44 protein-coding genes (1 of these 44 running past the window's edge) are annotated in these 57,671 nt (G+C 47.7%); 28 read left to right on the forward strand and 16 right to left on the reverse strand.

Annotated features, from left to right (window positions below; translation table 11 throughout):
- Positions 1–133 precede the first annotated feature (133 nt).
- Positions 134–421, forward strand: coding sequence for a hypothetical protein (locus ACFQ2I_RS11160; protein ID WP_377564264.1), 288 nt, complete (start codon positions 134–136; stop codon positions 419–421).
- Positions 418–645: a DUF5348 domain-containing protein gene (locus ACFQ2I_RS11165; protein ID WP_377564265.1), complete on the forward strand. Its 228-nt coding sequence runs from the start codon at positions 418–420 to the stop codon at positions 643–645. Before ACFQ2I_RS11160 ends, ACFQ2I_RS11165 begins: the two co-directional genes overlap by 4 nt.
- Positions 646–1,291: 646 nt before the next feature.
- On the opposite strand, the gene ACFQ2I_RS11170 is transcribed toward ACFQ2I_RS11165, so the two are convergent.
- Complete coding sequence (locus ACFQ2I_RS11170; RefSeq protein ID WP_377564266.1) at positions 1,292–1,573, reverse strand: hypothetical protein; 282 nt, start codon at positions 1,571–1,573, stop codon at positions 1,292–1,294.
- 394 nt (positions 1,574–1,967) lie between these two features.
- Between ACFQ2I_RS11170 and ACFQ2I_RS11175 the strand changes: the two genes are divergently transcribed.
- From ACFQ2I_RS11175 to ACFQ2I_RS11200, 6 genes are all read left to right on the forward strand, one after another.
- Positions 1,968–3,221: a transposase gene (locus tag ACFQ2I_RS11175; protein ID WP_377564483.1), complete on the forward strand. Its 1,254-nt coding sequence runs from the start codon at positions 1,968–1,970 to the stop codon at positions 3,219–3,221.
- 270 nt (positions 3,222–3,491) lie between these two features.
- Positions 3,492–3,950 carry a hypothetical protein gene (locus tag ACFQ2I_RS11180; RefSeq protein WP_377564267.1) on the forward strand — a complete coding sequence of 153 codons (459 nt, stop codon included), beginning with the start codon at positions 3,492–3,494 and terminating at the stop codon, positions 3,948–3,950.
- Positions 3,862–5,319: a DUF2357 domain-containing protein gene (locus ACFQ2I_RS11185; protein WP_377564268.1), complete on the forward strand. Its 1,458-nt coding sequence runs from the start codon at positions 3,862–3,864 to the stop codon at positions 5,317–5,319. Before ACFQ2I_RS11180 ends, ACFQ2I_RS11185 begins: the two co-directional genes overlap by 89 nt.
- Before the next feature lie 267 nt (positions 5,320–5,586).
- Entirely contained in the window at positions 5,587–7,581 is a 1,995-nt protein-coding gene (locus ACFQ2I_RS11190; RefSeq protein WP_377564269.1) for a beta-galactosidase, read from the forward strand.
- 42 nt (positions 7,582–7,623) lie between these two features.
- The gene (locus ACFQ2I_RS11195; RefSeq protein WP_377564271.1) at positions 7,624–8,550 is read left to right on the forward strand and encodes a peptidylprolyl isomerase; all 927 of its coding nucleotides are present in this window, start codon (positions 7,624–7,626) and stop codon (positions 8,548–8,550) included.
- Between the two features lie 44 nt (positions 8,551–8,594).
- On the forward strand, positions 8,595–10,940 hold the full coding sequence (locus ACFQ2I_RS11200) for a carbohydrate binding domain-containing protein (protein ID WP_377564273.1): 2,346 nt from the start codon (positions 8,595–8,597) through the stop codon (positions 10,938–10,940).
- 49 nt (positions 10,941–10,989) lie between these two features.
- On the opposite strand, the gene ACFQ2I_RS11205 is transcribed toward ACFQ2I_RS11200, so the two are convergent.
- Positions 10,990–12,603, reverse strand: a complete 1,614-nt coding sequence (locus tag ACFQ2I_RS11205) for a response regulator (protein WP_377564274.1) — start codon at positions 12,601–12,603, stop codon at positions 10,990–10,992.
- On the reverse strand, positions 12,581–14,323 hold the full coding sequence (locus tag ACFQ2I_RS11210) for a sensor histidine kinase (protein WP_377564275.1): 1,743 nt from the start codon (positions 14,321–14,323) through the stop codon (positions 12,581–12,583). Before ACFQ2I_RS11210 ends, ACFQ2I_RS11205 begins: the two co-directional genes overlap by 23 nt.
- A 166-nt stretch (positions 14,324–14,489) precedes the next feature.
- Between ACFQ2I_RS11210 and ACFQ2I_RS11215 the strand changes: the two genes are divergently transcribed.
- From ACFQ2I_RS11215 to ACFQ2I_RS11225, 3 genes are all read left to right on the forward strand, one after another.
- Entirely contained in the window at positions 14,490–15,383 is an 894-nt protein-coding gene (locus ACFQ2I_RS11215) for an ABC transporter permease (RefSeq protein ID WP_377564485.1), read from the forward strand.
- A 26-nt stretch (positions 15,384–15,409) separates the two neighbouring features.
- Positions 15,410–16,288 (forward strand): carbohydrate ABC transporter permease, encoded by an 879-nt coding sequence (locus ACFQ2I_RS11220; RefSeq protein ID WP_377564276.1) that lies wholly within the window; start codon positions 15,410–15,412, stop codon positions 16,286–16,288.
- Between the two features lie 120 nt (positions 16,289–16,408).
- Entirely contained in the window at positions 16,409–18,097 is a 1,689-nt protein-coding gene (locus tag ACFQ2I_RS11225) for an ABC transporter substrate-binding protein (RefSeq protein WP_377564277.1), read from the forward strand.
- A gap of 770 nt (positions 18,098–18,867) precedes the next feature.
- On the opposite strand, the gene ACFQ2I_RS11230 is transcribed toward ACFQ2I_RS11225, so the two are convergent.
- From ACFQ2I_RS11230 to ACFQ2I_RS11275, 10 genes are all read right to left on the reverse strand, one after another.
- Entirely contained in the window at positions 18,868–21,126 is a 2,259-nt protein-coding gene (locus tag ACFQ2I_RS11230; RefSeq protein WP_377564279.1) for an FAD-dependent oxidoreductase, read from the reverse strand.
- A 122-nt stretch (positions 21,127–21,248) separates the two neighbouring features.
- Positions 21,249–22,046: a helix-turn-helix domain-containing protein gene (locus tag ACFQ2I_RS11235; RefSeq protein ID WP_377564281.1), complete on the reverse strand. Its 798-nt coding sequence runs from the start codon at positions 22,044–22,046 to the stop codon at positions 21,249–21,251.
- Between the two features lie 352 nt (positions 22,047–22,398).
- Positions 22,399–22,788 (reverse strand): hypothetical protein, encoded by a 390-nt coding sequence (locus tag ACFQ2I_RS11240; protein ID WP_377564283.1) that lies wholly within the window; start codon positions 22,786–22,788, stop codon positions 22,399–22,401.
- A gap of 22 nt (positions 22,789–22,810) precedes the next feature.
- A complete protein-coding gene (locus tag ACFQ2I_RS11245; RefSeq protein ID WP_377564284.1) occupies positions 22,811–23,131 on the reverse strand; it encodes a sensor histidine kinase in 321 nt (106 codons plus the stop codon).
- On the reverse strand, positions 23,082–24,059 hold the full coding sequence (locus ACFQ2I_RS11250) for a HAMP domain-containing protein (protein WP_377564285.1): 978 nt from the start codon (positions 24,057–24,059) through the stop codon (positions 23,082–23,084). The genes ACFQ2I_RS11245 and ACFQ2I_RS11250 overlap by 50 nt, the downstream gene beginning before the upstream one ends.
- Entirely contained in the window at positions 24,056–24,730 is a 675-nt protein-coding gene (locus ACFQ2I_RS11255; RefSeq protein WP_377564486.1) for a response regulator transcription factor, read from the reverse strand. The genes ACFQ2I_RS11250 and ACFQ2I_RS11255 overlap by 4 nt, the downstream gene beginning before the upstream one ends.
- 40 nt (positions 24,731–24,770) lie before the next feature.
- Positions 24,771–26,891: an MMPL family transporter gene (locus ACFQ2I_RS11260; RefSeq protein ID WP_377564287.1), complete on the reverse strand. Its 2,121-nt coding sequence runs from the start codon at positions 26,889–26,891 to the stop codon at positions 24,771–24,773.
- Positions 26,892–27,054: 163 nt separating this feature from the next.
- A complete protein-coding gene (locus ACFQ2I_RS11265; RefSeq protein ID WP_377564288.1) occupies positions 27,055–27,492 on the reverse strand; it encodes a hypothetical protein in 438 nt (145 codons plus the stop codon).
- 175 nt (positions 27,493–27,667) lie between these two features.
- Positions 27,668–28,207: a TetR/AcrR family transcriptional regulator gene (locus ACFQ2I_RS11270; RefSeq protein ID WP_377564289.1), complete on the reverse strand. Its 540-nt coding sequence runs from the start codon at positions 28,205–28,207 to the stop codon at positions 27,668–27,670.
- 160 nt (positions 28,208–28,367) lie between these two features.
- The gene (locus ACFQ2I_RS11275; RefSeq protein WP_377564290.1) at positions 28,368–31,601 is read right to left on the reverse strand and encodes a hemoblobin-interacting domain-containing protein; all 3,234 of its coding nucleotides are present in this window, start codon (positions 31,599–31,601) and stop codon (positions 28,368–28,370) included.
- A 247-nt stretch (positions 31,602–31,848) separates the two neighbouring features.
- Here ACFQ2I_RS11275 and ACFQ2I_RS11280 point away from each other — a divergent pair, with 247 nt between their 5' ends.
- From ACFQ2I_RS11280 to ACFQ2I_RS11360, 17 genes are all read left to right on the forward strand, one after another.
- Entirely contained in the window at positions 31,849–32,841 is a 993-nt protein-coding gene (locus ACFQ2I_RS11280) for a tRNA dihydrouridine synthase (protein ID WP_377564291.1), read from the forward strand.
- A 230-nt stretch (positions 32,842–33,071) separates the two neighbouring features.
- Entirely contained in the window at positions 33,072–34,898 is a 1,827-nt protein-coding gene (locus ACFQ2I_RS11285) for a cache domain-containing sensor histidine kinase (RefSeq protein ID WP_377564293.1), read from the forward strand.
- Positions 34,873–36,279, forward strand: a complete 1,407-nt coding sequence (locus ACFQ2I_RS11290) for a response regulator transcription factor (RefSeq protein ID WP_377564294.1) — start codon at positions 34,873–34,875, stop codon at positions 36,277–36,279. The genes ACFQ2I_RS11285 and ACFQ2I_RS11290 overlap by 26 nt, the downstream gene beginning before the upstream one ends.
- Positions 36,280–36,361: 82 nt before the next feature.
- Entirely contained in the window at positions 36,362–37,864 is a 1,503-nt protein-coding gene (locus ACFQ2I_RS11295; RefSeq protein ID WP_377564296.1) for an ABC transporter substrate-binding protein, read from the forward strand.
- Between the two features lie 29 nt (positions 37,865–37,893).
- Positions 37,894–38,844 (forward strand): carbohydrate ABC transporter permease, encoded by a 951-nt coding sequence (locus ACFQ2I_RS11300; protein ID WP_377564297.1) that lies wholly within the window; start codon positions 37,894–37,896, stop codon positions 38,842–38,844.
- Positions 38,845–38,860: 16 nt separating this feature from the next.
- Positions 38,861–39,697: a carbohydrate ABC transporter permease gene (locus ACFQ2I_RS11305; protein ID WP_377564299.1), complete on the forward strand. Its 837-nt coding sequence runs from the start codon at positions 38,861–38,863 to the stop codon at positions 39,695–39,697.
- A gap of 29 nt (positions 39,698–39,726) precedes the next feature.
- Positions 39,727–40,656, forward strand: coding sequence for a metallophosphoesterase (locus ACFQ2I_RS11310; protein WP_377564300.1), 930 nt, complete (start codon positions 39,727–39,729; stop codon positions 40,654–40,656).
- 49 nt (positions 40,657–40,705) lie between these two features.
- Positions 40,706–42,280, forward strand: a complete 1,575-nt coding sequence (locus tag ACFQ2I_RS11315) for a glycerophosphodiester phosphodiesterase family protein (protein WP_377564301.1) — start codon at positions 40,706–40,708, stop codon at positions 42,278–42,280.
- Positions 42,261–43,079, forward strand: a complete 819-nt coding sequence (locus tag ACFQ2I_RS11320) for an HAD-IIA family hydrolase (protein WP_377564302.1) — start codon at positions 42,261–42,263, stop codon at positions 43,077–43,079. Before ACFQ2I_RS11315 ends, ACFQ2I_RS11320 begins: the two co-directional genes overlap by 20 nt.
- A 45-nt stretch (positions 43,080–43,124) precedes the next feature.
- Positions 43,125–43,769, forward strand: coding sequence for a transaldolase family protein (locus ACFQ2I_RS11325; protein WP_377564304.1), 645 nt, complete (start codon positions 43,125–43,127; stop codon positions 43,767–43,769).
- A gap of 20 nt (positions 43,770–43,789) precedes the next feature.
- Positions 43,790–44,752, forward strand: a complete 963-nt coding sequence (locus tag ACFQ2I_RS11330) for an ROK family protein (RefSeq protein ID WP_377564305.1) — start codon at positions 43,790–43,792, stop codon at positions 44,750–44,752.
- A 124-nt stretch (positions 44,753–44,876) separates the two neighbouring features.
- Complete coding sequence (locus ACFQ2I_RS11335; RefSeq protein WP_377564306.1) at positions 44,877–47,153, forward strand: helix-turn-helix domain-containing protein; 2,277 nt, start codon at positions 44,877–44,879, stop codon at positions 47,151–47,153.
- A 149-nt stretch (positions 47,154–47,302) separates the two neighbouring features.
- On the forward strand, positions 47,303–48,232 hold the full coding sequence (locus ACFQ2I_RS11340; protein WP_377564488.1) for an ABC transporter permease: 930 nt from the start codon (positions 47,303–47,305) through the stop codon (positions 48,230–48,232).
- 272 nt (positions 48,233–48,504) lie between these two features.
- Entirely contained in the window at positions 48,505–49,110 is a 606-nt protein-coding gene (locus ACFQ2I_RS11345) for a carbohydrate ABC transporter permease (protein ID WP_377564307.1), read from the forward strand.
- A 23-nt stretch (positions 49,111–49,133) separates the two neighbouring features.
- On the forward strand, positions 49,134–50,663 hold the full coding sequence (locus ACFQ2I_RS11350; protein ID WP_377564308.1) for an extracellular solute-binding protein: 1,530 nt from the start codon (positions 49,134–49,136) through the stop codon (positions 50,661–50,663).
- Between the two features lie 19 nt (positions 50,664–50,682).
- Positions 50,683–52,176 carry an arylsulfatase gene (locus ACFQ2I_RS11355; protein WP_377564309.1) on the forward strand — a complete coding sequence of 498 codons (1,494 nt, stop codon included), beginning with the start codon at positions 50,683–50,685 and terminating at the stop codon, positions 52,174–52,176.
- A gap of 63 nt (positions 52,177–52,239) precedes the next feature.
- Positions 52,240–54,525, forward strand: a complete 2,286-nt coding sequence (locus tag ACFQ2I_RS11360; protein ID WP_377564310.1) for a glycosyl hydrolase family 95 catalytic domain-containing protein — start codon at positions 52,240–52,242, stop codon at positions 54,523–54,525.
- An 86-nt stretch (positions 54,526–54,611) separates the two neighbouring features.
- On the opposite strand, the gene ACFQ2I_RS11365 is transcribed toward ACFQ2I_RS11360, so the two are convergent.
- The 3 genes in view from ACFQ2I_RS11365 to ACFQ2I_RS11375 are tightly spaced (at most 45 nt apart) and all read right to left on the reverse strand, a layout consistent with a single transcriptional unit that may run on beyond the window.
- Positions 54,612–56,282: an extracellular solute-binding protein gene (locus ACFQ2I_RS11365; RefSeq protein WP_377564311.1), complete on the reverse strand. Its 1,671-nt coding sequence runs from the start codon at positions 56,280–56,282 to the stop codon at positions 54,612–54,614.
- Positions 56,283–56,327: 45 nt separating this feature from the next.
- A complete protein-coding gene (locus tag ACFQ2I_RS11370; RefSeq protein WP_377564312.1) occupies positions 56,328–57,224 on the reverse strand; it encodes a carbohydrate ABC transporter permease in 897 nt (298 codons plus the stop codon).
- Positions 57,218–57,671 carry the final stretch of an ABC transporter permease gene (locus tag ACFQ2I_RS11375; protein WP_377564489.1) on the reverse strand. 500 nt of this gene lie beyond the right edge of the window, so the window shows 454 of its 954 coding nt (coding positions 501–954); the start codon falls outside the window, past its right edge; it ends in the stop codon at positions 57,218–57,220. Before ACFQ2I_RS11375 ends, ACFQ2I_RS11370 begins: the two co-directional genes overlap by 7 nt.

Raw genomic sequence — 57,671 nt, forward strand, 5'->3', positions numbered from 1 at the left:
CGATAATTTAGTCATCAAAAATTATCCGAGGAGACAGGTGCAGATTCCCTGGAGTTACAACACTTTAGAAGAATTGTGACGGATAAATAACTTGCTTGGATATGGGCAAAGCGAGTTGTGGGATCGCTTGCGGATGCAGGCGTACACGGCGATTCGCCAACGAATCGACTTGCAGTGCAAACTGCAGCATTACGACCGCTCTCAGACCGGTGAATACATCACAAGGCATCTCGAGTATGCAGGAAGTGAGCATGCCATTTTCTCAGACAACGCGCTGGACGTGATCTACACGTTTTCCAGCGGATCAGCCCGGTTGGTCAACAAAGTATGTACAAACAGCCTCATCTACGGCGCGATCAACCAGAAACGCATCATCGATGATCATATGGTTAAACATGTCATCGGAGGGGAACTGGTATGACAGATCCGTGGCTACTGATGACGTATAATCGTGATGCGAACTGCTGGATGGTTTATATGGATGGGCGTTCGTATCCGATGCATTGTGGGGAATGGTTCGAAATTCAAATCCACGAAGATAAAGGAATAACCTGTACGCTAGAACTAGATCGAGACTGGTTTGTAATCGTCAGGGAAGCCAGATTTTATCTTCGGAAGAAGGATACGTACCATATTCATATTTAATCTGTAGGGGGAGTCTTCATTCATGACTTCCCTCTTTCCTTTATGATTTCTCGGACAGCCAACCCGTCAGATATTGGACAATCTATCTCGTCTTATTTTGGTCGAATTGCGCTGTCAGTAACAGTGTTGTCTTGTTGGTCCAGAATGAAACAGATGATGAGAGGACTTGACACACAAGGGTTATAACGTATGTAATAGGGGATTAAAAACGGTGATACAGACGTTTTAAAACCGCATTGATGTAAAATTGATGTAAAAATTAAACATGAACCTGCCTAAACCAACTTAAAAAGACGCACTGGGATATGATCTCCATTGCGTCTTCTGCGATTAATCATCGACATCTTCATCCGGAGAAATGCCGTAAAAAATTTCAGCTACTTCCCCAGTTAAAGCTGAGTAACAAGTTTCAATGGTTACTAACTTTTCCTTCGTATGAACCCGGTAAACAAAAACAACATTATTTATCAATGCCTATAAGTATCCGTTAAACGGATACTCTGGAAAATCGGCTACTCCATCAGCGCATCGATAAGGATCGATCGAAAGAAGGTGATTTGTATTTCGAAGTGCTGTCCGGTGATCGACATTATACAGGTTTGCAAACCTTATAGTTGCTCTTCTTTTCCAAGCAACTTTATATTTTTCATCGGCCATCCTGGACCTCATGCACAATCCGCATGATGTCTTCTTCGTTATAAATCAGTTTGTTGTCTTCAGCGGCTTCTCTTAAGTCATTCATGACTAATGGATTAGTGAACAAGGAGTGCGTCATTCTCCTTTTCTTATCTTCGGACATCATCTTAACAGGGGCAGGATGATCAAATACTTCTCGAAATACTTCAAGCATTTCATTTAGTTCCACAATATCCTTACCCTCAAACTTTATATAAAATTGATCAATTTGTTCTTGGGTAACAAATTGCATATGATCACCACCTGCTTCATTAGGTTATTTTCATTATATCAAAATTCTATATTTATGTCATTTTACAATGACAATTGTTCGAGTCCATTCATGTAATTCAATTTGGTTCATGACTTATGCAGTTTGCCCCAATTGATGGAAGTTTGATAAGTGTCATACAAATCTGCTCGAAAATCCTGAAAACCTCTTGACTTTTCCAGAATCCCACAATAATCGCAAAGGATACCTTTCTACAAAGGGTATATCTTTAGCGATTACAGGTGATTTCATTGAAACAAAACCTTGAGCAGCCTAAGTTCCGCAAGCTTTCGCATGGCCAATGCGCAGGAACACCTATCCTACGTACTCTCTGGGATCAATTCGACTTTTCTTTAGGCGCACCTTCTTGGATGCTATGTTTTATGTACGTCATTGGGTTTGTCTCCGGCTGCACAGCCGTGAATCAAATGGCGGGCTTGCCAGCAAAGACGCTATGCTTGAGTTGATGTTCAAACCGTACAAGCTAGCGCAGTATACCCTTAGTCGCTTCCTCACAACGCCTTTCGCTTGGAGAACGTTCGGCAAAAAACGTGTTGAACGTCTGCAGCAAGATGCAAACACGGCTCTTCAAGAAGGCGACGTGATCAACTTGGACGATACGCATAGCGCGCATCCGTACGCCAAGAAACTCCCTTTTTTATGTTGGTTGAAAGACTCTTCGACGAAAACATACAGCTGGTGCATGAATCTGGTCGTGCTGCAAGCTGTGTTGAAGAATGGCCTGGCATACCCGCTTTTCTACAGCGTATGGCATAAACCCGCCGACGCAGAAACACGTCTCACGAAATTTGATCTTGCCCGTCAAATGCTCCTTATGCTCCGGGAATCGGTCAACTGCCGGTTGTGGGTTGCGATGGATCGCTGGTACCTCTGCAAGGATTTTTTCGTGTTCTTAGAAACACATGCCTTCGATTGGGTGACCCAAGCGAAGCGGAACACCGCTTTGTATCGTCGAGTCATCGAACAGGGGCGCGAGCGCTTTGTTCCCGTTTCGCCTCGCCAGCTTATTCAAGAAGCTTACAAGCGACTCCTTGTCGGCAACGGTCTTTCCGCTGTTGCGCTGTCCGACATCTATATGAAAATGCCATATGAAACGCTTGGCCGCAAAGGGCAGACCGTTACCAAACATCGCTACGTTCCCATTGCTGCGGTTGCAGCGATTCGGTTGAAGGAGGATGAAGAAGCGGTTAGTGAGATGGACAAGGATGATGATCCGGCGATCTACAAGGGCGCATATTTGATCATAAGTAACCGACATGATGCTCCGAAAGAAGCGCTTGCTGTCTATGGTAAACGCTGGCGCATTGAGGTATTTTTCAGGACTGCCAAGCAGGAGCTTGGCTTCGAGAAGTGCCACTCCACGTCAGAAGCACATCAGCATGCACATATGGAGCTATTATTCGCGACGGAAACGTTGTTGTCCTACGCATTATGGCAAGTAAACAAAGAAAAAACGAGTGATGAGAGCTTCACCCACGGCGAAATGGTTCAGGGTCTCTTCCACACTCGTTGCCAGGTTCGATCAAGGAACCACAAGGGTATTGAACGAATCTACATCGATTGTGACACAGAGGTACGCCGCTTTGCAAGCCTTATTTCCCTATACTAGCCCAAGACGCTTCCTATGTCTTGGTGGCCGGTTTATTCAAGCATAGATTCTCACCATTACCAGTTAATCTCGCGAACTGCATAAGTCATGTGTCTGATTTAATGTTGACAATCCATGGTGCAATTGTAATGTTTCAAAGGAACTGTCGAATAAAGGGGTTTTAAGTTGGTATGTGGAATAAGTCTAGGGGCTGGTTGAATTGGACTAGAGTTAGAGACAAACGCATATACGAATTTAACTAGTCAAAATCACAATCTGGAGCGATACGAAATGACACTTCCTGTAGAGCTAGCTTCGATATTTCATAACAAGCGAAAATCTTACAAAATGGTTTTGATTCAATCGATCCTTGATGAATATAGAGAATCATACACTCGATTTTTACCGCTCGATCAAGTAGCTGAGCGCTTTTTGTCATATTACCAAAAGAGCAGCGTCGAGGGGAAGAAGGTAGACTCACCACCAAATGGAGTTGCTAGTAGCTGGGATGAATTTACGTTATCTCAGACGAAGTCATTGCTTAAGACGCCAATTGATGCCCTATCCAAAATTCTTGAGATAACTGCAGAAACAATTACGTTTAGGCATCATATTGGTACTGCTTCGCATAAACAAAAAGCTGAAAGAACTAACGTTTCGATTGGCGAACCAGACTCGCCTAGAGGATCCTATACTGGCTCGGAAGCTAAGCTATATACAGACACAGCTGCAGCGACTGTTAAGGCTTGATTTTCTGAATGTGGGGGATATGCGGCAGCTTTCCGTATCACTGGTGTTGCAGATGGCACCGGGTTATCGGGAGGTGTATCGGAATTATTTGCTGCTGATGAAGGGTTTATCAATTCAGAGTGATCTGTTCCGGCTATCGATGAAGGATCTAGCACAGCTTTATGAGTACTGGTGCTTTCTCAAGATTCATGATCTCCTTAGTCGTAAGTATGAGCTGTTGAAGCAGGATATTATTAAGGTTAATCGTACCGGAATTTTTGTTACGCTAGACAAATCACAGAAGGCGAAAATGGTCTATCGTAATCCGAGAAATGGCGAAATTTTCTCGCTATATTATAATACGTTGCCGAGCGGTGAGGAGACGCCAACGATTGCGCAGAGACCCGATAATGTGCTTACGCTGAAGAAAAATGATTCCGATGCAGAGTATAAGTATATTTTTGATGCTAAGTATCGGTTAAATCCAGCTTATGAGGATACACCTTACCGAAGGACTTATGGGACCCCTGGGCCTGAAGAGTCGGACATAAACACGATGCATCGTTATCGTGACGCGATTGTCTACTCGGAGGCAAGCGGGAGTGAGCTTGAGCGCAGCATGTTCGGAGCATATGTATTGTTCCCGTATCATGATGAAGAGCAGTTTCAAGAACATAAGTTCTACAAGAGCATTGAACTGATCAATGTGGGAGCTTTTCCATTCCTGCCGAATTCGACGGGGCTGATGGAAGCTTTTCTAGATGAGATTATTATGGACAGTCCGGAGAAAGCCTACGAGCGCTCTACGCGTCCGAGGGGGACGAAGGACTACTATGAGAACAAGCTGGGTGGCAAAAATGTTTTGGTTGGTTCGCTAAGGGAAGTGAAGCAGCTAGATGAAGCTCTTAGGGATAAGTTCTATCATGTGCCGCTAGCGAATATCACGGACCATAAGCTGCTAACGCAGCTGGAATATGTCGCGCTCTATCAGTCGAAGAAAAAGTTCGAGGCGCGCAGGGAGATCGGCATTCACTGGTATGGCAGGATTGTAGATTGGCGGGTATTAAGACGTGGCGAGATCACGGAACGTCCTGCAAGGCCTGGTACGGAGGAACAACTGTATGTGAAATTTACAATTGGTGAATGGATAAAACGAAATAAACCAATCGTTCCAGGAGGTAGAGGGATTTATACGCTTCTATATACGTCCAAATATATGTTCAATCGTGCGCTTGAGATTGCGGAGCTTAAGCTGGAAACGGAAGAGGATCTTAGGAAGTGGCGTGAGCAGCGTCGACTTGGTCCTGTGAAGGTTAAGCTAGATCATGATCAGGTAGATTTGGCTAGTAGAGTACTAGGGATTGAATCTCAGGGAGGACATGAAATGTGAATAGTGAACTTACACAGTTAGTCAGGATTGAACTCATAGACCAGCTATCTGAACGGAAAGGGGAGGCCGCACGCGGCCTCCCCTTTACCATTTCCCCCTCAGTGCCCCTTTTTTTACGGTTATTGAGAGCAGTCAGAACATGAAGTTAAGAGATGGTTATAGATGTTAAATACCAGACATACGCTTCATTTGAAATGTCGACTATAATGACGAGGCGGCAAGAAAATCTGAATGTTTTACTATTATCGGAAGTAGGAGGATGAACGAATGATGATAGACAAAGCCCAGTGTATACCCGCTACGCTGTTCACCTGCAAGGACAATACCTGTATAGAGTCGATTTCTTCATCCGACATAGTTGTCCGGACCGAAGACAGCGGCGGAGAGGCATGGCTGGATGCGGCTGCGTGCACATCCTTGGAATGGCAGGCTAACGATTACCTGTATATGGATGTTACCCATAGGTCTCACGATGTTCTGGTGGTTGTTCTGAGATTTGTCGACCTGAATCAACAATCGATCACTGTTCATTTCGGTGTGCTGCCCGGCGTGGAGACTAGGATCTGCCTTCCTCTGAAAGCGCTTGCTGGCGATGAGCTGTTTCTTTCCAGGTTTCCGGGCGTTCTGCAGACGGTGCTGCGAGGAGATCCTTCGGTAGATCGCAGTGGCATTATTGGCTTCGGCATTGGAACAATTGCTTCTACCGCAAGCAGATGCTTCACAATCGGCAGCATCTATTTGAGTAAGGAGTTGCCCGATTTCAACTATGCTGTCCAGCCGCTAATCGATGAGCTAGGCCAGCTGACAGACCGCAGATGGAAGGGAAAGACCGGAAGCGAGCAAGAAATGAGAGTTCGCATGGAAGCGGAGCTGAGTTGCGGCGACCCAGAGATAAGCTCTTCGCCCGAACTTTCGGTATATGGGGGCTGGAAGGAGCTTTGCTTCGAATCCAGCGGCTACTTCCGAACGGAATTTGACGGAGATCGATGGTGGTTCGTTGATCCGGAAGGATATGCCTTATTCAGCGCCGGCATGGATTGTGTGCAGCCTTCCGATTCCATGCGTGTTAATGGAATGGAGCATCTTCTCCCGGATCTCCCAGGGAAGCATGGCGCATTCCGAGATGCTTGGAGCAGCGAATCCGAATACAGCTTCATGATCGCGAATTGGATTCGAATATGCGGTACCTCATGGCGGAAAGCGTGGATGGAAGTGACGGAGCAAAGATTGAAGCAGTGGGGCATCAATACGATTGGAAATTGGTCGGACGGTGACTTCATTGCGAAGTCCACTCTCCCTTATGTGTATCCCATGCATAGCTTCCCGGGCACGAGCGAGTTCATCTATCGGGATTTCCCGGATGTATTCAGCGAGGAATATGAGCGCAACGCCGAGACATTCGCGTCACAATTAATGGAACTGCAAAATGACCGGAGAATGATTGGGTATTTCATGAGGAATGAGCCGCATTGGGCGTTCGTCGACAGTCTGAATTTGACGGAAAGGCTGCTGATGTGCGATAGGTCGCTCAAGAGCAAGACATATCTCGCCCACTGGCTCCAAGCAAAGTACGGGGAGGTCAGCAAGCTTAATGAGGCCTGGGACATGACGTTCGGCAGCTTCGAGGAGCTGGAATCAAAGCTGAATGGACTTCCGACAACCGTGGCTGCAAGGGAGGATTGCGAACGGTTCCATCGTATAATGATCCGCCGCTATGTGGAAATACCAGCAGCCAGCTGCAGGAAAGCTTCTCCGCATCACTTGAATTTAGGCATGCGGTACGCCTGGGTGGCCAACGATGATATTCTTGAAGGCTGCGAAGCCTTCGATGTATTTTCGATTAATTGCTATCAGATGAAGCCGGATAAGGAAATGATCAAGCAGATTGCCGATAAGCTTAATCGTCCGCTCATGATTGGTGAATTCCACTTCGGCGCGGCTGATGCCGGTCTCCCCGCTTATGGCATTCGGGCTGTAGCAAGCCAGCGCGAGCGCGCGGATGCTTATCGGCACTTCGTCGAGCAATCGGCTGCAATTCCTGAGCTCATTGGCGTGCACTATTTTCAACTAAACGATCAGCCTGCGCTCGGACGATTCGATGGGGAGAACTATCAGATCGGTGTTATCGATGTCTGCTTGCGTCCCTATGATAGCTTCGTCGAAGCCATGAGAGACTCTCACGCACGAATGTATAACATTCGAACCGGAAGGGTCAAGCCATTCTCGGATCCGCCGCATGAAATTCCGAAAACAGGCTTCTAGCCGAAGTGAATTCGCGTAAGGCAAGGAGGCTCAGGGGTGCTGATGAATCGAAAAAGGAAGTTAGGGTCGCTCGTCGCTGCAGTTGTATCGCTAGGAGTCATTGCTGCTTTTGTCATCATGATTAACGTGGATGGAGGCAGCGATACAGGTGGGGAATCGCGACAAATAATTGCATATATAAACTCTCGTCCTGTCGTTACGGAAGAAGTTGAGCTGATTGCCAGTTATGCGGATAATCCGGAAGCTATTATTTCCGCAAAGGTCGTTCAGCAGGAGGCGATGCGTTACGGTTTGTTAAAGGAAGATTCTTACGCTTATTTCTTATCGGAGCTGCAAGCTGAGAATAAGCGAAGAGAGCGGGCTATAGCGAACGACGACGTCATATATGGTCCTAGACAATACACGGAGCAAAGTTATTATCACTACCGGCAGGCGAATCTCTTTAACCAATTGAAGTCGTCATGGATCGAGAGTGAAGGCGATATCTCCGAGGAAGCGCTTCACCAGTACTTTGAGACCAATCGGGAGCAAGTGGCTCGCAAACATGATTCGATTATCATTCACAAGGTGACAGCCGCATTACAAGAAGAGCTGCTGTCTATTGAGACGCAGATCGCAAACGGCGCTTCCTTCATGGAGATATATCATGCGCGGGACGAGTCAGATGGAGGGGCTGAAGTCGAATCGATCTCGGATGAAAACTATCGAGAGGTGTCCAAATATCGAAGCCAGTATTATGATGCCGCCGTCAGGCTCCAGCCAGGCGAGGTTAGTGTTATTATTCCCGACGGCCAGTCTTATGCGATCCTCTACTGCGCGGAACGCGTTGAAGGGGGATACTTCAGCTTCAACGAGATTAGAGAGGAGGTGATTCATAAGTATTGGGATGAGGAGTTCGAGGCGCATATACAGGAGCGCAGTTCCAGCGCAGAGGTCCAATGGACGGAGCTGAATCAAAGCGCTCGATAGATGCCGGGAGAGAACCGCTGATACGAATGGAGGAGGCAATAATAGTGAAAAACACGATCATGAGAAGCTTCTATTTAACTGTGCTGTTGTTTATGTTCGGCATTGTGTTTTTTGCAGTGTCGACTATGGCCGCTAACTACTATGTGGATGCGACCGCCGGAAGTGATTCCAACAACGGAACGAGTACAGCTTCTCCCTGGAAGACGCTGACGAAGGTTAACAGTATGACCTTCCAGCCGGGGGATACGATCTTTCTCAAGAAGGGAGAAGCTTGGACGGGCAGACTTTGGCCTAAGGGAAGCGGTTCCCAAGGCGCGCCGATTACAATCGATGCCTATGGAACGGGGAATGCGCCTCATATTAACGGGAATGGCCAAGAATCGGCCGTTTACTTGTACAACCAACAATACTGGGAAATCAAGAATCTCGAAATCACCAATAATAACGGAACCAGCTCAAGACGTCTCGGGATATATGTCGTCAATGAGGACGCGGGGACGCTGGAACACATCCATATTGTCGGGAACAATGTGCATGACGTCTACGGCGATAACGTCAAGGACGGCAACGGCAGCGGAGGCATCAAAATCCGCACCATTGCCGGAAATGTGAAGTCAAACTACAACGGTATTCTGATTGATGGCAATGTTGTGGGGCCGCGTGTGGATCGAACCGGCATCGATGTTAATTCGGATTACTGGTGCCGCCCGGACAGTGGCTGTACAGGTACTTATAATTGGTATCCGAGCACCGATGTGATGATTCAGAACAATTACGTTGCGGATGTAGGCGGAGACGGAATTGTACCCATGGCAACTCTGGGCGCAATCGTACAATACAATACCGTGAATGGCTTCAATATGCGCTCGGGAACGCCGAATGCCGGAATTTGGGCATGGAATGCCGACCATACCGTCATTCAATATAACGAGGCATTCAATGGACATACGACGAGAGACGGTCAAGGCTTCGATATCGATTATGGTCAGACTGGTACAATCGTCCAGTACAACTACAGTCATGATAACGACGGCGGCTTTATCTTGATCTGCCAGCCTGGCGGCGCCAAAAACGATGGCGGAATCGTTCGTTACAATATTAGTCAGAACGATTACGAGCGAGTATTCCATCTGATTGGCCCTACCACCAATACGCAAGTTTATAACAATACCATCTATTTACCTGCTGGCAGCACGACTCAACCGATTAATGTAGGATCTTGGGGCGGCTATACGCAATCGATCTCCTTCTACAATAATATATGGCATCTTGATGGTGCCGGCAGCTGGCTCGGAATTGCCAATGCGGGTACCTTCAACTTCAACTACAATACGATTTATGGCGTGCATACTGCAGGAGAACCCGCGGATCCCAACAAGTTGACTGCCAATCCATGGCTGGCCGGACCTGGAACCGGCACGAACCGCACAGCGGTAGACGGTTACAAGCTGCTCACCGGTTCGCCTGCAATTGGAACAGGGATGCTTGTCAGCAATAATGGAGGCAAGGATTACTGGGGCAATACCGTGTCAAGCTCCGCTGCGCCGAATCGTGGAGCCTATAACGGTTCAGGCGTACAGGGAACGCCTCCATCTCCGTTAATCGTTCACAATGGCGGGTTTGAGACGGGCGCATTAGGTCCATGGGGCAATTGGAATACGGCAAGCGTAGTCGCCGGCAATGCCAGGAGCGGCAGCTATGCGCTGCAGCTGGCAGGAGGGCCGGGCTCGTCAGAGCAGGTCGTACAGGTGCAGCCGAATACGACCTATACATTATCCGGTTATGCCAGAACGACGAACAGCTCCGAACAGGTTCGCATTGGCGTGAAAAATTACGGAGGAACGGAGACATACGCGGTCATAACAAGCACAAGCTATACCAAAGGTACAGTTACCTTCACAACGGGCGCTTCACATACAACGGCGACAATCTATGTGTACAAACCATCGGGAGCCGCTTATGCTTATGGGGATGATCTATCGATCGCAACAACTGCATCGATCAGTAACAGCGGCTTTGAATCCGGTACTCTCAGCCCCTGGACGAATTGGAATACGGCAAGCGTCGCGGCGAACAATGCCAGAAGCGGCAGCTATGCCCTGCGTCTGGCGGGAGGTCCCGGATCGGCTGAGCAGGTCATTCCATTGCAGCCGAGTACGACGTATACGCTCAGCGGTTACGCCAAGACGGCCACTGCGTCACAGCCGGTACGAATTGGCGTGAAAAACTATGGCGGGGCAGAGGTATATGCTGTGATCTCAAGCACGAGCTATACACAGGGAAGCGTTACGTTCACAACCGGTTCATCGAATACAACGGCAACGATTTACGTCTTCAAGCCTTCAGGTTCATCTGATGCATACAGTGATGATTTGACCATCACACAGTAAAGGATAGGAACGGATAACGACCCCTGATAATCAGGGGTCGTTCATCTAGTTATGAGGATTGGATTTCTCTGAATTCCTGAGGAGTAACTCCGAAATGCTCTTTGAACAGGCTAATAAAGTATTGCGGCTTAAGAAAGCCGATGGCCTGCGAAATTTCAAGAATTTTCATATTCGTATGCTTCAATAGGTAGACAGCTCTTTCAATGCGAACACGTTGAATATAAGTGGACAACGTCTCCCCGGTTTCTTTCTTATACAATCTGGACAGGTAGACCGGATGCAGAAAGACATGCTCGGAGATCGTCCGCAAGGTGACGTCTCGTGCAAGGTTTTCTTGAACATATTGGTGGATTTGCTGAACAATATGAGATTGACGTTTGGATGAAGGCAGTTCAATGCTTTTCTGGAATTGGAAGAGTAGGGATAAGCTCCACTCCCGGAGCTGCGCAGTTGTACGGAAGAAGTAGCCATTGCGCAGATATTCGGGGTTACCCGCCAGATCCGCTAGCCGCAGCCCTTGTTTGTGAGCAATATTGGACAGTGCGCTGCAAATATGATAATACACCTCCATCAGATGCTCTTGCGTACGGCAAGTGGTGGATTCCAGCTCTTCGAATACGTCGTTCAATTTGCTCGATAGCTCTTCCCATTGACCGGATTCCATTAGATTTAATAGGGAAGGCGGCTCATATATTTTCTTCAAGGGCTGGCTGGAAGGGGCGGGCGAACGATCATCCATGGTTTCAATAGCGCTCGTATTGCTTCCAATACACTGCCAGAATGATTTGAGCGCGTCATGGTATAGAACACTTAATTGAGCGGAGAAGTGCTGTGATCTGCTCACCAAGATGGACACCGTACGGCCCAAGTATAGCTGCACGGTGCGCTGCAGTTCGGACAGCCTGTCGCTACCCTCTACTCGCTCCATGTAGAACCGCTCCTCCAGAATTATACATAAGTATTGATGGGGGTCCCGGCAATACCAGAAACTTCGATGATTGGAAACATCGCCGTACAACATTTCCTCAGCCATATTCGCCAGCGAATAATTCAGCAGCTCCATATCCTCTATCGTGGCAGCAGAGTTCATCTCCTCCAATCTAAGAATGAGTAGACGAATCGGGGTAGAGGTTAGGGCGGGTAGCTGCAACTCATTCAGTTGGTCCTGAATGGACTGGGTGGAGTATCGTCTCCCCATCAGCAGATCAAACAGCAGTCGTTCCTTCCGCGCCAAATGATTGGTCCGTATCGCATGCTCCGCAAGACTGAGCTGCGACCGATTCTCCTCCTCCAGCCTGATGCGCTCATAGGCGAGCTTAATCGTGCGATTCACTTCTTCCGGCAGCGCCGGCTTCAGCAGATAAGCGAAGGCGCCATGAGCGATTGCTTGCTGCGCATATTCGAACTCCGAATATCCGGATAAGAGAATGACTTTAACTGCAGGCCATTGGGCGCGAATAATGGCCAGCAGTTGCAGGCCGGTCTGCTCCGGCATGCGGATGTCGGTAATGACAAGGGCTATACGATGCTCGTTCAACGAAGCTAATGCTTCATTCACGGATGTCGCTTTAATGATTTGTTGAATTCCGAAAGCTGAGCGGTCGATATGCTCTTCCAAGAAGTCAAGTACAAAAGTCTCATCATCCACCAGCAGCATATTCATCGCAATTCCCCTTTTCCTCGTGTGGTAACCATCTAATGGTAATACTGATACCGCCTAAATCAGAGCTTTCGATCGTAAGGCCCGATAGAGGCCCGTATCGATGGCGCAGTCGTTGATGCACATTCCATAATCCGCAGCCTTTGTCGTGCATCGTCTGCTTCCCATCAAGCAGCATATGGAGAGATGCCAATTGGTCGGCAGGCATACCATAACCATCGTCTTCCACGACAAGCATATAGATTTCTTCTTGAATAGATCCTCTAATCGAGATCATCCCCGAATCCGCCTTATTATCGATTCCATGAATGATAGCGTTCTCTACAATAGGCTGTAGAATGAGCGGCGGAACCAGCACGGACTGCATGCCCTCATCCACTTCGATACGATAAGAGAGCCGTGTGTTGCGGAGCGCTTGTACGCTGAGGTAGCTCTTGACCAGCTTCAATTCCTCTTCCAACGTCATCTGGTAAAAATTATTTTTGGTAATGAAACGATAATAGTAGGCCAGATTCTGCGCCATCTCGATGACCGCTTGCGGATTCTTCTTGGCCATGCCCACGACATAAAAGAGGCTGTTATATAGAAAATGCGGATTGATCTGAGACTGCAGCTGCTTATACACGGCTTCTTGCGTACGCAATCTCTCTTCATAGACATCCTCTATTAAAATTTGGATACGGGAAGCCATCTCGTTAAAGCGATCGAACAAATAATCGAACTCATTGTTCACTTTCCAATGAACGCGGCTCTCATATTTGCCTCCAGCCAGCCCCTCGATCTTGCGAACCAGATAGGCGATGGGCCGTTTCACATTCCGGTAGAGCATAACCAGAATAAGACTGCCTAATAGCAAGATGATGATCAAACTCAACTTCGTAATCCATCGGGTCATATCCAATGGAGCGAAGAAATCCTCTACAGGTATATATTGCACGAGCTGCCAGCCAAGGAGTGAACTAGTAACCCTCTGCACCAAATATTGATCATGTCCGACGCGAAGAGTCTGGTGACTGGACATGGTTGAGCCGACCTGTTCTTGAATCGCGTTGTATAACGGCTGATATTTGTTGTTCAGATCGATGAAGCCATAGGAAGGATGACTGAAGAACGCCTTGCCGTTACCGGTGGCCTCGACACTTCGGAGCACCTGTTTCAAGAAGTCTACAGTGAGCGAGGTTTCAATGGAATAACTCACATTCTCAAGCTTGTGATGGAGCGAATAGGGCTCGACTAGAATGTACCGAAGCTCCAGACCATCTGTATCGCTGAAGAACCATTGGTACTTAGGAAGCGATTCCCAAGAACGAGGATGATACGTTCTGTCGACGCCTTCATTCGTTGACGAAATAATCTCATCTCGTTCTGGCCAATACACGGAGATCTTGGTTTGCGTAAGATAAGCGAAGCTTTGGGTGAGTAGCTTCTCTTCAATCGTCTTGCGCAGAAGCAGACTGTCCAGATAAGGAGCGAACGTGTTGGCTGTCCCGTAAGCTTGAATACTGCTGTCATCCGATAGGAGCACGGCAAGAATCTCCAGCTGCTTCAGTGTGGATTCCATCTCATTGACAGCGAATTCAAGCTGCTTCAGTGAAGTGGATTGCAGCGTCTGGCGCATGACTTCCTTGCTGTTGCGATCGGCGAAGGTAAATAGGAAGCTGATGATAAGTAGCGAGGCAATGAAAAAAACGAGCAAATTGCGAAAAATTTTGTACTTGACCATATGGCTCATCCTCCCATTGGTTCATTATAGATTTACGAGGCGGGTGAACACAAGGGATTATGAATCAAGTTATGAGCGAGGTTATAGATGTTAAAATCGGGACATAGAAGAGCCGTTTCACGCGTTGCTATAATTGAAACAACAGACAAAGGAGGAAGTCGACATGATTAAGGGAATCAAAAAAACGTGGCCGCTGCATGCGCTTATTTTCCCGGCCTTGCTGCTCACGATTATTTTTATGTATGTGCCCATGTTTGGTTTGGTTATTGCTTTCCAGGATTATAAGCCATGGCTCGGATTGGCCGGCTCCGAGTGGGTGGGGCTAGATCACTTCCGCAATTTATTCCTGTTCGACGACTCCGTGCAGGTGATATGGAATACACTGATTATCTCTGTTCTGAAGATCGTATTCGGGCTTATGGTGCCTGTCGTATTCGCGATTCTGCTCAATGAAGTTCGTCATATGGGTCTGAAGCGATCGATACAGACGTTAGTGTACTTGCCCCACTTTCTATCGTGGGTTATCCTTGGCGGAATTCTGATTGACTTGTTATCTATAAACGGAGGATTGGTCAATCGTACACTAGCCGCTATCGGGTTCGATCCGGTATTCTTTCTTGGGGAAGGGAACTGGTTTCGGTTTACCCTGGTTGTCAGCGATATATGGAAGGAATTTGGCTTTAGCACGATTGTTTATTTAGCTGCTCTCGCGGGGATTAATCCCGCTTTGTATGAAGCGGCAGAGGTGGACGGCGCCACTCGATTGAAGCAGACGCTGCATATTACGCTTCCGGGCATGCTGCCGATAATCGTGGTGGTGGGCACGCTTCAGTTGGGCAATGTGCTGAACGCGGGCTTCGATCAAGTGTTTAATCTGTACAATCCGTTGGTTTACAGCAAAGGAGACATTATCGATACGTTCGTATACCGTAATGCGCTCGAAGAAGGCAATTTCAGCTTTGCCACCGCTGTCGGCCTGTTCAAATCTGTCATTAGCTTTATTCTCATTGTGATATCCTACCGGCTTGCCGACAAATATGCCAACTATCGGATTTGGTAAGAAACAAAGACTAGGAGGAAAGCCGTATGTATTATAAAAATCGTGGTTATAAAGTGTTCAGCGTGTTCAATACGGTATTTTTGATTGGGCTGTCGCTGCTGTGTATTATGCCCCTTATTCATATCCTAGCGGTGTCATTCAGCGGAAGAGGACCGGCAACCGCCAATATTATCGGCTTGTGGCCAATCGACTTCACAATCGAATCCTACGAGAAGACGCTTTCCAGCGGAAATTTTCTGCGCTCCATTACGAATTCCGTCCTTCGAACCGTCATCGGCACAATCGTCGGCATGAGCTTAATTGTTGCGGCGGGGTATGCGTTATCCAAGGAAAATCCCTTTTTCAAAACGAAGGCAGTCTATACATGGTTTTTCGTCTTCACCATGCTGTTCAACGGCGGTCTGGTTCCCACTTACGTTCTGATCTCAAAAATTCATCTCATGAATTCGTTCTGGGTGCTGATCCTGCCGGGCGCTGTAAGTGTTTACAATATGATCCTTATGATGAATTTCTTCAAGGCGGTTCCCCGCGAGCTGGAAGAGGCTGCTTATCTCGATGGAGCAGGCGTATTCATAACGCTATGGAAGGTTTATCTGCCGGTGTCCTTACCCGCAATCGCTACGCTTAGCCTGTTCACGCTTGTCTGGCATTGGAACTCGTGGTTTGACGGATTAATCTATCTGACGGATGTCGAGAAATATCCGATGGCCACCTATTTGCAGACCATTGTGGTACAGCAGGATTTCAGCAAAATCAGTCTCGATCCGCAAAGTCTCGAAAATATGTCTCAGCGAACGGTGAAAGCCGCGCAGATTTTTATAACCGCGCTTCCTGTGCTTGTGATTTACCCGTTTCTGCAGAAATATTTTGTCAAAGGCATCGTGCTTGGCGCGGTCAAGGAATAAGGACACAAAAGGTTTGTTTTCGGAAACTGATGTTTATTATGGGGCATAGTCCCGACAGGGCTGCCCGTCTATACTAAAGGTGCAGAGACAACTATAATTAAAATTCAGGGAGGGTTCACTTTGAAAAAGGGGTTTATCTTATTGCTTTCCGTCATTATGCTGCTCAGTCTTCTAGCCGCTTGCGGCAAAGGGAATAATAACGGCAACGGAAATGGAAACGGCAGCACGCAGAACGAATCGACTGGTGAAGGCAGCACGAGCACAGGCGCCGATGTTGAAGAGAAGCCGCTTGTCACCCTTACCACGGCTAGGCCGGTTGGGTCGGATGTGATCTTCATCAATGGAGAAGATATTACGAATAACGTCCATAATAAATGGGCCAAAGAAAAGCTCGGCATTGACATTAAAGATATTTGGACGACGGCTGACAATGTGGCTTACCATACCAAGCTCCGTCTGGCGTTATCCACAAACGTAGAGCTGCCTGACGTATTCATCGTGCAGGATCGGCCGCTTGTTGCCGATTTAATCGCATCCGGCAAAGTGCTGGAGATTAAGGACTTATTCGAGCAGCACGCACCGGATCGAATCAAAGCGCTTTATACAGAGTTTGACAGCGCTTTAAATCAGCTGCGCAAAGACGGCGGACTATATGGGTTGCCGATCTTTACAGCCGGTGACGGTACGAACCCGGTGTTATGGGTGCGTCAGGACTGGTTAGACAAGCTGGGGCTCGAGGCGCCGAAGACAATCGCAGATTTCGAGAAGGTCATGGATGCGTTCACGAATCTAGACCCGGATGGCAACAACAAGAAGGATACGATTGGATTCGCATTCTCCGCACGTGAGAACTTCTCCAATTGGATGTCCGACGCAAGCTTCATATTCGGCGCATACACCGGGAATGCCATTCCTGGAGCATGGGCCGTGATAGACGGTCAGCTGAAGCATGGATCTGTATTGCCGGAGATGAAACAAGGCCTCGGCAAGCTGAAGGAATGGGCCTCGAAGGGATATTTGGACCCGGAGACACCGATTCTCGATCCAATCAAAGCGACAGAGAGCTTTATCCAGGGAAGGGCAGGTATGATTGCCGCTCCATATTGGGCAGAGGGCTGGCCGTTAAATGAGCTTTATGGCCTGAACCCTGACGCGAAAATCGGTGTGTACGCTCTGCCGACCGGCGATGACGGCAAGTCTGCAAGATTCATGAACACTTTAAATGAGAATAAAGTTATGCTTTTCAATAAGGACTTTAAGCATTTTGACCGTTTCATGGAGTACTTCGACAGAATTTACGATGCCGTGTATGAAACCGGCGACTTCCAATACGGCTTCTTTGAAGGCTATGATTACGCTTTGGTTGACGGCAAGCCGGTCTTTGACAGCAAGCAGTTCCCAACTCCGATCGAGAAGGGAACGACGCCTGGAAAGTACAATTTGTTCTGGAATACACCTCAAATTCCGTTGCAGGGCTCCGCGATGAACTATCGTCTCAACAATGGCGAGACGCCGAAGACAACTGCAGAGAGCAAGGCTGCTGCTCAGAATGAAATAACGATCAGGGCTGGCGCACTTAATTATGAGATGCGCGATACCAATACGCCGGATCAATTCCTGGGCGCTCCGACGGAAACGATGCGCAGCAAGGGTCCTAACCTTGATAAGATGCTGCTGGAGACGTATGCGAAAATTATATTTACGAAAGAGCCTCTGGACACGTTCGATACGCTTGTCCAAGATTGGTATGACAAGGGCGGCAAGCAGATTGAAGAAGAAGTGAATGCTTGGTATAAGAGTGTGCAATAATCATGACTCCGTTATAGGGATGGAGCAGGCAGGCCCGCAGAGATGCGGGTCTTTGTCTATGTTATAACTGCTCTCAATTTTGTATGCGTTGTTGGACAACGACAGATGCAGGGAATGACGCTGTGCCTAGCGTTCTTCCACTGGCTGTCTGCCCTGACAATAGAACATTTTGATGTTTTTCCCTACCGTTTAGTGCACTAAGTATTTACAATTATCAGAGGATTGAGACGCTGGTTCAGAAGAAAATCAGCGATCAGAGCCATGAACAACTGGAAAAATTGCATCGTTCCTTGGAGGATCAGCTTAGTATCGCGTTTATGACACTCATTTTTCTCGAGAAGGATCCTGACGTAAGGGATATTCTGCAATACCCGGACAAACGAAATCTACTAGAGAATGCTCAAGTGATGGAAGACAAATTCAAAAATTTGAATAATAGCTTACTCTTGTATAACCCACGCTACACGTTAAAGTACGAAGACATCGCCTCTAATCCTTCCATTATCGAGATGAGAGAGACAGGGGTATCGTACTCTTGGGTTTCTGACGACGCCAACTATGTATCTCCAGATATTTCGAAAAGTCCAATACTGTTGTCCTTGTATGCGAGTATGAAGGATACCCGGAACCAGGTGTACGGTTGGGCGCGAATTAGTATTGACTTCTCGTATTGGTTCCAAACCGTGTTACGAGGATGGCTCTTTCCTTGGGGAAGACCAGAACAGAGAACGCCTGGACAATTTTGTCCAGGCGTTCTCTGTGTTGATACACTAACTACGATACTCATAAACTCGTATTTCCACAACTTCTGCTCGAGGACATCCATTTGTGGACGCAATGACGAGGCGTATCCGGTCGGTATGAACAGGTGCATTCAATTGATAGATATGTTTACGCTTATAGTTGTTAGTTTCTGTTGCAAGGGTGATCCATTCGCCGTTTGACCAAGCTTGCAGCTTGTAGTCCTTTACAAGCTCCGGAATGACCTCGAATGGTGTAAGATGATGATGCAGGTTGATTAAATCTTCATTCACGTCGTCATTCAAGGTAATGTGGATGGAAGATATATTCACTGGCTGCTGCCAGGTAAGCTCTAACCATTCAGGCTTTTCTGCTACCATCGCTTCTGATGACCACATATGTGGTCCGCCATAAGGTCGATTGTACCCGTTGATTACTTTTGCAGGATTAAAGGCGCTTGTTGGCAAGTCCAATCGGAAACAAATCGGTGTACGATGGAAGTGTCTCATCGGCCATTTCGGAATGAGCTCCTCGAAGTTAGTATCTTCAAGCTCTTTAGTGACCGGTCGACCAGATCCCCTGGAAAAACAGAGTACGCCTGTTTGTGGTTGATCAGATGTATATAAAGTTACATTCTCATTGGCTTTGATTATGATGAATGCGTTCTGCACTTCATCGGGTTTCCATGACAGATCACACTTGACCCATTGCTGTTCGCCTATGCTAACTGGAATGCTAATGGCTTTTACGAATTGCTCCGGAACATAGTTTTCCGCTCGGTTTGGACGCCACAATTCGACTTGCAGCTCGGTCGCGGCGGTGACTCCAACTAGCAGCTCCAGACTGTCAAAGCCGGGCTCGACCGGGAACAGGAGACCAACGTCCATTGTAAGCGGTGAAGCTTTAATAGGGTTTTCGACAGCAATTCGTGTTAGCGTGCTGGAAGCTGAGATCGATGCCTTAAGCGCCTGATCCAATGGATCCTCGTTTTTCAACCCGATGATTGAAGCATCTTGACGCATTAAGAGCTGCTGAAGCTCCTTCATGTGATGCGTATAAAGCTCCCTTGGAGATACACCTTTTTCCACGGCCAGCGCTGCGCCTGTACCTGCGGCTTCACCAATGACAGCACATGTAGCCATGACTCTTGTTGTTCCGAATGCCACATGTGAAGCGCTGATGTCCCTGCCGGCGAACAGCAGGTTGCTCGTGTTAATCGAATATAATGAACGGAAAGGAATCTGGTAGATCCCGTTGACGTGCAAGTGTTTCGAACCGCTTTCCGTTGAATACATGCCTTGCGGCGGATGCAGGTCAATGGACCAGCCGCCGAATCCGATACGGTCTTCGAAGGGGCGCTGTGCTACTATATCGTTCTGATTCAGCACGTAATCCCCGATAAATCTGCGGTACTCTCGCTTACCTGGTAACGCTCCAACCCATTCCAGCGTCATATTATCCGCATCGAACTTTCCTGAATTCTTAATGTAATCCCATATGCCGTAGATGGCCGACCACAGTTCATCACGGATTTGCTCGTTGTTATGAACAGTATCCAGTTCACCGCCCCATTCGATCCACCAATAGGAACAGCCGTTATCCCCGCTTTGAATGACCCGTTTCATGGGAATTGACGTCTGTGTGATATCCTTCGCAAAGCTAGGAGGCTTATACTTCACGGGATGCCCGACATCTTTCGTGTAGAACAGAATGGTACTGCCAAGTGTAATGTCATCTGCACTTTCTGGTGCCCATTCCTCATTAAACTCGTGCCTTGCTTCTCGGCCAATCCGGTATTTAGCCCCTGCCAGGAAGCCGACTAATCCGTCGCCGGTACAATCCAGGAACATTTCACTTTCAAAGCGAATCCGACGTTCCGATCCCATCATCCACCCGGTTACGGAACGAATGCTGCGGTTCTCCTCGTGACCTTCAGCATCGACATCGTGAACATCGGTATTCAGGAATAATTGGATATTGTTCTCAGCTCGCACAGTTTCGAGGATGGTGACGTCCCAGAAGTAGGGGTTTCCGTCGATATTGTGAAACTGGTTTTCGATGAACAACTCCCCCATCACTCCCGTTTCACGGGCATAGCGATGGGCTCCATGAGCAGTCGCCCCACATACCCAGACACGAACCTCGCTGCTGGAATTGCCTCCTAGCACCGGACGGTTTTGTACAAGTGACACTGTGCGCCCCAGCCTGGCTGCAGCTACAGCCGCGCAAACGCCTGCGAGACCACCGCCAACGACGGTTATATCGGTTTTAACTACCTCATATTTCATGATAAGAGTCCCTCCTTTTTCAGTAGCTTAAAACGATAATTCCTTTTCATCATAACGGATTAGCGCCCTTAATAACATGCAGTGGTTTGCACTTGATATATCCTTTATTTCAGTTTGGATAGTTATACAATGCGCATCTTTCGGTATGCGGATGGACTCATAGCTTTGTGATGGCTAAAGACCCGGCTTAAGTAGAAGCCGTTCTCGTAACCAACCATTTGGGCGATTTCATCGATCGTTCTTGTCGTTTCCTCCAACAAACAGCAGACACGTTCAATCCGTATTTTTGTCAGATACTCTGTGGGAGTCATTCGAAAATCGGCTCGAAACCTTCGAGTCAGCTGAACAGGAGTGATGTTCAATTCATCGGCAAGATTTCTCATGGATACTTGACCAAACGCTTTACGTTTAATGTAGTCTCTTGCCCAAAGCATATCGTCATGAACAGTTGACGCGGATAATTGATGTGTGTGTCGTAAAGCTTGCTCTATTTGGTACAGGTGTATGATATCTTGAAACAAATGCTGTTTCCATTGCATGGCTATTGAATCAGATCTGTCCGTAATTCGTCTTAGGTAATCGTAACAGGAAGAGAGCCTAGCTGTATCCCATATCGTGACCGTTCCGCTAGGCAGTGGGGGTTGTACGACTTCGGGGGAGTTAGTTTCGATATCATAATGAATATAGTGGAAGGTAAGCGGTTCAATCGTACGACGGTGAAACCATTGATTAGGTGGACAGATGACAAGATCACCGTAACCTGCCTCTCCCGACTTTTCGCCAATCTGATAAGCAAACCTGCCTTCCTCTACGGCAAATACGGTCCATGTGGAGTAAATATCCTTATCCAGCTCAAATTGTGCTTTACTTGACCAAAAGTTATGAGCTTTGAGACATATCGTGTTAATCGTATTTTCCATTTAATCACCCTTATGTGAAATCATATAATTATGGTAATTCAATGCATGTTTGATTACAAGAGATCGTACACGATTACAATTGCGAGTAGATATTCGTATAGCTGAGCAATCACAGGATACAAGGAGCTAATAGCCTGTCGGAGCGAGACTCAATGGAACAAATCTGTGTATACGTCGTCTATTTTTATTCATCAAATTCAATTTCACGGATAAAAAAAGAAGACATCCAATCCCAAAATTTGGGTTTAGATGTCTTCTTTGCACTTTGGGTAGACCCACGAAGTCGACAAATGTAAGGTTCTTCAGTGGCCACTCGAGGAGTGATTCGCCCTTTACGGGCATGGCTTGCCATTTAGTTTTTTGCAAATATCTTTTTATCAAAAAACATCAGGATGACGAACAGTATAATTGCCAGGAGAAGAACCGAAGCGCTGCTGATAAAGGTAATCAACGTGACGGTGTTCTCATTTGTGTAATAAGCAAGCATGCTGAGCGGCATTAGACCGCCTCCGATTATACTCGTCCATACATGTAGCTTGGCCGTTCTCTTCATGCCGATTTCTTGGAATACGTGATAGAACAACCCGTAAACAAACAACGTCAGCCAGCCGACCACCAAAATATGTCCATGGCCAGGCACCATCGTGTACTCCTTCCTTCCAGCCACATCTGATCCGATCAAGGCACCGATCAACGCGTAAATCGCTGCCATTCGCATTAACCATTTGCTGTAATTATGCACCTGTTCCTACACTCCTCATTTTTTAAAATTTGGGTAATGTGATGCTGACGCAAGTTCCAATCCCCCACTCACTATCTATGTGAACGGTTCCTCCATGCAGCTCAACAATTTGTTTGACAATCGTCAAGCCAAGGCCCGTCCCCTCCTTCGTCCGGGAGGCGTCAGCCCGATAGAACCGGTTAAATACTTGTGGAAGCTCCAATTCAGTGATGCCGATTCCCGTATCCTTGAACTGGATCGTAATCACTAATTCGGTATGCTCAAGTTCAATAGATAAGGAGCCATTTGATTTATTATATTTTATTGCATTGGTAAACAAGTTGTCCCAAACAGTGTCCAGCAAGCTCTTGTCGCTGTGTAGCCTGATCCAGCGAAGTGAGAAGCAGCAGTTGCTTCGTGAGGATCGACAGACGTTTGGCTTCGGTCTGTATAATTGAAGAATAATTCATTCGCTCTTCCTCAGTGGGAGTCTGAGCGTTCAACAATTCCGCATATCCTTGAATATTAAGAAGAGGTGACTGGAAGTCATGCGAGACATTGCTAATAAACTCTTTGCGGGACTGGTCGTTCTCCCGCAGCTTCCGCGTCATCTCGTTAAAGCTATCTGCGAGCTGTCCGATTTCATCCTTACGGTTGACCTTTAGCAAATGATCGTATTTTCCCTCTGATATTTGTTTGGTTGCCTCTGTCAGATCTGTAATCGGTCGAATGAGCCGTTTAGCGATGAGAAACATGGCCAGAAGGCTGACGACAGCCATCGATACGATCATACCGGCAAAGATGATATGAACCTCTGTAACTAACAGGTCAATGTTGGGCCGAAGGAATAATCCATACCGTTCGCCTTTGTATTGAAACGGTAAACCTACGGTGTTTTCCAACTCGTTGGCGAACATCCCTCGCATGAAGATCCAGCTGGGAAAATCTTTCATTCCATGATAGACATTGCCGTCATATACAAGCTGCTTGTGCGTTTCGGATAATTCTTTTTCCACAAAATCACTACCGAAAAATTGCGAGTAGCCAGATTCACTTGTCACAAATATCTGATATCCAATTGCCCCGACCGCCGATAAGTACTGCTTCAGCTCCAGCTGCTCATTTGACTCTATATAATTCGTGATTTCTTGTGCAATCGCGACATTCTTCTCATCATTCAATTCCTCGGTAACCAGATAATAATAACAATTGGCAAGGAAGAAGGAGACCAGCGTACTGATCAGAATGATGAGAATCACAGAAATAGTAAATTGCCGGTACAATGTTTTCACGAATTGCGAACCTCTAGCTTGTAGCCGACTCCACGGGTGGTGCATATCTCAATATCTGCTCCAAGCTGCGATAGTCGGTCTCGCAGGCGTGTCATGTGCGTGTTAAGCGTATAATCATCGCCCTCATAATCAAGTCCCCAAATCTGCTCCATAATCGTGCTTCGCTCCACTACGTGGTTGGGTCGGCTAGCTAGCAATGCGAGCAGTTCAAATTCTTTCAAAGGCATCACAATGGCACGATCCCCTGTCGAAACTTCAAATAGTTTCCGATTAATAATTACATTTCCAATCTGAATGATCGATTGGTATTCCTTTTCGAACCGCCGCAGAATAACGGCGATTCGAAAAAGCAATTCCTTTGGTTCGAAGGGCTTTACAACGTAATCCTCGGAGCCGGCCAGAAACCCCTTCGTTTTGTCCTCCAATTCACCTCTCGCCGTCAGGAGCAGGACTGGGATGCTGTAATTCTGATGGAGAATTCTGGTTAATTCGATTCCGTCCATGCCAGGCATCATGACGTCAAGTATCGCTAAATCGGGAACCTCCTTCTCAAGCAAATCAAGCGCCTCCGCTGCATTATACGCATGAAGAACCCGATACCCTTCCCGGGCCAAATGAATGCTTACTAGCTGTACAATATTCTTGTCATCGTCGACCACCATCACGTTCAGCGTCATCCCCCCAATCCATTCAGGAACCTGTCCGTTCTATTCAGGATACGGAAGCTTTCAACTTACTTGCATCCTTCTCGAAGAGAAGGATAAGTGCAGGCAACAGCATTCCGCGAACGAGGAACGTATCCATTAATATACCAATCGCCACAATGAAACCAAATACGAATAGATCCGCAATCGGCATCGTCATTAACGCTGCGAAGGTTGCCGCCAATATCAAACCAGCTGATGAGATGACACCGCCCGTATTGCGAAGCGAAACCTCCAGTGCATCCTTCACTTTCCTCGATTTACGCTCCTCCAGGTACCGGGAGACCAGGATAATATTATAGTCGATTCCGAGCGCTACCAGGAATATAAAGGCATAGACGGGTACGCGAGTACTAATCGCATTATAACCGAAGAAGATGTCGACCAGGAAGATCCCCAGTCCCAATGCCGCAAAGAATGACACTAATATAGTCGCCATCATATAGGTCGACATCCGAATCGATTTGGTCATCATGAGCAAAAGGACAAGAATCAGAACCGTCTCGAGAATAACAATTACCCATATGTCACGGTTGTTGACTTCCCGTTCATCCACCAATTTCGGCGTTACGCCGCTGTAATGGATGTCGCCCTGAATGTTAGCTTCAGCCAGCAAGTCGCTATTGGCACGCAGATCTTCCAGCAGATCGAGCGCCTCAACGGAGTACGGATTCAAGGCGAGGGACAAGCTGAACTTGAACGCCTTGGCATCCTCCGTTACATCCACCAATCGAACGGAAGCCACATTCTGCTCGCTCTCCAGCTTGCTGCGGAAGTCCTCAATTTGTTGGTCGGTTAGTGCATTTTGACTGGTTACCAGTACCGAGGTCGGTGCCAGCTCCCCTTTATCATACTTACTTTCTACAATTTCGTAGCCCTCACGCGACGGCAAGTCCTTAGGAAATGACTTCACCATATCGAATTCATAGTTCAGATTAAATATATTAAGCGCACCTGCGAACATGATAATTGCGACGGCTCCGCCGGCAAGTCCCGGCTTGTTTACCACAAACTTGGCAATCGGGCCCCAGAATCCGTGCTTCTCTTCTGCGGTATCGCCAAACTTCGGCACTTTAGGCCAGAAGGATTTCCGTCCGAACAGAGTGAACAACGCCGGCAATAAGGTGATGGAAGCCAGCATAATAATCAGCATCGTCATCCCGAAAATCGGCGCGAAGTTCTGATAGTCGCGGAAGCTTGCGAAGAACAGCACCAGCATCGCAGCGAACACTGTGCCACCCGCAAGAAATACGGGCTCTCCGGTCGCACGCATGGCATGCTTCATCGCTTCAAACTTGTCTTCATAATGATTCAGCTCCTCGCGGAATCGCGAGAATACAAACAAAGAATAATCGATGACGGCTGCGAAGAGCAGGATGCTCATAATGGAGGTCGTCGAGTTGTTGATTTCCAGACCGCTAGCTCCCATCAATGCAATGGTCTGATTGACAACCTGATACACGATGGCCGTCGCCAAGAGCGGAATAAGCGCAAGTAACGGAGAACGGTAAATAAGGATGAGAAGCAATAATATAATGCCGATCGTTGCCAGCAGCAATACGACATCCGCCCGTTCGAACAGCTTCAGTGTATCGCCGGCAATGCCGGCGGGCCCTGTAATTCGAAATACGGTATCCGTATAGCCCTCTGCCGCTTCATTTCCGATCTTCGCAATCTTGTCGATGGCATCGCCAATTTGACGATTATCAGCAGTTGGGTCCAGTGTCATCGGGATAATCATTGTGGACTTATCCTCGGATTTGAACCCTTCCAAAGCCTGCGGCGGAAGCTTCGAAATATCGATAATGGTGTCAACGCCTTCAACTTCTGCGGCTATGATGGCTTTCATAATCATGGTAACATGGACCATGTTCACTTCGCCATTGGCATTATGAAAAACCAGAATGCCCGGTGTGCCTTGATCGTTGGGGAAATATTGCTCAAGCATTTTATTAGCGTGAATCGATTGCGCTTCATCCGGCAAAGATTGAAAGTTAGTAACTTTATAGTCGCCAAGTTTCGGTCCTGCGCTTAATATAACCATTACAGCTAGCCAGATGCTTAGGATAATCCACATCCCTCTTTTTGTTGCCACCCAATCCGTAATGGGTCTTAAAACTTTCCTCATGGTATCCTCCTCTTGATATCGTGTTTCATTGTGTTAAATGAATTTACCGTTATACGTTACATCATATTCTGTCAATATAAACTCAAAATAAACTATCCTACGGAACGCAGAAAGCACTTTTGAATAGACGATCCCATTGGCTCGCATGTGCTTTAGAAGGACATCAGGAAAAGACATTCTTTCTTAAGAGCACACCCAATGTAGCCCCGTAAAGAAGGTGGCCAAGCATCCAATAGGAGAATGCTTCCCCGTCCAGAAGTTTCGGCGTACGTTCGGATAACATCGTTGTCGGATATAGCAGAAGCGCAACCGCGAGACTGATCAAGACGGTCATGACGATCAGGGCTGAGCCTTTCCAGCCTTTCCAATGGGCATATGCTCCCACAAAAATACCCAAAAGGATGGAGATGAAGAGATGAAGTCCAAATTCAACCCATTCGTTTAGCTTCATCTCTTTGAGTATTGGAATGTAATCGACATTTAAGAGCAGCATATATACTCTCTGAGAAGTCAGCCCCTCTATTGCTTTGAGGAACAATCCCAGCACGATTCCGGCTGCCAAACCTGCACATGCAAACGGTATTTGAATTTTCCGACTCAACATAATCACTCTCCTCTGTTACTCTCATTTTATGATAGATGTATAAGGTTTGTATACCCATTCGCATTGAACTACACCCGTCAAGTAGACAGTACAAAAAAGCTCCCCTCACAGTAGCGCAGGTCATATTATTTCACCTGTCTACCGTATGGGGAGCTTATCAAGATCACAACAATTAGTTCTCCTTTATTAATCCATACAAAAAGAGCTTAGTTATTTCTATGGAAAGCTCTTCTGGTGTATTTAAGCCTGTCCATAGCTTCATGAATGTAAAGTGTTCAATAACACCAACGATTGCTGAGGCCACAATGCTCAGATTAATGTTCGTATGGAAATAGCCATCTTCTGCTTCTACAGTAAGGTTATCTTCAATTTGCTTCGCCATTTGTTTTTTTATTTCAATGGCTTCCTCTGATAGAAATAAACCGATCCGAGCGACCTGTTCATTTTCTTGAAAAAAATGAAAAATCAAGGAAATGTTAGTTGCGATTCGTTGCAGCAGGTCATCCGTCTCAATACCAGAAGAGAGTCTGCTTTGCTCAACATGGTTGTGCAACTTATCTTTAAATATACCAATCAATTCTTGAAAAATGGCATCTTTGCTTTTGAAATAGAGATAAAAGGTTGGCTGTGTCACATTTGCCTCATGAACGATAGCACTGATTTTCGTATCATGGTATCCATATGAGGCAAATTGTTTTGCTGCAATATTCAAAAGCAAATCCCTGCTTTTTTCTCCATCGGCTCCGATTTTCCGACCTCTTTTTTTCAGTTAGAACAACTCCAAACTCTATTTTATTCACAGGTTGAGGTTTAAGTGAATGACTATACACACGAGCAAGTATTTCTATCATAACAACAATGCTTCATTAGAATCAAGGTTCAATCATGATCGGTACCAGAACATCCCAATACCCTTCCGCTTGAATGAGGAATTGATGCGTTCCTGGAGGGAGTGGAGCACCCGTAAGATCAATTTCAATGATTCCTGCCGTTGCTGTATTTACTCTAGAGATATGGATAGGCATGGAGTTTCCGTTTAGATAAACCCCAGTAATCTCGCCTCTCCACGCAGCATCATCGGCAAATGTAAATTGCACGGTTTCAGTATTCAGAGCTGTTCCCGTTAAAGTCGGTGCTGTTAACGGTGCTGCCACTTCAATCGTAACGACAGCATCCCCATACCCTTCCGCTTGAATGAGGAATTGATGCGTTCCTGGAGGGAGCGGAGCACCCGTAAGATCAATTTCAATGATTCCTGCCGTTGCTGTATTTACTCTAGAGATATGGATAGGCATGGAGTTTCCGTTTAGATAAACGCCAATAATTTCGCCTCTCCACGCAGCATCATCGGCAAATGTAAATTGCACGGTTTCAGTATTCGGAGCTGTCCCCGTTACAGTCGGTGCTGTTAACGGTGCAGTCACTTCAATCGTAACGACAGCATCCCCATACCCTTCCGCTTGAATGAGGAATTGATGCGTTCCTGGAGGGAGCGGAGCACCCGTAAGATCAATTTCAATGACTCCCGCGACAGATCGATTCACCCTGGAGGTGTGAATAGGAGCTGAATTGCCATTCAGATAAACCCCAGTAATCTCGCCTCTCCACGCAGCATCATCTGAAAATGTAAACTGTATAGTTTCAGCATCTGGAGCTGTCCCCGTTAAAGTCGGTGTAGTTAATGGTGCTGTCACTTCAATCGTAACGACAGCATCGGCATACCCTTCCGCTTGAATGAGAAATTGATGCGTTCCTGAAGGGAGTGGAGCACCCGTAAGATCAATTTCAATGACTCCCGCGACAGATCGATTCACCCTAGAGGTGTGAATAGGAGCTGAATTGCCATTCAGATAAACGCCAGTAATCTCGCCTCTCCACGCAGCATCATCGGCAAATGTAAATTGCACGGTTTCAGCATTCGGGGCTGCCCCCGTTAAAGTCGGTGCTGTTAACGGTGCTGCCACTTCAATCGTAACGACAGCATCGGCATACCCTTCCGCTTGAATGAGAAATTGATGCGTTCCTGCAGGGAGTGGAGTACCCGTAAGATCAATTTCAATCATTCCTGCCGTTGCTGTATTCACCCTGGAGCTGTGAATAGGAGCTGAATTGCCATTCAGATAAACCCCAGTAATCTCGCCTCTCCACGCAGCATCATCGGCAAATGTAAATTGCACAGTTTCAGCATTCGGAGCTGTTCCCGTTAAAGTGGGTGCAATCAAGAGTTGGTTAAGCAAATCTTGAGCGGTTTCAATGGCTTGTTTTAAGGCAGACTTTTCTGCACCGTCTGCAACCCGATTCACTTTTGCCTCCGCAGCATCAATTGCATCTTGGTCGACGTCCGCTTTCAAAGCTGTCTTTGTACTGTCTGTGAATAAAGCATTTACGGCTTCAGTAGCTGCATGTAAGTTAGCAATCGCTTCTAGCAGTGCGTTTAAGAGTTGCTGTGCGACTTGCAGATCAGCCAGCAGAGATGATTTGTCCGCACCATTTACTACTTGATCAACTTTTCCCTTTGCATCGTCAATGGCGTCTTGGTCTACACCAGCTTTTAATGCGGTTTTAGTGCTGTCCGAGAATAACGAAGCAACGGCATTTTTTGCTGTGATTAATTTAGTATTTTGTCCAGAGTTAGGTGATCCGCCACCAGGCACAGGCTGCAAATCTATATTGGGAACGCCATTAATTTTAATAATTTTGTGTTTTATTAATTCGTAATCGACGAAAATGATATTCACATGATCCCTCAGTTTTAAGCGTAGATCTTCAATTTTAGCATCGTTACCAAGCGTAATTCTACTATTCATATTTTCAACGAAAAGGGAATCGATCACTGCATGTATTACTGTACGTAAGGCTTCACTTCCGACCCGGATGATGGGGATGGTGATACCTGTGTCAGCTTCGATACTCGTATTAACGAATAGATCTATTTCATTTACTTTTGTTTCACCTGTTAATAGAATAGTATAGTTCTCCAACGCAACGTTAACAGATTGTAGGATGGAATCATGAACATGCAATTTGGGATTGTGCTTATTTTTAATTACTTCTTGTGAGTTTGAAAGGTTCGTTGAACCTTTTACCTGAACATTTTCAAGATAAAAGCTGTTCTGAACGTCGCTTTCTATTATTAAATCCTTTGTAATTATAGCGTCCTTAATGGATAAATGATCACCTTTTATGATTACGGTAGCATTAATCTCGGAGCCATTACCAGTTAACGCTAGATTTAAATTTTTCTTCTCATTGTAAAGAGTAATCGACTCAATACGGCTTATTATTCCTCTACTAACATGAGCTTTTATTTGCGAATTCATTAATATCGGAAGATTCTCTGGCGTTAGCCAAGTTTTAAGATCATCTGCTAGTGCAAAGCTTTCGTTACCCAATTGAACGGAATCTGGAGTAATTGCCATCAGTTTAGATTCTATTATTCTCTCGGTTTGTTGGACCACCTGTTGACAACGGTAGATAAATAGCGCCATTTCTCCACGAGTTAATGCATGATTTGGTGAGTACGTTGTCAGTGAGGTGCCTGCTGTAATCTTATGTTTAATCATTGAAGTCAAGTAAGGAGCATACCAGCTTGTTGAAGATACGTCATCAAACGGGTTTACCACTAATTCTTCTATTGGTAGCTGATAGGCGACAACGAGAATCTTCGCCATCTCCGAACGTGTTAGCGATTGTTCAGGTCTCAACGTCCCGTCTGAATATCCTTGAAATATCCCAGCGCGTACTACAGCAGCTATCGACTTATAATAAATGGAGTCTTCATTCACATCTTGAAAGTTCGGATTATCTACTGTCTCCAAGTTGAGCTGTAAAGCTCTGGCGAGAATAACCGCGGCTTGTTCACGATTCAATTCTTGAGATGGACGGAAGGTTCCGTCCGAATAACCCGAAATGATTCCTTGTGTCACCAGGCTATTCAAGGCTTCTGTATATTCGCTCCCTGGCTGTATGTCCGTAAAAATGCTATCCCTCTCGCTTGCTTCGGCAGGTTCAATAGCAACGTTCCCACCGAATGAAAGAAAGTAAATGAATACGATAGTAAGCATGATATACATTCTCTTCGGCCTCAATCTGTCTCGTGCAATCATTAGATAAATGTCCTCCTTCAGATACATGCTAGCCCTTCATGGGCTATTGATAGTCATCTATATACAATACTCGACAGTATTATATATATTACTAATGAGTATTATCTTGGAGAACGATGGAGTTGTCAATTGGAAATATGTTATTGAAGGGAGAGACGACGTGCGCAAGCCGCGGCGGTGCTCGGAGCACGTGGTAAGAAAAGTTGATAATTAGTGATCGGGCATGATATAAGTGTAAAAGAAGATAATGAAAGGATTTGAGCTTGAAGTGACAGGGAATTTTTGGCGTGAATTGCCGCGACCATTTTTTGTGCTTGCACCGATGGAAGATGTGACGGATGTTGTATTTCGTCATGTGGTAAGTCAAGCAGGAAGACCCGATGTGTTTTTTACAGAGTTTGCAAATACGGAGAGTTATTGTCATCCGGATGGACATAAAAGTGTGCGCGGACGATTGATGTTTACAGAAGATGAGCAGCCTATGGTAGCGCATATATGGGGCGATAAGCCGGAATATTTCCGTCAAATGAGTATCGGAATGGCAGATATGGGGTTTAAAGGTGTTGATATTAATATGGGCTGCCCTGTTCCCAATGTGGCATCAAGAGGGAAGGGAAGCGGGCTTATTCTTCGCCCTGATGTTGCAGCGGAAATTATCCAAGCAGCAAAAGCAGGAGGGCTGCCTGTAAGTGTGAAAACAAGACTTGGATATAACGATGTAGACGAGTGGCAAGAATGGCTCACACATTTATTAAAGCAGAGTATTGCCAACCTTTCTATACATTTACGTACAAGAGAGGAAATGAGTCAGGTGGATGCGCATTGGGAGCTCATTCCGGAAATCAAAAAGTTACGCGATGAAGTAGCGCCAAATACGCTTCTAACGATTAACGGAGACATTCCCGACCGTAAAACAGGGCTAAAGCTTGCGGAGCAATACGGTGTAGATGGCATTATGATTGGGCGTGGAATATTCAGCAATCCGTTTGCTTTTGAAAAAGAAGCAAAAGAGCATAGTCCGAAAGAATATCTGGATCTGCTTAAATTACACCTGGATCTTCATGATCAATATATCGAAGAACTGCCACGAGCAATGTCAGGGCTTCAGCGATTTTTCAAAATATATGTCAAAGGCTTCCGTGGGGCTAGTGAATTAAGACATCAACTCATGAATACAAAGTCAACGGAAGAAGTGCGAGTACTGCTCGATAAATGTGATGCAAATTTTCAGATTCGCTGAAGGAGCAGGTCTGCAGGATGGTCCGAGAGTGAATCTTGGGCCATCCTTTTAAGTTTATACATGTTCTTCGTATATGTAACTTTGGAAGTTTATGTTGATTCGGCAGTGCTTTTTGCTCTATCCTATAGAAGACACCTCTTCTCAATGGCAGTGATTGCTAGACACTCTCACTTTACCAAATGAAGCGGTGTTTTTTTATTTTTCCACTTTCTTATGGAGGCTTCCAGACGATGAGAAGAATGGTCCAATTACGCGCTGCATCCTTGAAAACCAAACTCCTGGTATTACTGCTCCTGCTCTCAGTTATTCCGGTCATCATTGTCGGACTGACATCACGGACACTCATGTTTCGATCAGGCATGGATCAAAATACGGTCATAGCAGAGCATTTCGTGGATCTGGTCGCAAGCGAGATCAATGCCCAGTTCATGAGTCTGGATCAGATGCTCAATGCCCTGATTATCGATGAGGCATTCCAGCGCTATGTGCACACATCGAACGAGGATACCGTAAGTCAGCTTCGCCAGATGCAGGATTTTGGCGACTATTTGGAGAAATTGGCGCAATCGAGGACTTATATTCGCGGTATCCTGTATGTGGATCAAGGGGGAAAGACATTTTACGAATCGGGGGCGCATAATGAGTCGATCAATTATTTGTACGACTTGCGGGATGACGAATTTTATGGGCAGTTGTTCGAACGAGATTCACTGAGCCTGCTTCCGACACATGAGCGAAGTTATATGCATGTGGGAAGAAGAGAGGTATTCTCCTTGGTCAAACCCGTAACCAGCTTCTCTGGCAAGGTCGAGAAGGCTAGGCTGATCGTTGAGATAGATCCGCAGGTTTTCTTTGCATTCATGGAGAAGACTGAGCGCGACAGCTATCATCAGATCCTTCTTTACCACGAAGCAACGGGTGATCATATTTCCATAAGCGAAGGAGAGGCTCCTGCCGCATTGCTTGCCCAACATGAGCCACAAGCGGCACACAAGGGGACCTATATCTATCAAAAGAATCGAAGCGAGGGGCAGACCCAGGTGAGTTACGAGCAATTGGCTTATGATAACTGGACACTGATCAGCTTGGCCGAGCTCGAGGAGATGTCGAAGGGAATCAAGCGGGCTACAGGAGTTATTTGGAGCGTTGGGGCTCTGCTTGTTATGGGTTCGATTGTACTGGCTACACTTTCAGCCAATTCCATTCTTAGACCGTTATATCGCTTGAAGCAATCGATGACGATGCTGAGTAAGACGAAAAAGTTGATTGAGGTGCCGCGAGCGTCACATAGCGAAATCGACTTCCTGATTCACACGTATAACAAGATGCTGACACGGATAGACGTGATGGAGATGCAAGTATTCAAGACAACAATGCGGCAAAAGGAGGTGGAGCTGCTGCAGCTGCAGGCCTATATTAATCCGCACTTCTTGTTCAATACGCTGGAAATTATCGAATTGTACGCGATAAGAAACGAAGGAGAGAAGATCGAGGAAGTGGTTCAAATTGTGGCAAAGATGATGCGATTCTCAATCCGGCAGGATGGCGGATGGACAACGGTTCGGGAGGAATTGGATTACGTCCGCGACCTGCTCCGGATTCACCAGTTCCGAACGCAGAATGATATTGGGGTGCGATGGCTCATCGATCCGGCTTCAGAGTTCATTCCAATCATGAAGCTGAGCATTCAGCCGTTCGTGGAGAATGCTTTAAAGTATGGATGGAGCCCGGTGGCGACGGCGGAGCCGCTGGAGTTAACAGTGGAGTCGACAGTTAGCGATAGTGGCTTACGATTAGTTATCTCGGATAACGGAACAGGGATGGACGAGATTACATTAGGCTACTATCGCCAATTAATCGCGAGCCGCGGTGAGATCGTCCATGATTACTTCAAACGGCATACCGGGATTTATAATGTGTATCGACGTTTTCTTCTCGCGTATGGCAGCCGCTTGGAGATGTCGATCGACCATGCATCGTCGGGCGGTGTGCGCATTACGATAGAGATTGCAAACAAGGGGGACGCTGAGGATGATCCGGATATGCGTCATAGATGACGAACAAACCGTACGGGAAAGTATTGTCGAGAAATTACACCGGCTGAATCTGGAAGTTCGTTTGCAGGTTTTCGATATCGGCTTTGGATTAGAAGCGCTGAACAAGCTGGATCTGATTCGGCCCGAGCTGGTGATCACTGATATTATGATGCCGACGTTAAACGGTCTCTTGCTGCTGGAGGAGATTCGGAAGAGGAACTGGGAGACGGAAGTTGTCATGCTTAGCGGTTATGATGAATTCGAATATGCCCAGCAAGCGATGAAGCACGGTGCCTTGCAATACTTGCTGAAGCCGGCTAGCCGGCAAGCGCTGGCCGAAGCCGTTCAGCTGGTTGCGCGACGTCTCCGAACGAGATGGGAAGCGGAGATGCAGTTACTGACCGACCGTATATGGATGCAGCACCAGATGAAGATTACGATTCATGAAGTATATCAGCCCGCCATGTGGCTGGATGCTCGTGTGCCGAAGCTGATCGAGCTCTCAGGAAGAGGTCAGAGCCAGATTCGTTCGGAGGAGTACACGATATTCACATTCCGTATCGATCAGGATCATGTCGGACAAGTACGGATTGCCGCTGATGCAGAACGGGGAGGCCCCGGGCTGTTTCATACTGCGGATAAGTTCTGTTCCAGCCTGATCCGCGCCGAAGAAGAATGGCACAGCGTACACTTCTTCGAACGTCCAGATCGTCAGGTGGGTTCATCGCAAGGGAGTCTAGCAAGTCAGGAAATTCGCAGGTTGAATGAAGAGCTGGTTGATCTGCTCGTTCACAGTGAGATCGATAAGCTCGAGAAATGTTTGTCGGACTGGTTTCAGACAGCGGAAGGTTTGCCGATAGCGGTATTTCGCAAGGAGTGTGCGAAGGTGTTGGCGATCGCGGAAGTTGTTATGACGACCCGCCGCCCGTATACGATATATGAGGATGAACAGGTTCATTATTGGCAGATGTGGGTGTTGCAAGCTTCTAGCTGGGTTCAGTTGAAGTACGATATGCTGTACTTTATCAAGGGAGGCATGCGAGCTTTGCTGCAAGAGTCCCAGGCTGAGTTCGGCGATAGCGACGTGGTGGAGCAAGCGCTCGCTATGCTGCACCAGTCGACTGATTCCAAGTTGAATCTCTCAGGCTTGGCAGAACAGCTCCATCTCCATCCCGTAACGCTAAGCAAGCTGATCAAGCATAAAACAGGGATGAACTTTATTGATCATGTCGTCAAACACAAGCTGAATCGAGGGAAATCGATGCTCGATAACACAAATAAAAGTATCGCGGAGATTGCCGAAGAAATCGGGTACCTGGACTTCCGTTATTTTAGCAAGCTGTTCAAGAAAACCTATGGTTTGACTCCGAAAGAATACCGCACTAAAAAATTCACACAATGAAGTTAAAAGATTCTGAAGCCCTCGCATGCGTTCAATCGGTATGATGGGCATGCAGACAAAATTGATGAACGAGGTGAGAGGGTTGCAGAAAAGAAACATGGTAAAGAGTGTTGTTTTGATTGTCCTCATGCTGATCGTAGTCGTTGGTTGTTCATCCGCGAATACCAATGACTCCCAGCCTGACGCGCCTGCTGCTTCCAATACCGGCAAAGAAACAGTCCAACCGGATGAGAAGCCGCAGGAGGTGGCATTATCGATGTGGTCACGGTGGCCTGGCCCTATGGAAGACATGATGAAGGAGACCATAACGGAATTCGAGCAAGCGAATCCGCACATCAAGGTGGAGCTAACTTCTGCCGCTCCTGATCAGTATGTGGCACAGCTCCAGACTGCAATTGCGGGTGAGAATCTGCCGGATATCTTCGCAGCGCACCCGACTGTTCCGGTGTATCAACTGCATGAATTGGATCAGTTATTGCCGTTGAGCGATGTGATTGGAGATCGGATGCATGAATTCGAGCAAGGGACTCTGGTGGAAGGCTCCACGCAGATGAATGGAGAAGTATATGCGCTGCCCATCATGTCGAGCAAAAAAGACGGATTCGTCATGTATTACAACATGAACGTGCTGGAGAAGGCCGGACTGACTGAAGCAGATGTTCCCAAGACGTGGGAGGAACTGATTAAGGTTAGCGAACAAGTGATGGCAGCCACCAATCAGGAATCCTATGGCCTCCTATACGGGTTGAAAAGCAGCTGGCTTGTAGGATTAGTCGCCCAAACGATGGGCTCCGAGATCAGCCCGGAAGTTCTTCCATTTACGCACATGAATCCTACTAACGGTCGCTATGAATTAAACCGTCCGGGTATTGTCGAGACGCTCGCATTCTTCAAAGACATGGTAGATGCGAAGCTGGTGCATCCGAACAGCTTGGTCATCACCGCACAGGAAGCGTCCAGCTTGTTCGTCTCAGGTCAGGCTGCCTTCTTGTTCGACGGCGCATGGCGCGCAGCCGAATTCGTGGGCATGGACTTCGTTGATTTCGGTGTAGAGTTCCTGCCGACAAAGTCGGGCGGACAGCAATATATAGAATTCACGGGAAATCTGGCGGCAGGTCTGCATGCATCCAAAAATACGAAGCATCCGGAAGAGGTTGGCGTATTCCTCAGATACTTCATGGATAAGTATTATCCGAAGATCGTCAATGCAGGTGTGCAATTCTCTCCGATACCGACGATCAATGAAGCAGCGACGATGCCCCATGAGCTTCTGAAGAAGACGCTGCAGATCCAAAACGAACAGTTCGTCCCTTCTCCCGACGCCATTATGGTTAATCAAAATGCGGTTGCCGTCTACAGCGAGGCGAGCGGCAAAAAACCGAAGGAAACGATTGGCACAATTATGGAAGGTTACTTGAGCGGACAGATCAGTGATCTGGCGGGTACGCTGCAGAAGCTGAGCGACGAGACCCAGAAGGCTCACGAAGACGCGATTGCCAAGGTGAAGCAGGAAGGTTTGGAAATAGACGCCAGCGACTGGGTATTCCCGAACTGGACGCCCCTTGTACCTTATGAAGCCCAGTGATCGGCTAATAGTGAACGGGGGAAGGAAGAATGGCGAATCCAATCGGCTGGACGACAGCGGGACCTGCTCCCAGGACGGGGACGTTTAGAAGACGCAAGGGGAGCCGAATTGCATGGGCATATGTATTTATACTGCCGCAGCTTTTGTTTCTTATTTTGTTTACGCTTTATCCCATTATAATGAGCTATGTCTATTCCTTCTATGATTGGAATGGTATAGGACCGCTCGACGATTTTGTGAATTTCGACAACTATTCGCGTGCAATCGGGGATGAACGGTTCTGGAATGCGTTCAAGAATAGCTTCATCTACACGGGTGGAGTGACCTTATTATTGATGCCTTCAAGCTTGTTGCTGGCGATCTGGTTGAACAACAGCATGTTGAAAGGCAGAGTGATTTATCGGACGCTGTATTTCTTGCCGGTTGTGACGACGACTGCGATCATAGGGATTATTATGCGCTCTATCTTCGGCAACCAGCATGCGTTCTTCAATGAGTTGCTGATCAGTCTGCGAATGTTGCAAGAACCTTATTCCTGGCTGGGTAAGCCGACATCGGCGATGATCATAGTAATTGTGATCGGCTCGTGGAAGTTTTTCGGGATGATGATGGTGTACTGGCTTGCCGGCCTCCAATCCCTTCCGAAGGATATTTATGAGGCGGCCAGTATCGACGGCTGCGACGCTGTCAAGACATTTCGTTATATGACATTGCCGCTGATTATGCCGATCGCCGCCGTTGTTTTGCTGCTATGCGTCACGAACAGCCTTCATGTCTTCGATCTCGTCAAGACGTTGACGGAAGGTGGTCCGTACTACAGCACTGACATGATGGATTTATACATCTACCGCCAAGTGTTCGATATATCCGGTTTTCCGCAATATGGTTATGCATCGGCTGCCGGTATCATCTTCGGCTTGTCTGTATTCGGGATAACCTTGGTGCTAAGTTGGTTTGTCAAGCAAGCCAGAACGAGATAGAGAGGAGTGGTCGCTGGTGAGAGCTCGGCAGAAGCGAGTCAACGGATTGGCGATTCATTCTGTGTTGATCGCTCTCGGCATTGTATGGGTCTATCCCTTTGTATGGATGCTGTTCTCATCGCTCAAGACGAATACGGAGCTGATTGCCTCCGGGATCAAGCTGCTTCCGGAAGTGCCGCAATGGGACAATTACAATCGTGCCTGGACGGAGGCCAACTTCTCTGGTTACTTCCAGAATACGGTGATCATCACCGTAGCTACGGTTGTCATCGTTGTGCTGATGTGCGCCCTGACGGGTTACGCGCTTGGGCGCGTGCAGTTCCCGGGACGCAAGCTGTTTGTCATCGTCATTACCGCGACGATGTTCATGCCGAAGGGGTATACGATATTGCCGATCTATATGACGATCAAATATATGGGCCTGCTGAATTCGCTGCCGGGTGTTATTCTAGCAGAGTCTTCCGGCGCGCATGTGTTGTTTATTCTCTTGTTTATGTCTTACTTCTATAAGCTGCCGAATGAACTGGAGGAGTCGGCGGAGATGGATGGAGCCGGCTTTTGGCGGACATTCCGGACGGTGATGCTGCCGCTCTCCAAGCCGATGATTGCAACGACAGCGATTATGCAATTTATCTGGACGTGGAATTCCTTTTTTGTACCGCTTATTTTTACGATGAATAATCCGGATTTGCGGACATTGGCGGTCGGAATGTATGCGTTTGTCGGCGAGCATTCGGTGGATTGGACGGGAATGGCTGCTGCAGCTGTCATATCGATCATGCCGATCATTGCGGTGTTCGTTGCCTTCCAACGGTTCTTCATCGAAGGGATATCCGGTTCGGTCAAAGGGTAAACGTAAATCATGGACATGAGGTGATGATGATGACTATTGCGATGGTCATTATACCCGACACGCAAATCGTGGCATGGCAGCATCCTGAGGTGCTGCGGCAGATGGCGCAGTGGATCGTGGAGCATAGAGAGGACTATCGTATTGAGATGGTTCTTCATCTGGGTGACGTCGTGCATCACGGTGCGAACGATGAGCGGCAGTTCCAAGACGCCAAGGCAGCCTTGGATAAGATTGATGAAGCGGGAGTGCCGATGCTGATTGTGCCCGGTAACCATGATTATGACAATCTGGTGAATGAGGATCGCAGTCTGGATATGTTCAGGCATTACTTTGGTGTCTCTCGCTTGGCCGGGAGGGAATGGCTGCGCGGTTTATACGAGCAGGGAAGACCCGAGAACGCTTATGCCGTGATCCAGAGCAATGGGCTGCAACTGCTGTTCATCGCGCTGGAGTTCGGGCCGCGCGACGAAGTGCTCGCGTGGGCGGACGATCTGCTCGCTACCTATGAAGATCATCATGCGATTATCGTGACACATTGTTACTTGTACTTAGATGCTACTCCGAGCAAGCCGGGCGATGAATATAATCCGAGAGATTATGCCGGCGCTGAAGGAGCCAATGACGGCGAAGAGATGTGGGAGAAGTGCTTCCGGAAGCATCGCAATATTATCGCCATCTACTCCGGACATCAGATTCCATACTCGATCAGCTATAGCGTTGCTATTGGCGATCATGGCAATCCAGTGTTCCAGTCGTTCCAGAACTGGCAGAGCGCGGATCAGGGCGGGAGCGGACGCTTCCGGCTTGTGACGATCGATGATCAAGCAGGGGTGCTCAAGCATACGGTCATTAATCCGATGCTTAACGGTGCGGAAGCCGGCGATGGGCATGAGGTGGAGTTTTGCTTCCGAGAGACAGACAGAAGTCGATTGGAGCAGGTGAAGTATAGCCCCCTATAGCAGGTGGGCTTTCGAGATATTCTTCCTGAAGAATGGAGACGTGCTGCACATGAATATTGCCTATATCCAACCGCCTTATCCGCATCTGGACAAGATGAATCCGCTCGATAGCGTCCGTTATATGCTGGATCAAGCGCTGCAGGTGCAGGAAGACACCGATTTGCTCGTCTTGCCGGAGTATGCGAACTGTCCGGGATTGGACAGCTACGATCAGCTGTTACAATTCATAAAGCGGGAAAGCCGCGACTTCCTGTGCGAACTATCTCGTATTGCAAAAGATAAACAGATGCATATCGCCGGGAATGTCATACGTCATACTGAAGCGGGATTACGCAATACGACGGTGTGGATCGATCGTAAGGGCAAGGTTGCGGCAGAGTATGACAAAACGCATCTAACCGAGTTTGAACGTGGCAGCTTGCGGCTCGTTCCTGGCGATACGGTACGGCATGCCGTGATAGAGGGCATTCGTGTTTCCTTTGCGACCTGCTTCGAACTATATTTTTCTGAATTTTTTGAAAAGTTGGCTGCGGGACATCCGGATATCATCATTGTGCCGACTTATCAGAGATCCGAGCGCAGCGAGGTGTTGACCGCTCAGGCCATCTCCCGGGCGCTGGACAGCGGCAGCTACTTGTTGCGCTGCTCGTATGCGATGGGCCCGACGAGCGAAGCCGGGGGCATGTCGATGCTGGTTCATCCGCGAGGGGAAGTGTTAAGCTGCGCTGAGCAAGAGGTCGGTATTTTTCGCGCGAAAGTGAATATCAAGGACAAATGGTGGAGACCGTCTTCCTATGGCGGCGGTATGCTGGAATCGCGCGAGATTATCGAGAGGAATCGGCGTGCTGAGTTGTATCGGAAAGCGGGGCCCGGAACCGGCATGCCTGCGGTGAAATCGCCTGCCCTTATCGCGCATCGCGGCTTTAGCGCGAACTGCCCGGAGAATACAATGCCGGCATTCGGAGCTGCGATCGCGCTAGGCGTTGATGAGATCGAATTCGATATTCGCTGCTCGAAGGACGGCGAACTGATCGTTATTCATGACGCAACGCTCGAGCGGACGACGAATGCAACCGGTCTGGTCAGCGATTACAGTTGGGCTGAGCTGCAGCGCTATGACGCTGGCACTTCGTTCTCGCCTGCGTGGCAAGGAACGAAGCTGCCCTTATTGGATCACGTGCTGGAGCAATATGCCGGTCGTATCATTATGAACGTGCATGTGAAAGATGCCGGCGAGGACGGTTACGTCATCAAGCGAATTAGAGCATTAGCCGAGCAATATGATGCCGCCGCAAGCCTCTATATTGCCGGTGATCGAGATGTGTTGGCATACGCCTTGCAACACGCTCCGAATATTGAACGGTGCTGTCTGGTCGAGCAAGCCAGCTGGCATTTGGTGGACTATGCCATACAGTATGAATGCGGCAGGCTGCAGTTTTTTCCGGCTTATTGCAATGAGGAAGAGGTGCGGAGGGCGCATGCGTCAGGAATTCGATGCAATGTGTTTTATTCAGACAATCCGGAGGAGACACGGCGTCTCTTCCACATCGGTATCGACGCAGTATTAACCAATAATCCGTTGCATACATGGAGGAGTGACTGGGATGATGCATACGGAATATGAATCGTTAAGGCGGACCAACGTTTATTTTTTTGACCTGGACGGGTGCGTATATCATGGTACGAGATTGGACCCGGACGCCAAGCTGCTAATTGAACAGCTGCAGAGGATGGGAAGAGAGGTCTACTTCCTAACCAACAACTCGCGCGACAGAGCCCGGGAGATAGGTGTGAAATTATCGGGAATGGGCTTGCCGGTGGCGGCGGAGCGTATCATAGCGGCTACTGATTATGTATGCACTCATGTTCTTGAGACCTACGGTTCCGTATCTGTAAAAGTGGCAGGAAGTCCGGGGCTGGAAGAAGCTTTCCGAGTAGAGGGGATTCGCTTGCTTCCCCTTCATTCGGAGGAGACGGCACAATTAATCGTCATTGGAAGAGATACCGGCTTCTCCTATCGGAAGCTGGAGAGCATTGCGGAGGATGCGAGGAACGGAGCGGCTCTCCTATCCGTCAATCCGGATGCGTCCCATCCGGGGGAGAACCATCGTAGCATTCCCGAAACAGGAGCTTTGGTAGCTTCTGTCGAGTATATGCTCGGTTATAAAATCGATTATTTCGGAAAACCGGCGCCTTATCTGTTCCATTATGGAATCCGGCTATGCGGTTACCAGAGTGAACAATGCGTCATGATCGGAGATAACCTGTATACGGACATTCAAGGAGCTGCCAAAGTCGGGATGAAGACGGTCTGGCTTCGAACCCAGCATCAACCATTCGATAGCGACCGAACCGAAGCAATTAAGCCGGATTATACGATGAACAGTATGAAGCAGCTTAGAACGATTGTGCTTCGGGCTTGATCCACCTTTTGCATCCGAATGAAGGAACGATAGGAGGCTACTCTAGTGAAACTATGGTTATGTGGCAATGATTTGGATCGCATCGCGGATTGGTTATCCTATGACGGTTTCGAAGGGATATTGACCAATCCGGATATTGTGGCGAATGCCAAGATGGACAAAGTCGCGTTTTTCACTTCATTATGCGAGATCAGCAAAGGTCCCGTTTTCTATCAGCTGCAATCCGGCAATGAAGTGGAGATGCTCCGTGATGCCTCGCGCATGCTGGATATTGATAATAAGATGAGAATAAAAGTGCCGGCGACACGTTCTGGTATGCGGGTAATCAGCCGGTTGACCGCTGAAGGGCATGCGGTGCTGGCGACCTGCGTCCCGGATCTGACCACCATGCTTATGGCGGTCCGCTTTGGCGCACAATGGATTACCCCTTATGGTTCGATCTGGCATCCATCCGGTCAGGTCGATAAGGAGACGCTGCTCAAGGAATTCTCAGAAGTGCTTCGCAACCAGCAGCTGTCCGCACAGCTTATTGCGGGCGTAAAAGATCCGATTGAGCTTCGTCGATTCACCTTGGCGGGAATCGAGAACTTCTTCATTTGGGACAAGGATATTGAACGTTTCTTTGACCTGCCTATGGTGCTTCGTTCGGAAGCGAATTTCGAGGATAGCTGGCATACAATTAACGCTTGATCGTAAGGGGGCATTCACGCTTGGCTTATCTAGGGTTTGAAAGCGGGGGTACGAAGCTGGTCGTCTCTCTCTCCTATGATGGGGCAACCATCGTGGACTCCAGGAAGATTGACCGACCTCTTAATAACACCGCAGAACAAAGCTTGGCTACCTTGCTTGAGACAGCGCTTGATCTGGTGAAGGAGCATGGTCTCGGTGAGCAATCAATTCAGGCAATCGGGTTTGGCTTCGGCGGCAGTGTGAACAGCGATCTGAATAAGCCGCTAATTTGTTTGCACGAAGAGGGCTGGAGTGAACTCGGCGCTGCGGATCAGATTCGAGGCCATTTCCGTTGTCCGGTTTATTGGATCAATGATTGTGAGGCTGCGGCGTTGGCGGAAGCTTCGTTAGTCAAGCAGGTTTCGCATATGTTCTATGTGACTTTGGGGACAGGCGTTGGCGGGGCTCTGGTTTCGAATCGGCGAATCTTTCGTACCTCTGCGGAAGGGAATTCGGAAGTCGGTCATCTGCTTGTGGATGATGATTTCCATACGCCATGTCCATGTGGGAGCTCGGGGTGTCTTGAGGCGGTATGCTCCGGTCCGGGGTTGCTAAGACTTGCCAAGCGAATGTTCCCAGAAGAGGGGATTATTGCGCCTGAGCAAGTGACGGCGAGCTACTTGGCCGGTCATCCGAAATTTCAGGAGGTTATGGAGAAATACATTCTTTACTTGGCGAAAGGCCTGGCATCCGTGATGACGCTGTATCATCCTGAACGGATTGTGCTCGGAGGCGGGCTAGGGAAATTTGTCGCGGAACAGTTCCAGTCGAGGCTCGAGGAGGGGATACGCGACAAGTGTTACCCTCCTTTCCGCCAATCCGTATCCATTCACGCATGGACAGCGGAGGAGCAAGCGGTAGGTATGGGCGCAATGATGTATGCACGGGAGCAATTGGGCTATGAGTACAGTATGACAGATCGATTAAAGGATAATAATGAGTGAGCAGACGAGAGTTTTAACAGACGAAAGTTTTACATCAACCTAAGGTGGATTTGTGGTAAACTATTTCAGTATGTGGGTGAAAGCGGATTCAGATCATACAACCTATACTGAGGAGTCTTGCAACATGAGAAAATCACCGTACTTTTCTCTTTTCAATCATGCCATGTTTAGAAAGCAGTTGCTTTTCTATTTCATTACGATTCTTACCCCTGTTCTCATTATCGTTACGATTTACATCTATTTAGTTGCAGATGACCAGAAGGTGCAAATTCAGCAAGCTTCGGATGAAAGTCTTAAGCGCATTGCGAACAATGTGGGCAATGTTATTGAGCAGGTTAATTATTTCTCTCTGCAGCTTTCCTTTATGAACAATTTGAATGTGATGCTGAAGGACCCGTTTCAGGCCAATATTTATGACTATGCAACGGTAAAGGAGCAATTAAGAAATCAAATTTCATCTAATCCTTTATTTTATTCTGTCTACATCTATTCTTTGCAAGACCGCAAAGTACTGACAACGAATGAAGGACTGTTTACTGAGAACGATTTTTTCGATAAAGCCGCGCTGGAGCTTTTAAATGGCGACGATAATCAGGCATCCACGGTCAAGTATCGCTCAAGAGTCATTAAGGAGACGCCAATGGATCGCTCTCAAGAAGTGATAACGTTCTACAGGTCCATCCCTATCTCGGCCAAGATCCCTCAGGGTATGCTGATTATCAATGTTCAGAAAGAGATATTTGCCTCGGTCATTCGAAATATGAGCGATGTCAATTCGGAGACATTCATGATTTTGGATGACGACAACGGTATCATTCTTGCGCCTGAGCGTTTGAACGCTACTCATTCCCGCCTCTTACAGATCGATACCCGGCAGTCGATTGACGGTTTGACAAAAATTGAGTCAGAAGATGGCGACTTTTTTGCGAATACTCTGAAACTGGATTGGAACGGCTGGACAATCGTGCAGATTGTTCCGTATGCCAATTTTAAAGAGGTCATGCAGAACAAGCTTTTCAGCGTAGTGAAAACGGTGCTCATCATTGCTTTTGTCGGTCTGGCTATTTCATATCTGTTTGCTTTCATTATGTATAGTCCTTGGCTGAGAATAAGGGAAACCTTAGCGGCATTCGTAAAGAAAGCGGACAGTTCCGAAAATGAAGGTGAAGACGAATATGGTGTAGTCGACCGAACGATCAAAGGCATGATTGAAACGATTAAACAGAATAAACCTATCTTAAAGGATCGGTTGATTCAAGACTTGCTTTATCACAACTATTACGAGAAATCTTCGATCGAACTTCGGCTAGACCAGGCTGGCATCCGTTTTGAACACGCCCATTTTTTGATGATTGTGGCGACGGCCGATTTATCTAGACCAGAGCCTCTTGAAAAGAATGAGAAACATTTGACGCTGTTCGGATTGATTGAGCAAGAACTCCAGAAAGATTGGCGTTTTATCGGGACAATTATTGATAATGCGAGATTCGCTTATATTGTGAATGTGCCTAAGGAACGGCTTGACGATGCATTTCGTGAACAGCTCGTTTCGAGCATGACGAAGCTGGGACAAGTCGTTTATGGGAAGCTGCTGGTCTCCATGCAGTTCTGCGTAAGCGATGTCACCGACATGGAGAACATCAGCTTGTCATATGAGCAAGTAAAGCGCGTCTTAAACTATACGCCTGTCATGAACAAGTTCGATGTTCTGTTTGCCGGCGATGCGAATGATTCATCCCGCTTCCCTTATCCTTTGGCCACCCAAAAAAAATTGATCTATTCGATTCTGGAATTGCAGCACGAAAAAGCGGAGGCATGCATTCGAGAGTGGTTCGATCAGAGCATGATACCGACGAAGCATGCTTATAAGAAGCTCCAGGAAACGATTGTGGTCATGATGAGTAACGTAATGAATGCGCTAAGCCAGGAAGGCTATGAGATTGATATTATAAGCGACATTGTTGATGTCTTGAAATGCAATGAATGCCGTAATCGCGATGAGCTTTGCGAGTATATTCTAATGAGCATTCACCGGCTGATCGATTATTTGATCTCATTGAAGGAAAGTCATGGATTGAACGACTACGTTGCGAAGGCAATAACGTATATGGAGAACCGGTATTCGGAGAGCTTGTCCGTATCGGACATTGCCGAGCACATAGGTTTGAGCAACGGGCATTTAAGCCGAACCTTCAAAGCGGAAACCGGGAAGTCGCCCATGGAGTATGTGACGGAGCTTAGAATCCAGCGAAGCAAGGATCTACTCAAGAATCAGAACTATACGCTGCAAAAAATCGGAATGCTCGTCGGGTATCATGATTATCACGGATTCATTCGATCGTTCAAAAAAGTGGAAGGTATTACGCCAAGCGAGTATCGGAAAGCACTGTTTAAAAACTGATAGGATGTTCAAAAAGCAGCATCTTATCGACAAATATGCCATTTCTCCCATTTTATCATGAAATGGGAATTTTTTTTTGAAGGCTATTATTTTATGATGAAAGCGCAATCAATACATGTGAATGAAAGGAGGGAAACAAGACATTGGGAATGCAGCATGATCGCACTAGTACAAAGCAATCGAATCTGTTGAAGGGATGGTGGAAGGTATACCATATAAACAAATATTACTATGTACTCCTTATTCCGGGTCTTCTTTTTTTTCTGGTTTTCAATTATTTACCGATGGGTGGAATTCTGCTGGCCTTTAAGGAATTTAATATTTCATCGGGGTTATGGGGAAGTCCGTGGGCTGGACTAAAGTGGTTCAACCTATTATTCGAGGCGCCTGACTTCTGGAAAGCGTTGAGAAATACGATAATAATTAGTTTTTACAAGCTAATTTTCAACTTTCCGGCCCCGATCATTTTGGCGTTGCTGCTCAATGAGGTGCGGAACGCACTGTTCAAACGAGTCATTCAGACCGTCGTCTACTTTCCGCATTTTCTATCATGGGTCATTTTGGGAGGCATTCTGTTTACGCTATTTTCGGTTCAGACAGGGCTGCTCAAATTTCTCGGGCTTTCTATCTCGCCACTGATGAATCCGGAAAGCTTCCGCGGTATGCTGGTGCTCTCGGATATGTGGAAGGAGGTAGGCTGGGGAACGATCATCTATCTGGCTGCGATATCCGGCATTAATCAGGAATTGTACGAAGCGGCACGAATAGACGGAGCCAATAGATTTCAGCTTGTGCGGCATATTACGATACCATCCATTGCGAACACGATCATCATATTGCTAATTCTGCGTACAGGACATATTCTGCATGTAGGCTTCGATCAGATATTTGTTTTATATAGCCCGCTTGTTTACGAAGTATCTGATATCTTGGATACGTATGTATACCGAACGGGGCTGACGATGGGAAGGTATTCATTGGCTACGGCGGCAGGTTTGTTCCAATCCATTGTAGGATTAATGCTGATCATCGTTACGAACGGGCTTGCGAAACGAATGGGGGAGCGAGGGATTTGGTAATTAACGAAAGACGCAGAATACGGCAGTCACTTGCGAGTCGGCTTTTTGATTGGTCCAATTATATATTCTTGATAGGGCTAAGCGTGATTTCCTTCTATCCGCTATGGTATGAGATTTCCTTATCCCTGAGCTCGAAGACGGAAGCCCTCCGTGGAGGTTTATTCTTTTGGCCGAGGGATTTTACGCTGGATGCCTATGTTAGCGTATTAGAGTCGTCCTATATATGGTCCGCTTATAGGAATAGTTTGTTCGTTACAATCATAGGGACGGTTTTGAGCGTTCTGGTCACCTCAGCGACCGCTTATCCGCTTAACAAAACGACACTTCTATGGAGAAAAGTCTGGATAAGCCTTATTCTATTCACGATGCTATTCAATGGAGGGCTGATTCCGACCTACATGGTGGTGAAGAGCCTGGGTCTGATCGATTCGCTATGGGCCTTGATCTTTCTCAATATCGTTTCGGCGTTCAATTTGATCATTGTCATGAACTTTATGAGGACGATTCCGGAGGAACTGGATGAATCGGCTATGATCGACGGCGCTAACCCGATCCGTATCTTTTTTTCGATCACTTTGCCTTTGTGTAAGCCTGTTCTGGCGACATTGGCGCTGTGGACGGGGGTAGGGCTTTGGAATAACTTCATGCAGGCGCTTATTTATCTGAACAAGAAGTCGCTGATGACATTGCCGCTGCTGCTCAAGCAAATTATTGCAGGGCAGGAGCTGCTTAATGAGACCGGACAGTTAGCCGATTCCTCGACCGAATCTGTCATTGCGGCGACAATTATGGTGGCAATTATTCCGATTCTTGGGATTTATCCGTTTCTTCAGCGGTATTTTACTAAGGGTATTATGTTAGGTTCAATAAAATCATAATCTCATTCAGGGGGTAGGCTAAATTGATACATGCTACGAAAAAAGTGTTGGCCGTCATCATGGCGGCTAGTCTGATGATGACGGTAATCGGTTGCGGCAAGGCAGAAAATAACGGGAACGAATCTGGCAGCAAGCAGGAGGATACGATAACTTATCAAATTTTCCGCTCAATCGGAATTCCTGAGTATCCGGAGGACGGAGGCGAAGGCAAGGAGATCATTCTTGAGAGCATGCGGAAGGCGGGAATAACGGGAGTCGATTACAAGTTGATGATGACGGCAGGCGCCGAATATTATACGAAGCTGAATCTTCTTGCGTCATCCGGGGAAATGCCTGATTATTTCAATATCGATCAGCCGACCATGATGCGTTTTGCCGATCAAGGGCTGATTCAGCCGTTGGATGATTACCTGAAGGATATGCCAAATTTGATGAAAATGATTCCAGAGGAGCGCTGGGAGGCCGTAAAATATAACGGCAAAATTTATGCTATTCCGAACGGGATTCGCAGTGAAGCGTTCAATACGCCCAATGTTGGAGGAATTGCAATCAGGCAGGACTGGCTTGATGAGCTTGGTCTGGAGCGGCCAACTACTCTGGATGAGCTTGAAGAAGTTATGAGAGCCTTTGCGAATAATGATCCGGATAAGAATGGACAGAAGGACACGTATGGCATAAGCATGAGTAAGACAGGAGAGTTCGAGGCCATATTCGGAGCATTCGGTATAGCGCCTAAGTACTGGGTGGAGAAGAACGGCAAGATTGTAAAGGGCTTTACGACGCCGGAAGCCAAAGAAGCGCTCGCTCTTCTACAGAAATGGTATAAAGATGGGTTAATCGATCCGGAATTTCCCGTTATGGAAACCAAGCAACTCGACGCCAAAATCATTAATTCAAAGGTGGGCATATGGCAGGGGGACGCTTATGTAGTGAGCCCTTCATCAGATAAGCTTGCACAAGCGTTAGTTGAAACGACTCCAACGGCAAATGTAGCGTTGATTGCTCCGCCAGCAGGGCCGCAAGGGACAAAGGGCTTGCCTGAGAACAATCCGTATACGTCAGGCGATATGCGGGCCATTTCCGCCAAGATGAAAAATCCTGAAAAGTTTTTCCAGTTTCTTGATTGGTCTGTAAGCGATGATGAAAATGGTGGCTTCAACTTGCTTACGTACGGCGTGGAAGGCGTCGACTTCACTTACGATAAGGAAGAAAACGCCATTACCCAGTTGAGCAGCTATACCGAATTGTATAAAAAAGGATTCTCGAATCCCGTCAGGTTTGTCACCGTAGTAGACCGACGCTGGGCAGACGCTAACGTACGTGAAGCTCTCGGAATCGCATCGCAAAATGTAATCAAGAATGCGCTGTGGAAAACACTTCCAGTTGAGTTGGATTATCCGGATCTGGAAGCTAAGCTGTGGCCTGAATATTTTGTTAAAATTGTAAGCGGCATCTGGTCGATTGAGAAGTTTGACGAGTTTGTGCAGAAGTATTACGAGCAGGGCGGACAAAAAATCGAAGAGCAGGCAAACGAGGAATGGAAGAACAATTAGGAAGATGGAGTTGAACCCCATGAAAAAGCCGAACGTTATTTTTATATTGGCAGATGATATGAGCTATGCGGATATCGGCTGTTACGGTCAAACAATCATCAAGACACCTCATATTGATCAATTAGCGGCGGAGGGCATGCGCTTTACACAATGCTATGCGGGAGCGTCGATTTGCGGGCCGTCAAGATGCAGCCTCATGACCGGCAAGCATATGGGACATGCGAGAATTAGGGACAACAGTGCAAGACTTGAATCCGGTACGTATTGCGAAAGCCTCAAGCAGGAAGACTTGACCGTTGCTGAAGTGATGAAGCAGGCAGGCTACACAACCGGACTGGTCGGAAAATGGGGAATCGGTGAACCTGGTACGGAAGGTATTCCGAACCGGAAGGGGTTCGATTATGCAGTCGGATTCTGGAATCAGATCAGAGCCCATTCCTATTATCCGGAATATGTTTGGAAGAACGATCAAGCGGTGCTCCTGGAAGGTAATATCGGATTTGATATGAACAGGCTGTACTTGCACAATAAAGCGCATTATCTCAATGATCAATACCCGAACGAATACGATGAGGAAGGCAATTACATTCCTTCGGGGGTTAAGGATCCAAGCCTTGCCGTCAATACGCATGATTTGTGCACATCGGAAGCGCTTGGTTTTATCCAGAGACATGCCGAGGAACCATTCTTCCTGTATTTGGCCTATCAGAATCCACATGGGCCGTTGGTCGTGCCAAGTCTCGCTCCTTATACCGATGCAGATTTCCCGAGCCAGAAGCATAAGGAGTGGGCTGCCCTCATTACGCGTATGGATACGGATATCGGCCAAATTATGAATTTGCTGCAGGAGCTCGGGCTGGATGAGAATACGATTGTCATGTTCGGCAGTGACAACGGTTACAGTGCATGGGGATATTTCGGCCTGAACCAGGACGAAACCGTACCGTTCTTCGACCACAGAGGGCCGTTCCGCGGCGGCAAATTCAGTTTGTACGAAGGCGGCCTTCGAGTACCTTTCATTGCTCGTTGGCCGGGACAAATCCCGTCAGGGACTGTAAGCGAACACGTGTGGGCATTTTGGGATGTTCTGCCCACATTTGCTGAGTTGGCGGGAGTGAAGCCTGCCGGAGAGTATGATGGAATTTCATTCCTGCAGGCGTTGCGTGGAAAGTCCGCTCCCGAGCATGACTTTTTATACTGGGAACTGGGTCATGCGCAGGCCGTACGGCTAGGTAACTGGAAGGCGTATCGCGAGCATCCGTTACAACCTACCCAACTGTATGACTTGAGCAAGGACGAAGGGGAATTGATCGATTTATCTGCGGATTATCCGGAGGTGGTCTGTCAGGCCGAAGGTATTATGAAGTCGGCCCGCACGGATTCCCCCATATTTACAAACCCAGGTGAAACGTCCCAGCAGGAATTGAGCAAGCGTGCGGGCTTGGTACCGAACGGATGGTCATACGATTCGCCGGAGCATCTGAAATGGCTGGATGATCTGGATCGGCTCTAGTATTATTCGGAGTGGGAGCGAGATGTCTCCCACTTCGATATGGCACAAGAAAGGAAGGTAAAGATGGATTATTGGCATAAACTTCCTTCGGAAGGGCACGGACTCGTATTGAATAAAGCGATTTCCCGATGGGACGAGGCGTTGCCACTGGGGAACGGTTTGAATGGTTGTCTTGTATGGGGAAACGGAAATCCTCTCCGCTTCAGTCTTGATCGGGGGGATCTATGGGATTTGCGGCCAGCGCCCGAAACGCTCGAACCTGAATTCAGCTACAAGCATTTGATCGAGCTTGTCCGGGAGGGCAAGCAAGAAGAAATTCGGCAACGGTTCGATGATATTTACAGTAAGTATCCTTATCCGACCAAACTGCCGGCAGGACGGCTTGAAATCGACTTCGGCCGGGAAGCCGATTCCATCAAAAGTCGTCTGGACATTCGGACGGGGTGTGCGCACATTAACTTAAGATTCGAGGACCGGGAAGTCGAGGTGGCTTGCTATCTTCACGCAGCCAACGGTTTGGGATACGTGAAGATTTCCGGAGCTTCTGTCCCGCACGTTTTGAAGCTTGTCCCTCCCGACTTTTTGGATACAGCGGGCGGGAACAGACCAGTCTCTTCCTCCGAACTTGCGTCGCTCGGTTATGCCGCCGCGATTCATGATGAGGATCGGGAAGCCCGGTGGTTTTACCAGAGGACGAAAACATCGCTGGAGTATGCCGTTCAGGTCGCCGAACGACAAGCCGGCACTGACATTCGGGAATATACATTCTCGATCGCCTCTTCTCTGGATGGAGACGAATGGTTTGCGGAAGCCAAAAAGAAAGTCCATGCTGCAGTTCAAGCCGGATGGGATCGTGCTTTTGGCGGGCATGCAGCGTGGTGGGAGAGCTACTGGAGCAAAAGCTCCATCAGCCTTCCTGACGAAGAGGCGGAAAAGAACTGGTACCTGACCAACTATTTTTTTGCCTCCTGCTCGCGCAAAGGCGCACCGCCGATGCCACTGCAAGGAGTTTGGACAGCGGATGAAGGGAAGCTGCCGCCGTGGAAGGGAGATTATCATCACGATCTGAATACGCAGCTAAGCTACTGGCACTATGCTAAGGCAAATCATTTGAGCGAAGGCGAGAGCTTTATCGATTTCCTGTGGAATCTGCGTCCGCAAGCGAAGGCGTTCGCCCAGAGCTTCTTTGACGCTCCCGGCATCAATCTTCCTTCCGTAATGACGCTCGATGGTCGAGCGATGGGGGGCTGGCCGATGTACAGCCTGAGCATCACAAATCAAATATGGCTTTGTCAAGCATTCGACCATTACTGGCTTCATACAGGCGATTCGGAGTTTCTTCGTGAAAAGGCCTACGTCTATTTACAAGAGACGGCAGAATGCCTGCTTCGCTGGCTTAAGCCGGGGGATGACGGAAAACTGCGGCTTCCTGTTTCCAGTTCGCCGGAGATTCACGACAATTCGCTGAAAGCGTGGCTTACGCCGAACAGCAATTATGACTTGTCCCTTTTAATCTATTTGTTCCGACGACTGAAGGCAATGGCCGATACGCTCCAATACGAGAATGATAGTCGGCTTTGGGAAGAAACGTTGCACAAGCTGCCCGAGCTGGCGGTAAACGAACATAACATCCTGATGATTAGCCCGGACGAAGACTTGACGTCAAGCCACCGGCACCATTCCCATGCCATGGCGATCTATCCGCTTCAACTACTGAACCGATGTGCTTCAGAGCAGGACAGATTAATCATGGATGCGACGATAAGCAATATGGAGGTACTGGGCAAAGGACAATGGGTCGGATATTCGTTCGCCTGGGCTGCCGCGATGTACGCGAAGCAAGGGAACGGAGAAGCGGCGCTTTATCATCTGCAGCAGCTATGGCGGTATTTATGCTCCTCGAACGGCTTCCATCTGAATGGTGACTATAAGCAAGTCGGCGTATGTATGTTTCATTACCGTCCTTTTACATTAGAAGGCAATTTTGCGGGTGCATGCGCCCTTCAGGAAATGCTGCTTCACGCAAGCGGCCACACGGTACGGGTATTCCCGGCTATTCCGCAAAACTGGATGGACAGCAGTGTGGAATTCCGGGACTTTCGCGGGGAAAAAGGTGTGCTAGTATCCGCAAAAATTAGCCATGGTAAGCTCGATTACATTCGGCTATATGCCGAAAGGGACGGCGAGTTCACCGTGCTTAACGAGTTTCAATGCTCAAGGCTACGCATGCAAATGGGATCCGATACCCGTGAGCTTGTGTATAGAGACGGAGACACGATTACCGTATCGCTGAGAATGGGAGATACTTGCACGATTACACCGTCAGGAAATTTGCGCTTGAGTGGATAGACTGAATTGATCTACTGTGAAGAAGCTCCGTTCATCACCAGGATGAATCCGGAGCTTCTGTCGTTGACTGCGGTAAGCTTTATGCATTAATTACCGTTATAGCGATCAGCTGCAGTCTGGTAGATAGTCATATAATCTTCGAGTCCCATGTTCTCGATCGTTCTGACATACTTGTCCCACTCCTTGAAGGAAGCTGAGCCGTTGATGAACTTCGCTTCCATCTCGCGGATATAGGTATGCATATCTGCCCCGATTGTCCTCATGAACTCCGTTTCCTCATCCGTATAGTTGAAGTTGTACCATAGATCATCGATTACATGTGGCGCAGCTTTCTCCCCCGCATCAATTGCGGATGGCAGCGACTCGGATCCCTTGAACCAATCCACCTTTACGTAGCCCGGGTAGCTTCCGCCCATCCAGCTGACATAGTTCGTCAGCGCTTGGTCCAGGGTCAGACCGTCCGGATTATTCTTAATATGATCCATGAATTCCAGTGTGCCGTCTGTAGTGGTCTCGTAGCTCTCCCCTTCCTTCCCCATGAAGAATAGCTTGGCGCCCTCTTCACCGTAGAAGTAGTCCATCCAACGAACAGTCGCTTCCGGATGTTGATTCTTGTCTGTAATCGCGAAGGCGCCCGGCCATACCATCGGTACCTTGATATGCGAATACAACTGATCGCCATGCGGTCCTTTCAGCGCGCCCAGTCCTACATAATTCTCACCATTGAACTGCGTAATCGGATTGGGGTTGATCGTTGAGGCGAGACGCTCCTCAGAGCCTTTGGCATACAAGGTCTTACTGTCTTGCGTGAATATATCCGGATCAATGAGTCCTTCTGCATACAGCTTGTTGATGAATTGCAGCACTTCCTTATAACGATCAGTGGTACGGAAGAAACGAAGTTCATTATTCTCCGGATTGACGTCCACGAATTTGTGTCCAAGTCCGCGAGTGCCTACGCCCCATGCGCCCTCCAATTGCTCGATCAGTGGGAAGATGCCGGTGCCGCTGTAGGGGATTTCATCCAGTTTGCCGTTGCCATTCAGATCGGTGGATTTCACCGCGACCAAGTAGTCATAATACTCGTCAATGGTCTGCGGCTCGTCCATCCCTAGCTGTTCTAGCCAGTCTTGCTTGATCCACAGCGGTGTGCCGATCAGCATCGGGAGGAATTCAGGGTCATAGAAGGTCGGCATAGAGTAGATGTGTCCATTCGGCATTGTGAGCGCCTTGCGCAATGCCGGATACTTCTCCATCAACGCCGTTAGATTCGGCGCATACTGCTCCAGCAGCTCGTCGAGTTGAACGAACACGCCCTCGCTACCGTATCGCATCAGATCAGCGGACGGCACGCGAGCCGTGAAGAACGCATCGGGATAATCGCCATTCGCCAGTGCCAGATTGCGCTTCTCGGTTAATCCGTCGAACGGAACAAGCTGGAAGTTCACCTTGATGTTAGACAGCTGTTCCATCTCCTTGTAGACTAGACGCTCTTCGAACGGCGTGCTGCCGTTGGACCCCGCCAGTCCTGTGAAGAACGTGAGCTCGATCGGCTCTTGCGTGATTGGCATCCCTGTCGCTTGAAGCGTACCGGAAGCTTCGGCCCCCCCTGCATTGCCAGATGACGTGTTCATCATTGTCTGTCCGGAATTGCCGTTGGAACCTGCGTTGTTGCCGTTGCCCGCGCACCCGACAATCAAGCTGGTCATCAGTACAATAGTCGTAGCTGTTCCCATCCATCTTGTTGTAATACCCATATTTCTCTCCTCCATATCCATCTTTTTTATTTATGCTGAAAAGGTTCACCCCTTTAAAGCCCCAATCATAACGCCTTTAACAAAGTACTTCTGAAGAAAAGGGTACAACAGAAAAATTGGTAAATTGGTTACGACGATGAGGGCGTATTTGACCGCTTCCTCATCCATAATCGTCTGCGCGTGGGAACTGTCTGCCGCGTTAACCATCTCCTCCATCTGCCCTTGGATCAAAATCTCGCGAATGAAGATCTGCAGCGGGTATAAGCTCCGATCTGTCAAGTAGATCAGTGCGCTGAAGTATGAATTCCAGTGACCCACCGCATAGAATAGCAGCATCACTGCCATGATCGGCATAGACAACGGCATGACGATGCGCAGCAGCGTACGAATATCCGAACTCCCATCGATGGAGGCGGCTTCCAGAATTTCTCCGGGGATGCTGGACTGGAAGTAGGTACGCATAATGAGGATGTTGTACACCGACACCACGTTGGGAATGATGAGAGCCCACATCGTATTGGTAAGACCCAGGTCGCGAACGACCATATAGGTTGGAATCAGGCCGCCGCTGAAAAACATAGTGAACACAATGATCGCCATGATCAGGTTGCGACCGTAAAATTTCGGTTGGGATAGCGGATAAGCGGCCATAATCGTCATAATCAGATTGATGGCTGTACCTACGATTGTATAGAGAATGGTATTGCCGTACCCCGTTAACAGATCGGAATTGCCGAATACCTTCTCGTAGCCGACGAAGCTCACATCAATCGGCCATAACCACATCTCCCCGGACAGGACTGCTCCCGCATCGCTAATCGAGGCCCCCAGAATAAATAAAAGCGGATAGAGTACAAGCATACAGATGAGAATGAGTAATGAACCATTGACGATGGTGAATAAACTTGGTTTGCGCAAGAGCAAGATCTTACCTCCTACCATAGGCTTGTCTGATTAAGCTTGCGGGCGATTCGGTTCACCAGCACAAGCAGGATGAAATTCACGATCGAATTGAACAAGCCGACCGCTGCGGCAAAACTATACTGCGAACCCAAAATTCCACTGCGATACACATAGGTCGAAATGACATCAGAAGCTTCGAGATTGAGCGAATTTTGCATGAGAAAAACTTTTTCGAAGCCTACACTCATGACCGACCCTACGTTTAGAATAAGTAATATAATGATGGTCGACCGAATGCCGGGTAAATTAATGTGCCAGATGCGTCGCAAGCGGGACGCGCCGTCGACTCGCGCAGCCTCATGCAAATGGGGATCAATACCCGTCAACGCAGCCAAGTAGATGATGCAGCTCCACCCCATCTGCTGCCAGACACCGGACAGGACAAAGATGCTCTTGAACCAGCCCGGTTCCGTCATGAAGTAGATC

Origin of the sequence: Paenibacillus chungangensis (genome assembly GCF_042675905.1) — a bacterium.
GTDB classification, from domain to species: Bacteria; Bacillota; Bacilli; order Paenibacillales; family Paenibacillaceae; genus Pristimantibacillus; species Pristimantibacillus chungangensis.

Bases quoted from the DNA above. Each gene is read 5' to 3' on its own strand.
- ACFQ2I_RS11190 (WP_377564269.1), top strand. From the start codon at position 5,587: ATGATGATAGACAAAGCCCAGTGTATACCCGCTACGCTGTTCACCTGC.
- ACFQ2I_RS11260 (WP_377564287.1), bottom strand. From the start codon at position 26,891: ATGAGGAAAGTTTTAAGACCCATTACGGATTGGGTGGCAACAAAAAGA.
- ACFQ2I_RS11285 (WP_377564293.1), top strand. From the start codon at position 33,072: ATGAGAAGAATGGTCCAATTACGCGCTGCATCCTTGAAAACCAAACTC.
- ACFQ2I_RS11310 (WP_377564300.1), top strand. From the start codon at position 39,727: ATGACTATTGCGATGGTCATTATACCCGACACGCAAATCGTGGCATGG.
- ACFQ2I_RS11290 (WP_377564294.1), top strand. From the start codon at position 34,873: ATGATCCGGATATGCGTCATAGATGACGAACAAACCGTACGGGAAAGT.
- ACFQ2I_RS11175 (WP_377564483.1), top strand. From the start codon at position 1,968: ATGTTTTATGTACGTCATTGGGTTTGTCTCCGGCTGCACAGCCGTGAA.
- ACFQ2I_RS11180 (WP_377564267.1), top strand. From the start codon at position 3,492: ATGACACTTCCTGTAGAGCTAGCTTCGATATTTCATAACAAGCGAAAA.
- ACFQ2I_RS11275 (WP_377564290.1), bottom strand. From the start codon at position 31,601: ATGATTGCACGAGACAGATTGAGGCCGAAGAGAATGTATATCATGCTT.
- ACFQ2I_RS11170 (WP_377564266.1), bottom strand. From the start codon at position 1,573: ATGCAATTTGTTACCCAAGAACAAATTGATCAATTTTATATAAAGTTT.
- ACFQ2I_RS11355 (WP_377564309.1), top strand. From the start codon at position 50,683: ATGAAAAAGCCGAACGTTATTTTTATATTGGCAGATGATATGAGCTAT.
- ACFQ2I_RS11370 (WP_377564312.1), bottom strand. From the start codon at position 57,224: ATGGTAGGAGGTAAGATCTTGCTCTTGCGCAAACCAAGTTTATTCACC.
- ACFQ2I_RS11280 (WP_377564291.1), top strand. From the start codon at position 31,849: ATGAAAGGATTTGAGCTTGAAGTGACAGGGAATTTTTGGCGTGAATTG.
- ACFQ2I_RS11210 (WP_377564275.1), bottom strand. From the start codon at position 14,323: ATGGTCAAGTACAAAATTTTTCGCAATTTGCTCGTTTTTTTCATTGCC.
- ACFQ2I_RS11300 (WP_377564297.1), top strand. From the start codon at position 37,894: ATGGCGAATCCAATCGGCTGGACGACAGCGGGACCTGCTCCCAGGACG.
- ACFQ2I_RS11365 (WP_377564311.1), bottom strand. From the start codon at position 56,282: ATGGGTATTACAACAAGATGGATGGGAACAGCTACGACTATTGTACTG.
- ACFQ2I_RS11340 (WP_377564488.1), top strand. From the start codon at position 47,303: ATGCAGCATGATCGCACTAGTACAAAGCAATCGAATCTGTTGAAGGGA.
- ACFQ2I_RS11230 (WP_377564279.1), bottom strand. From the start codon at position 21,126: ATGAAATATGAGGTAGTTAAAACCGATATAACCGTCGTTGGCGGTGGT.
- ACFQ2I_RS11335 (WP_377564306.1), top strand. From the start codon at position 44,877: ATGAGAAAATCACCGTACTTTTCTCTTTTCAATCATGCCATGTTTAGA.
- ACFQ2I_RS11220 (WP_377564276.1), top strand. From the start codon at position 15,410: ATGTATTATAAAAATCGTGGTTATAAAGTGTTCAGCGTGTTCAATACG.
- ACFQ2I_RS11360 (WP_377564310.1), top strand. From the start codon at position 52,240: ATGGATTATTGGCATAAACTTCCTTCGGAAGGGCACGGACTCGTATTG.
- ACFQ2I_RS11235 (WP_377564281.1), bottom strand. From the start codon at position 22,046: ATGGAAAATACGATTAACACGATATGTCTCAAAGCTCATAACTTTTGG.
- ACFQ2I_RS11320 (WP_377564302.1), top strand. From the start codon at position 42,261: ATGATGCATACGGAATATGAATCGTTAAGGCGGACCAACGTTTATTTT.
- ACFQ2I_RS11195 (WP_377564271.1), top strand. From the start codon at position 7,624: ATGAATCGAAAAAGGAAGTTAGGGTCGCTCGTCGCTGCAGTTGTATCG.
- ACFQ2I_RS11165 (WP_377564265.1), top strand. From the start codon at position 418: ATGACAGATCCGTGGCTACTGATGACGTATAATCGTGATGCGAACTGC.
- ACFQ2I_RS11315 (WP_377564301.1), top strand. From the start codon at position 40,706: ATGAATATTGCCTATATCCAACCGCCTTATCCGCATCTGGACAAGATG.
- ACFQ2I_RS11205 (WP_377564274.1), bottom strand. From the start codon at position 12,603: ATGAATATGCTGCTGGTGGATGATGAGACTTTTGTACTTGACTTCTTG.
- ACFQ2I_RS11160 (WP_377564264.1), top strand. From the start codon at position 134: ATGCAGGCGTACACGGCGATTCGCCAACGAATCGACTTGCAGTGCAAA.